At 71.8% G+C, this 56,312-nt stretch carries 51 protein-coding genes and 2 riboswitches (2 of these 53 running past the window's edge); of the genes, 11 read left to right on the forward strand and 40 right to left on the reverse strand.

Going from position 1 to position 56,312, the window contains the following annotated elements; genetic code table 11:
• Both ACZ3IG_RS22770 and ACZ3IG_RS22775 read right to left on the reverse strand, forming a co-directional pair.
• Positions 1-982: the 5' portion of a branched-chain amino acid aminotransferase gene (locus ACZ3IG_RS22770; protein WP_467434273.1), read on the reverse strand. The gene continues 116 nt to the left of window position 1, outside the view; the window shows 982 of its 1,098 coding nt (coding positions 1-982); the start codon lies at positions 980-982; its stop codon lies beyond the left edge, outside the window.
• A 272-nt stretch (positions 983-1,254) separates the two neighbouring features.
• On the reverse strand, positions 1,255-2,298 hold the full coding sequence (locus ACZ3IG_RS22775) for a 3-isopropylmalate dehydrogenase (RefSeq protein ID WP_467434274.1): 1,044 nt from the start codon (positions 2,296-2,298) through the stop codon (positions 1,255-1,257).
• Positions 2,299-2,430: 132 nt separating this feature from the next.
• On the opposite strand from ACZ3IG_RS22775, the gene ACZ3IG_RS22780 reads away from it, so the two are divergent.
• Positions 2,431-4,008, forward strand: coding sequence for a purple acid phosphatase family protein (locus ACZ3IG_RS22780; protein ID WP_467434275.1), 1,578 nt, complete (start codon positions 2,431-2,433; stop codon positions 4,006-4,008).
• A 9-nt stretch (positions 4,009-4,017) separates the two neighbouring features.
• Here the strand turns inward: ACZ3IG_RS22780 and ACZ3IG_RS22785 are convergent, their stop codons facing one another.
• The 3 genes from ACZ3IG_RS22785 to ACZ3IG_RS22795 form a co-directional block, all read right to left on the reverse strand.
• Positions 4,018-4,149, reverse strand: a complete 132-nt coding sequence (locus ACZ3IG_RS22785) for a hypothetical protein (RefSeq protein WP_467434277.1) — start codon at positions 4,147-4,149, stop codon at positions 4,018-4,020.
• 255 nt (positions 4,150-4,404) lie between these two features.
• Positions 4,405-6,036 carry an L-glutamate gamma-semialdehyde dehydrogenase gene (gene pruA, locus ACZ3IG_RS22790; RefSeq protein WP_467434278.1) on the reverse strand — a complete coding sequence of 544 codons (1,632 nt, stop codon included), beginning with the start codon at positions 6,034-6,036 and terminating at the stop codon, positions 4,405-4,407.
• Between the two features lie 180 nt (positions 6,037-6,216).
• Positions 6,217-7,143 carry a proline dehydrogenase family protein gene (locus ACZ3IG_RS22795; protein WP_467434279.1) on the reverse strand — a complete coding sequence of 309 codons (927 nt, stop codon included), beginning with the start codon at positions 7,141-7,143 and terminating at the stop codon, positions 6,217-6,219.
• A 132-nt stretch (positions 7,144-7,275) separates the two neighbouring features.
• Between ACZ3IG_RS22795 and ACZ3IG_RS22800 the strand changes: the two genes are divergently transcribed.
• Positions 7,276-8,514, forward strand: coding sequence for a PucR family transcriptional regulator (locus ACZ3IG_RS22800; protein WP_467434280.1), 1,239 nt, complete (start codon positions 7,276-7,278; stop codon positions 8,512-8,514).
• Here the strand turns inward: ACZ3IG_RS22800 and ACZ3IG_RS22805 are convergent.
• Positions 8,456-9,040, reverse strand: coding sequence for a TetR/AcrR family transcriptional regulator (locus ACZ3IG_RS22805; protein WP_467434281.1), 585 nt, complete (start codon positions 9,038-9,040; stop codon positions 8,456-8,458). The two genes, ACZ3IG_RS22800 and ACZ3IG_RS22805, sit on opposite strands and share 59 nt — an antisense overlap.
• Positions 9,041-9,119: 79 nt before the next feature.
• On the opposite strand from ACZ3IG_RS22805, the gene ACZ3IG_RS22810 reads away from it, so the two are divergent.
• Positions 9,120-10,670 (forward strand): MFS transporter, encoded by a 1,551-nt coding sequence (locus ACZ3IG_RS22810; RefSeq protein ID WP_467434282.1) that lies wholly within the window; start codon positions 9,120-9,122, stop codon positions 10,668-10,670.
• 174 nt (positions 10,671-10,844) lie between these two features.
• Here the strand turns inward: ACZ3IG_RS22810 and serA are convergent, their stop codons facing one another.
• The 6 genes from serA to ACZ3IG_RS22840 all read right to left on the reverse strand — a co-directional run bounded on the left by serA (position 10,845) and on the right by ACZ3IG_RS22840 (position 21,115).
• Positions 10,845-12,434 (reverse strand): phosphoglycerate dehydrogenase, encoded by a 1,590-nt coding sequence (gene serA / locus ACZ3IG_RS22815; protein WP_467434283.1) that lies wholly within the window; start codon positions 12,432-12,434, stop codon positions 10,845-10,847.
• Between the two features lie 242 nt (positions 12,435-12,676).
• Positions 12,677-13,675 carry a ketol-acid reductoisomerase gene (gene ilvC, locus ACZ3IG_RS22820; protein WP_467434284.1) on the reverse strand — a complete coding sequence of 333 codons (999 nt, stop codon included), beginning with the start codon at positions 13,673-13,675 and terminating at the stop codon, positions 12,677-12,679.
• A gap of 106 nt (positions 13,676-13,781) precedes the next feature.
• Positions 13,782-14,306, reverse strand: a complete 525-nt coding sequence (gene ilvN, locus ACZ3IG_RS22825; protein ID WP_215166642.1) for an acetolactate synthase small subunit — start codon at positions 14,304-14,306, stop codon at positions 13,782-13,784.
• Between the two features lie 20 nt (positions 14,307-14,326).
• The gene (locus ACZ3IG_RS22830) at positions 14,327-16,171 is read right to left on the reverse strand and encodes an acetolactate synthase large subunit (protein ID WP_467434285.1); all 1,845 of its coding nucleotides are present in this window, start codon (positions 16,169-16,171) and stop codon (positions 14,327-14,329) included.
• A 242-nt stretch (positions 16,172-16,413) separates the two neighbouring features.
• On the reverse strand, positions 16,414-19,545 hold the full coding sequence (locus ACZ3IG_RS22835) for a putative bifunctional diguanylate cyclase/phosphodiesterase (protein ID WP_467434286.1): 3,132 nt from the start codon (positions 19,543-19,545) through the stop codon (positions 16,414-16,416).
• Positions 19,546-20,152: 607 nt separating this feature from the next.
• On the reverse strand, positions 20,153-21,115 hold the full coding sequence (locus ACZ3IG_RS22840) for a 2-hydroxyacid dehydrogenase (RefSeq protein ID WP_467434287.1): 963 nt from the start codon (positions 21,113-21,115) through the stop codon (positions 20,153-20,155).
• 76 nt (positions 21,116-21,191) lie between these two features.
• On the opposite strand from ACZ3IG_RS22840, the gene ACZ3IG_RS22845 reads away from it, so the two are divergent.
• Complete coding sequence (locus ACZ3IG_RS22845) at positions 21,192-22,190, forward strand: aldo/keto reductase (protein ID WP_467434289.1); 999 nt, start codon at positions 21,192-21,194, stop codon at positions 22,188-22,190.
• A gap of 95 nt (positions 22,191-22,285) precedes the next feature.
• On the forward strand, positions 22,286-23,443 hold the full coding sequence (locus tag ACZ3IG_RS22850; RefSeq protein ID WP_467434290.1) for a PQQ-dependent sugar dehydrogenase: 1,158 nt from the start codon (positions 22,286-22,288) through the stop codon (positions 23,441-23,443).
• 10 nt (positions 23,444-23,453) lie between these two features.
• On the opposite strand, the gene ACZ3IG_RS22855 is transcribed toward ACZ3IG_RS22850, so the two are convergent.
• From ACZ3IG_RS22855 to ACZ3IG_RS22895, 9 genes are all read right to left on the reverse strand, one after another.
• Positions 23,454-23,642: a DUF6191 domain-containing protein gene (locus ACZ3IG_RS22855; protein ID WP_467434291.1), complete on the reverse strand. Its 189-nt coding sequence runs from the start codon at positions 23,640-23,642 to the stop codon at positions 23,454-23,456.
• Positions 23,643-23,781: 139 nt separating this feature from the next.
• A complete protein-coding gene (locus ACZ3IG_RS22860) occupies positions 23,782-24,354 on the reverse strand; it encodes a hypothetical protein (protein WP_467434292.1) in 573 nt (190 codons plus the stop codon).
• Between the two features lie 35 nt (positions 24,355-24,389).
• Positions 24,390-24,965, reverse strand: a complete 576-nt coding sequence (locus ACZ3IG_RS22865; RefSeq protein ID WP_467434293.1) for a GNAT family N-acetyltransferase — start codon at positions 24,963-24,965, stop codon at positions 24,390-24,392.
• Positions 24,943-27,171, reverse strand: coding sequence for an MMPL family transporter (locus ACZ3IG_RS22870; protein WP_467434295.1), 2,229 nt, complete (start codon positions 27,169-27,171; stop codon positions 24,943-24,945). Before ACZ3IG_RS22870 ends, ACZ3IG_RS22865 begins: the two co-directional genes overlap by 23 nt.
• Positions 27,172-27,373: 202 nt before the next feature.
• Positions 27,374-28,888: an Asp-tRNA(Asn)/Glu-tRNA(Gln) amidotransferase subunit GatB gene (gene gatB / locus ACZ3IG_RS22875; RefSeq protein WP_467434296.1), complete on the reverse strand. Its 1,515-nt coding sequence runs from the start codon at positions 28,886-28,888 to the stop codon at positions 27,374-27,376.
• 15 nt (positions 28,889-28,903) lie between these two features.
• Positions 28,904-29,143: a hypothetical protein gene (locus ACZ3IG_RS22880; RefSeq protein WP_215166631.1), complete on the reverse strand. Its 240-nt coding sequence runs from the start codon at positions 29,141-29,143 to the stop codon at positions 28,904-28,906.
• Positions 29,140-30,639: an Asp-tRNA(Asn)/Glu-tRNA(Gln) amidotransferase subunit GatA gene (gene gatA, locus ACZ3IG_RS22885; protein ID WP_467434297.1), complete on the reverse strand. Its 1,500-nt coding sequence runs from the start codon at positions 30,637-30,639 to the stop codon at positions 29,140-29,142. The genes ACZ3IG_RS22880 and gatA overlap by 4 nt, the downstream gene beginning before the upstream one ends.
• 6 nt (positions 30,640-30,645) lie before the next feature.
• The gene (gatC, locus tag ACZ3IG_RS22890; protein WP_023546575.1) at positions 30,646-30,942 is read right to left on the reverse strand and encodes an Asp-tRNA(Asn)/Glu-tRNA(Gln) amidotransferase subunit GatC; all 297 of its coding nucleotides are present in this window, start codon (positions 30,940-30,942) and stop codon (positions 30,646-30,648) included.
• Between the two features lie 97 nt (positions 30,943-31,039).
• Positions 31,040-31,405 carry a DUF4267 domain-containing protein gene (locus ACZ3IG_RS22895; protein WP_467434298.1) on the reverse strand — a complete coding sequence of 122 codons (366 nt, stop codon included), beginning with the start codon at positions 31,403-31,405 and terminating at the stop codon, positions 31,040-31,042.
• 89 nt (positions 31,406-31,494) lie between these two features.
• Here ACZ3IG_RS22895 and ACZ3IG_RS22900 point away from each other — a divergent pair, with 89 nt between their 5' ends.
• Positions 31,495-32,064 (forward strand): TetR-like C-terminal domain-containing protein, encoded by a 570-nt coding sequence (locus ACZ3IG_RS22900; protein WP_467434299.1) that lies wholly within the window; start codon positions 31,495-31,497, stop codon positions 32,062-32,064.
• 104 nt (positions 32,065-32,168) lie between these two features.
• Here ACZ3IG_RS22900 and ACZ3IG_RS22905 read toward each other — a convergent pair whose 3' ends face one another.
• From ACZ3IG_RS22905 to ACZ3IG_RS22925, 5 genes are all read right to left on the reverse strand, one after another.
• Complete coding sequence (locus tag ACZ3IG_RS22905) at positions 32,169-34,391, reverse strand: putative bifunctional diguanylate cyclase/phosphodiesterase (protein WP_467434300.1); 2,223 nt, start codon at positions 34,389-34,391, stop codon at positions 32,169-32,171.
• Between the two features lie 264 nt (positions 34,392-34,655).
• On the reverse strand, positions 34,656-36,851 hold the full coding sequence (gene ligA / locus ACZ3IG_RS22910) for an NAD-dependent DNA ligase LigA (RefSeq protein WP_467434302.1): 2,196 nt from the start codon (positions 36,849-36,851) through the stop codon (positions 34,656-34,658).
• Between the two features lie 16 nt (positions 36,852-36,867).
• Positions 36,868-37,875: a methionine synthase gene (locus ACZ3IG_RS22915; protein WP_467434303.1), complete on the reverse strand. Its 1,008-nt coding sequence runs from the start codon at positions 37,873-37,875 to the stop codon at positions 36,868-36,870.
• A 32-nt stretch (positions 37,876-37,907) separates the two neighbouring features.
• On the reverse strand, positions 37,908-38,597 hold the full coding sequence (locus ACZ3IG_RS22920; protein WP_467434304.1) for an SDR family oxidoreductase: 690 nt from the start codon (positions 38,595-38,597) through the stop codon (positions 37,908-37,910).
• Positions 38,598-38,644: 47 nt separating this feature from the next.
• Positions 38,645-39,184 carry an LOG family protein gene (locus ACZ3IG_RS22925; protein ID WP_467434306.1) on the reverse strand — a complete coding sequence of 180 codons (540 nt, stop codon included), beginning with the start codon at positions 39,182-39,184 and terminating at the stop codon, positions 38,645-38,647.
• A 90-nt stretch (positions 39,185-39,274) separates the two neighbouring features.
• On the opposite strand from ACZ3IG_RS22925, the gene ACZ3IG_RS22930 reads away from it, so the two are divergent.
• Entirely contained in the window at positions 39,275-39,598 is a 324-nt protein-coding gene (locus ACZ3IG_RS22930) for a DUF427 domain-containing protein (protein WP_215166622.1), read from the forward strand.
• A 37-nt stretch (positions 39,599-39,635) separates the two neighbouring features.
• Positions 39,636-40,415 carry an alpha/beta fold hydrolase gene (locus tag ACZ3IG_RS22935; RefSeq protein ID WP_467434307.1) on the forward strand — a complete coding sequence of 260 codons (780 nt, stop codon included), beginning with the start codon at positions 39,636-39,638 and terminating at the stop codon, positions 40,413-40,415.
• Positions 40,416-40,511: 96 nt separating this feature from the next.
• On the opposite strand, the gene mnmA is transcribed toward ACZ3IG_RS22935, so the two are convergent.
• Positions 40,512-41,645 carry a tRNA 2-thiouridine(34) synthase MnmA gene (mnmA, locus tag ACZ3IG_RS22940; protein ID WP_467434309.1) on the reverse strand — a complete coding sequence of 378 codons (1,134 nt, stop codon included), beginning with the start codon at positions 41,643-41,645 and terminating at the stop codon, positions 40,512-40,514.
• Positions 41,646-41,705: 60 nt separating this feature from the next.
• On the opposite strand from mnmA, the gene ACZ3IG_RS22945 reads away from it, so the two are divergent.
• Positions 41,706-42,458 (forward strand): N-acetylmuramoyl-L-alanine amidase, encoded by a 753-nt coding sequence (locus ACZ3IG_RS22945; protein ID WP_467434310.1) that lies wholly within the window; start codon positions 41,706-41,708, stop codon positions 42,456-42,458.
• Between the two features lie 49 nt (positions 42,459-42,507).
• Here the strand turns inward: ACZ3IG_RS22945 and ACZ3IG_RS22950 are convergent, their stop codons facing one another.
• The 3 genes from ACZ3IG_RS22950 to ACZ3IG_RS22960 form a co-directional block, all read right to left on the reverse strand.
• Positions 42,508-43,671 (reverse strand): cysteine desulfurase family protein, encoded by a 1,164-nt coding sequence (locus ACZ3IG_RS22950; RefSeq protein WP_467434311.1) that lies wholly within the window; start codon positions 43,669-43,671, stop codon positions 42,508-42,510.
• Between the two features lie 68 nt (positions 43,672-43,739).
• Positions 43,740-44,012, reverse strand: coding sequence for a DUF4190 domain-containing protein (locus tag ACZ3IG_RS22955; protein WP_467434313.1), 273 nt, complete (start codon positions 44,010-44,012; stop codon positions 43,740-43,742).
• Positions 44,013-44,041: 29 nt separating this feature from the next.
• Entirely contained in the window at positions 44,042-44,206 is a 165-nt protein-coding gene (locus tag ACZ3IG_RS22960; RefSeq protein ID WP_467434314.1) for a hypothetical protein, read from the reverse strand.
• Between the two features lie 116 nt (positions 44,207-44,322).
• On the opposite strand from ACZ3IG_RS22960, the gene ACZ3IG_RS22965 reads away from it, so the two are divergent.
• Positions 44,323-44,949: a TetR family transcriptional regulator gene (locus ACZ3IG_RS22965; protein WP_467434316.1), complete on the forward strand. Its 627-nt coding sequence runs from the start codon at positions 44,323-44,325 to the stop codon at positions 44,947-44,949.
• 97 nt (positions 44,950-45,046) lie between these two features.
• Here ACZ3IG_RS22965 and ACZ3IG_RS22970 read toward each other — a convergent pair whose 3' ends face one another.
• The 10 genes from ACZ3IG_RS22970 to ACZ3IG_RS23015 all read right to left on the reverse strand — a co-directional run bounded on the left by ACZ3IG_RS22970 (position 45,047) and on the right by ACZ3IG_RS23015 (position 55,859).
• Positions 45,047-45,907 carry a thioesterase family protein gene (locus tag ACZ3IG_RS22970; protein WP_467434317.1) on the reverse strand — a complete coding sequence of 287 codons (861 nt, stop codon included), beginning with the start codon at positions 45,905-45,907 and terminating at the stop codon, positions 45,047-45,049.
• Between the two features lie 53 nt (positions 45,908-45,960).
• Positions 45,961-46,620 (reverse strand): trimeric intracellular cation channel family protein, encoded by a 660-nt coding sequence (locus ACZ3IG_RS22975; RefSeq protein WP_467434318.1) that lies wholly within the window; start codon positions 46,618-46,620, stop codon positions 45,961-45,963.
• A gap of 69 nt (positions 46,621-46,689) precedes the next feature.
• On the reverse strand, positions 46,690-47,964 hold the full coding sequence (locus ACZ3IG_RS22980; RefSeq protein WP_467434320.1) for an ABC transporter ATP-binding protein: 1,275 nt from the start codon (positions 47,962-47,964) through the stop codon (positions 46,690-46,692).
• 23 nt (positions 47,965-47,987) lie between these two features.
• Complete coding sequence (locus ACZ3IG_RS22985) at positions 47,988-49,085, reverse strand: ABC transporter ATP-binding protein (RefSeq protein WP_467434321.1); 1,098 nt, start codon at positions 49,083-49,085, stop codon at positions 47,988-47,990.
• Entirely contained in the window at positions 49,082-50,080 is a 999-nt protein-coding gene (locus ACZ3IG_RS22990) for an ABC transporter permease (RefSeq protein WP_467434323.1), read from the reverse strand. The genes ACZ3IG_RS22985 and ACZ3IG_RS22990 overlap by 4 nt, the downstream gene beginning before the upstream one ends.
• 109 nt (positions 50,081-50,189) lie before the next feature.
• Positions 50,190-51,980 (reverse strand): ABC transporter substrate-binding protein, encoded by a 1,791-nt coding sequence (locus tag ACZ3IG_RS22995; protein ID WP_467434324.1) that lies wholly within the window; start codon positions 51,978-51,980, stop codon positions 50,190-50,192.
• 70 nt (positions 51,981-52,050) lie between these two features.
• Complete coding sequence (locus tag ACZ3IG_RS23000) at positions 52,051-53,058, reverse strand: ABC transporter permease (RefSeq protein WP_467434325.1); 1,008 nt, start codon at positions 53,056-53,058, stop codon at positions 52,051-52,053.
• Between the two features lie 308 nt (positions 53,059-53,366).
• Positions 53,367-54,164, reverse strand: a complete 798-nt coding sequence (locus tag ACZ3IG_RS23005; protein WP_215166606.1) for an enhanced serine sensitivity protein SseB C-terminal domain-containing protein — start codon at positions 54,162-54,164, stop codon at positions 53,367-53,369.
• A 197-nt stretch (positions 54,165-54,361) separates the two neighbouring features.
• Complete coding sequence (locus ACZ3IG_RS23010; RefSeq protein ID WP_467434326.1) at positions 54,362-55,135, reverse strand: enhanced serine sensitivity protein SseB; 774 nt, start codon at positions 55,133-55,135, stop codon at positions 54,362-54,364.
• Positions 55,136-55,181: 46 nt separating this feature from the next.
• Positions 55,182-55,859 (reverse strand): AAA family ATPase, encoded by a 678-nt coding sequence (locus ACZ3IG_RS23015; RefSeq protein WP_467434327.1) that lies wholly within the window; start codon positions 55,857-55,859, stop codon positions 55,182-55,184.
• 179 nt (positions 55,860-56,038) lie between these two features.
• Positions 56,039-56,133, forward strand: a riboswitch (glycine riboswitch).
• Positions 56,134-56,261: riboswitch (glycine riboswitch) on the forward strand.
• A 39-nt stretch (positions 56,262-56,300) separates the two neighbouring features.
• On the opposite strand from ACZ3IG_RS23015, the gene gcvT reads away from it, so the two are divergent.
• Positions 56,301-56,312 carry the beginning of a glycine cleavage system aminomethyltransferase GcvT gene (gcvT, locus tag ACZ3IG_RS23020; protein ID WP_467434328.1) on the forward strand. The gene runs 1,107 nt beyond the window's last position, so 12 of the gene's 1,119 nt are visible here — the first part of the coding sequence; its start codon is at positions 56,301-56,303; its stop codon lies off the right edge, out of view.

The raw sequence follows: 56,312 nt of genomic DNA on the forward strand, positions 1-56,312 counted from the left end.
ACTGGGCACCGGCCCGCTTGACCGTCCCGACGGGCGTGATCACGGCCGCCGTGCCGCAGGCGAAGACCTCGGTGAGGGTGCCGTTCTCGGAGTCGCGCTGCCACTGGTCCACGGAGACCCGGCCCTCCTCGGCCTCGTAGCCGAGGTCACGGGCGACGGTGAGGAGCGAGTCGCGGGTGACGCCCTCCAGGATGGAGCCGGTGAGCGTGGGAGTGATGATCTTGTTGCCGTAGACGAAGTACAGGTTCATGCCGCCCAGCTCCTCGACCCACTTGCGCTCGATGGCGTCGAGGTAGCAGACCTGGTCGCAGCCCTGCTTGGCGGCCTCGGCCTGGGCGAGGAGGGAGGCGGCGTAGTTGCCGCCGGTCTTGGCGTCGCCCATGCCGCCGGGGACGGCGCGGACGCGGTCCTCGGAGACCCAGATGGAGACCGGCTTCACACCGCCGGGGAAGTAGGCGCCGGCCGGGGAGGCGATGACGATGAAGAGGTACTCGTTGGCCGGCTTGACGCCCAGGCCGACCTCGGTGGCGATCATGAAGGGGCGCAGGTAGAGGGACTCCTCGCCGCCGTGCGCCGGGACCCACGCCCGGTCCTGCCTGACCAGTGCGTCGCACGCCGCGATGAACGCCTCCTCCGGCAGCTCCGGCATGCCGAGCCGGCGCGCGGACGCCTGGAAGCGGCGGGCGTTCTTCTCCGGCCGGAAGGTGGCGACGGAGCCGTCGGGCCGGCGGTACGCCTTCAGTCCCTCGAAGATCTCCTGCGCGTAGTGCAGGACCATCGTGGCCGGGTCGAGGGAGAGCGGGGCGTAGGGAACGAGCCGGCCGTCGTGCCAGCCGCGGCCCTCGGTCCACTTGATCGTCACCATGTGATCGGTGAAGTGGCGACCGAACCCCGGGTTGGCCAGGATCGCGTCGCGCTCGGCGGCGGAGAGCGGGCTGGCGGAGGGCTTGAGTTCGATCGTGGGCGTCGTGGGCGTCGTCATGGGTTGTTGTCCTTCACCGGTTGTCGTGACGGGCCGCGCCCACGCCCGTACTGCCAGTGGCCAGTGGTAGGACGTCCGAGCATTCCCGCATGTCGCGGCCTCGCGTTCGATTATCGCGCGCGGCCCGTGACCGGGGGAACGGCGGAGGAAGCGGGGTGAATGCGGCCCAGGTTCGATGGTCGCACCCCGCGGAGACAGGTGAAAGCCGCCGGGTGCCTTGTTTTTCCGGACCCGGCGGCTTCGAATGGTTCAGTTTCGAGTGCGCGGCCCGGTCAGCCGGCTACTCGTACGGCGAGGGCGTCACCGATCTCGGAGGTGGAACGGGCGGGCTTGCCGGCCCGCTCGCCGAGGTCGGCCGCGACCGCCTCCTCGATCCGGGTCGCCTCGGCCTCGTAGCCGAGGTGGCGCAGCAGCAGGGCGACGGAGAGCACGGTGGCGCTGGGGTCGGCCTTGCCCTGACCGGCGATGTCGGGCGCGGAGCCGTGGACCGGCTCGAACATCGAGGGGTACTCGCCGGACGGGTTGATGTTCCCGCTGGCGGCGACGCCGATGCCGCCGGAGACGGCCGCGGCGAGGTCGGTGATGATGTCACCGAAGAGGTTGTCGGTGACGATCACGTCGAACCGGGCCGGGTCGTTGACCAGGTAGATGGTGGCCGCGTCGACGTGGATGTAGTCGGTGGTGACCTCGGGGAACTCCTCGGCCACCTTGTTGAAGATGCCGGTCCACAGGTGGCCCGCGAAGGTCAGCACGTTGTTCTTGTGGACCAGCGTGAGCTTCTTGCGGGGGCGGGCCTGGGCGCGGGCGAAGGCGTCGCGGACGACGCGCTCGACGCCGTAGGCGGTGTTGACGGACACCTCGGTGGCGACCTCGTGGGGCGTGCCCTTGCGGATGGTGCCGCCGTTGCCGGTGTACGGGCCCTCGGTGCCCTCGCGGACGACCACGAAGTCGATCTCCGGCTGGCCGGCCAGCGGGGTCTCGACGCCCGGGAGCAGCTTGCTCGGGCGCAGGTTGACGTGGTGGTCGAAGGCGAAGCGGAGCTTGAGCAGGAAGCCGCGCTCCAGGACACCGGAGGGGACGCTCGGGTCGCCGATGGCGCCGAGCAGGATGGCGTCGTGCTTCTTCAGCGCGTCGAGGTCGGCGTCGGTGAGGGTCTCACCGGTGGCGTGGTAGCGCCGGGCGCCGAAGTCGAACTCCTTGGTCTCCAGCTTCACATCCTGCGGGAGGACGGCGGAGAGGACCTTCAGGCCTTCGGCCACGACCTCCTGGCCGATGCCGTCGCCGGGGATGACTGCGAGATCGATGCTGCGAGACATGCGGGCACCCTACTCCCCGTCCCATGGGATGACACACACCGTCCGCCATGCGGACAGTCGACGCCCATCCGTCGCTCCCCGTTCACCCGTGCGCGGTGCGGGTGTTGGCCCGCGCGGGGCATCAATGGCCGCATGGACATCCCCGACTTCGGCATCCGGCCGGACCTGGCGCGCCGGCTGAGCATGGCGGAGCAGTACGAGTATCTGCGCACCCGGCTCTCCCGGCGCCGGACGCTGGTGACGGCGGGGGCGGTGGCGAGCGGGCTGCTGACCGGCTGCTCCGGCCGTGACGTCCGGTCCGCGTCCGCCCCGGCCGCGTCACCGGCCGCGTCACCGGCCGCTTCGTCGGCCGTCTCGGGGTCGGTGGTCGCGCCGTTCGGCCGCCATCTGGCCTTCGGCGCGGATCCGATGCGGCAGATGCGGATCTCCTGGCAGGTGCCGCTGGCGGTGCGCCGGCCGTTCGTCCGGGTCGGGCTGCGCCCCGACGACCTGGGCCGCCGCGTCGAGGCCGAGGTGCGCGACCTGGCCACCCCGGCCCTGGACGACGTACGCCCGGCGGCCGAGCAGTACTACGTGCACGCGGCCCTGGACGGCCTGCGGCCCGGCACGACGTACTACTACGGCGTCGGCCACCAGGGCTTCGACCCGGCGGCGCCGGCCCACCGCGCCACGATCGCCTCCTTCCGCACGGCGCCCGCGGCGCCGGAGCGCTTCACCTTCACGGCCTTCGGCGACCAGGGCGTCGGCGCGGAGGCGGTGGCCAACAACCGCGTCCTGCTGCGCCAGGACCCGGCCTTCCACCTCCACGCCGGGGACATCTGCTACGCCAACGACAAGGGCCGCGGCGAGAAGTCGGACCTGTACGACGCCACGCAGTGGGACCGGTTCCTGAAGCAGACGGAGCCGGTGGCGCGTTCGGTGCCGTGGATGGTGACGACCGGCAACCACGACATGGAGGCGTGGTACTCGCCGGACGGGTACGGCGGGCAACTGGCCCGTTTCTCCCTGCCGGACAGCGGCTTCGACCCGCGTACGGCGCCGGGGGTGTACTCCTTCACCTACGGCAACGTGGGCGTCGTGGCGCTCGACGCCAACGACGTGTCCTACGAACTGCCGGCCAACCTCGGCGTCACGGAGGGCCGGCAGACGCGCTGGCTGGCGCGGAAGCTGGCCCAGCTGCGGGCGGCGCCGGAGGTGGACTTCGTCGTCGTGTTCTTCCACCACTGCGCGTACTCGACGTCGACGCACGCCTCGGACGGCGGGGTGCGCGCCGAGTGGGTCCCGCTGTTCGCCCGCCACCAGGTGGACCTGGTGATCAACGGGCACAACCACGTCTACGAGCGGACCGACGCGATCAAGGGCGGGGAGGTGGGCCGCCCGGTCCCCGTCGGCGAGTGGACCGACCCCACCCGGGACGGGACGGTGTACGTGACCGCGGGCGGCGGCGGCAAGGAGCTGTACGGCTTTCCGGCGGGCGTGCCGGAGAGCCACGAGGGGCGGACCGCCCGCGACGAGCCGGTGGACAGCTTCCGCTGGACCCGCTCCCGGGACCGCAAGGCGGAGACGGTCCAGTGGTCGCGGGTGCGCTACCGGGGCTTCTCGTTCCTCAGCGTGGAGGCTCAGGCGGGCGCCGCGCCGAAGCTGAAGGTCTCGGCGCTGACGCCGGAGGGCACCCGCGTCGACCACTTCGAGGTGCGGCGCGGGCGGTGAGCGCCCGGCTCAGTGGCCGGTGGCGCCGCCGTTGTCCCGGCGGTCGAGGGCGCGCTGGAGCGCGGCGGCGGCGTTCTTCCGGTCGGCGTCACTGGTACGGGAGACGTGACGGACTCGGCGGCGGACGGCGGTCTCGGCCATGGGGGATCGACTCCTTCGGTACACGGGAGCAGTACGACAGGCCGGAAAGGGGCGGGGAGCGGCGGACCGCAGGGATCACCTGCACGGGGTCCGGCTCACGACCGCCGTTCGCTGGGTCGAGCGAGACGTTCGGCTCCTACAAAAGTAGAGGAGGAGCACGCCCCTGTCTCCACAATTACTCGGACGTCCTACTATCTGAGACGGAGGACGGGCCAGGTCGGGGGGAGACCTGGCCCGTCCGGTATCAGGGGGGCGTCAGCCCATGTGCGGGTAGCGGTAGTCGGTCGGGGAGACCAGCGACTCCTTGATGGCGCGGGTCAGGGTCCAGCGCATCAGGTTCTGCGGGGCACCGGCCTTGTCGTTGGTGCCGGAGGCCCGGCCGCCGCCGAAGGGCTGCTGGCCGACGACGGCGCCGGTCGACTTGTCGTTGATGTAGAAGTTGCCGGCCGCGTACCGCAGCTTCTCCATCGTGTACGCGGCGGCGGCACGGTCGTTCGCGATGACCGACCCGGTGAGCGCGTAGTCCGACACCGACTCCATCTGCGTCAGCGTCTCGTCGTACTTCTCGTCGTCGTAGACGTGCACGGCGAGGATCGGGCCGAAGTACTCGGTGGTGAAGACCTCGTTCTCCGGGTCGGTGCACTCGATGACGGTCGGGCGGACGAAGTACCCGACCGAGTCGTCGTAGGTGCCGCCCGCGACGATCGTGCAGGCCGGGTCGGCCGCGGCCCGGTCGACGGCGGCCTTGTTCTTGGCGAAGGCGCGCTCGTCGATGACGGCGCCGATGAAGTTCGACAGGTCGGTGACGTCACCCATGGTGATGCCGTCGACCTCGGCCGCGAACTCCTCCTTGAAGCCGTCGTTCCAGATGGACGCCGGGATGTAGGCGCGGGAGGTGGCGGAGCACTTCTGGCCCTGGTACTCGAAGGCGCCGCGGGTCAGGGCGGTCTTCAGCACGGCACGGTCGGCGCTCGGGTGGGCGACGACGAAGTCCTTGCCGCCGGTCTCGCCGACCAGGCGCGGGTAGGTGCGGTACTTCTCGATGTTGTTGCCGACCGTCTTCCACAGGTGCTGGAAGGTCTTGGTCGAACCCGTGAAGTGGATGCCGGCCAGGTCACGGTGGTTCAGGGCGACCTCGGAGACCTCCAGGCCGTCACCGGTGACCAGGTTGATGACGCCCTTGGGGAGCCCTGCCTCCTCCAGCAGCTCCATCATCAGCACGGCGGCGTGCGTCTGCGTCGGGGACGGCTTCCAGACCACCACGTTGCCCATCAGGGCGGGGGCGGTGGGCAGGTTGGCGGCGATCGCCGTGAAGTTGAACGGCGTGATCGCGTAGACGAAGCCCTCCAGCGGGCGGTGGTCGAGACGGTTCCAGACGCCCGGGGCGTTGGCCGGGGGCTGCTCGGCCAGGATCCGGCGGGCGTAGGAGACGTTGAACCGCCAGAAGTCGATCAGCTCACAGGGCGTGTCGATCTCGGCCTGCTGGGCGGTCTTGGACTGACCCAGCATGGTGGAGGCGGCCAGCGTCTCGCGCCACGGGCCGGACAGCAGCTCGGCGGCGCGCAGGATGATCGCCGCGCGGTCGTCGAAGGACATCGCGCGCCAGGCCGGGGCGGCGGCCAGGGCGGCGTCGACCGCGTCCTGGGCGTCCTGCCGGGTGGCGTTCCCGTACGTGCCCAGGCGCGCCTTGTGGTTGTGCGGCTGTACGACGTCGAAGCGGTCGCCGCCGCCCATCCGCTTCTCGCCGCCGATGGTGCAGGGCAGGTCGATCGGGTTGTCGGCCAGCTCCTTGAGCTTGGCCTCCAGACGGGCGCGCTCGGGCGAGCCGGGGGCGTAGCCGTGCACCGGCTCGTTGACGGGGGTGGGGACCTGGGTCACAGCGTCCATGTTGTTCATGACTCCTTGACTTGAACGGTGTGCGAGCGGGTGCGGGCTCAGCCCTTGGTGACCATCGAGCGGACGAAGAACCGGAGGTTGGCCGGCTTCTCCGCCAGACGCCTCATGCTGTGCCTTCCCGGGGGACGACCCCCGGACCCCCGGCAGTCGCCGCGGCACAGCCTTGTCGGATCAGCCATGGCCGATCACGCTCCGCGCGAAGAACCGGAGGTTGGCCGGCTTCTCCGCCAGACGCCTCATGAAGTAGCCGTACCAGTCCGTGCCGTAGGCGGTGTAGACGCGCATGCGGTGGCCCTCGGCGGCCAGTCGCAGGTGCTCCTCGCCGCGGATGCCGTAGAGCATCTGGAACTCGTACTCGTCGGGCTTTCGCCCGGCGCGGTGGGCGAGCTCCTGGGCGATGGCGATCAGACGCGGGTCGTGGGACCCGACCATCGGGTAGCCCTCGCCGTCCATCAGCGTCCGCAGCACGCGCACGTACGCTTTGTCGATCTCGTGCTTGTCCTGGTACGCGACCTCGGCGGGCTCCTTGTAGGCGCCCTTCACCAACCGTACGCGAGCGCCGGCCGCGGCGAGCCGGCGCGCGTCGGCCTCGGTGCGGAACAGGTACGCCTGGATCACGCAGCCGGTCCCCGGGAAGTCCTTCCGCAGTTCCTCGTGGATGGCGAACATCGAGTCGAGGGTGGTGTGGTCCTCGGCGTCCAGCGTGACCGTGGTGCCGATCTCCGCCGCCGCCTCGACGACCGGGCGGACGTTGGCGAGCGCCAGCCCGTGGCCGCCGGGCAGCGCCTGCCCGAACATCGACAGCTTCACGGACATCTCCGCGCGCCTGCCCAGCTCCAGCGGCTTGAGCCGGTCGATCAGCTCCAGGTAGGCGTCGCGGGCGGCGGTGGCCTGCTCGGGGGTGGTGATGTCCTCGCCGACGACGTCCATCGTCAGCTCCAGGCCCTTCGCCGTGAGGTCCCGGATGATCGGGACGATCTCGTCGACGTCCTCGCCGGGGATGAAACGGTCGACGACCTGCTTGGTCACCGGGGCCGCCGAGACCAGACGGCGCATGCGGTCGCTGCGCGACGCGGCGAGAATCACGGGACCCAGCACGGGGCACCTCCACTGACGGAACAACAAGGTCGGCCACCGTGAAACCTAAGGATGGCTCCGATCCTGGGCCATCGACAGCTGTCACGCATCCGTGCCGCAGATCTCAGACAGATGTATGAAAGACATACCGGGATGGGGGAGAATGCCCGGGTGACATCGGATTCCCAGGGTGACTACCAGGAGCTGGTCGACGAGATCTCGGAGCTGCTGGGGGCGCCCGCCACCCTGGAGAACCGGGACTTCGAGCTGATCGCCTTCGGCGCCTACGACAGTGAGGGCGACCTCGATCCCTCCGCGCTGGACCCGGTGCGCGCCCGCTCGATCCTGACCCGGCGTTCGACCCCGGCGGTCCGCGCCTGGTTCGAGGGGTTCGGCATCACCCGGGCCACCCGCCCGGTCCGCATCCCGCCGACCCCGGAGGCGGGGGTGCACCGGGGCCGGATCTGTCTGCCGGTACGCCATCGGGGCGTGGCGCTGGGCTACGTATGGCTCCTCGACACCGATCCGGGGCCGACCGCGCGGCAGCTGACCGCCGCCATGACGGTCACCGCCCGGATCGGGGCGCTGCTCGCCGACGAGGCCCAGCACGGTGCCGACCTCAGCCGCGAGCTGCGGGCCGTACTCACCGCCGAGCCGGGCTGGCAGCGGGACATGGCCGTCGCCGAGCTGCGCACCGCGCTCGGCCCGCGCGCCGCGGTCCCGCACACGGTGGTGTGCGTCGCGCCCTGGCCCTCGGCCGACCCGGACGACACACCGTCGGTGCGTACAGTGCCGGGGGCGACGGCGCTGTGCACGGTGCCGTGGGGCACCTCGGCGTACGCGCTGGCGCTGCTGGTCCGGCTGCGCTCGGTGGACGTACCGGCCCCGGCGGTGACCGCGGCGGGGCGGCTGCTGGAGCGGGCGCGGAGCCTGGGGGGCACCCGCTGCGCCGCCGGGGTCGCCGCCGCCCGCACCGGCCTCGCCGAGCTGGGCACGGCCTGGCGGGAGGCGTCGGCGGCGGCCCGCGCGGCTCTGGCGGAGGCCCGGTTCGCCCCGGTCGCCGAGTGGGCGTCGATCGGCCCGTACCGCCTGCTGACGGAACTGACCCCGGAGGCGACGCGGGACCCGGCCGTGGGGGCGCTGTTCTCCCCCGCCCACCGCGAGCTGGCCCGCACCGCCGAGACCTATCTCGACCGGGCCGGCCAGGCCGGCCGCACGGCGGCGGAACTGGGCATCCACCGCCAGACCCTCTACTACCGGCTCTCCCGCGTCGAACAGCTCACCGGCCTGGACCTGGACGACGGGGAGGACCGGCTGCTGCTGCACATGGCGCTCAAGGCGCACCGTCTGCGGCCCGTGCGGCCTCGATCACCTGACGGAGGCCCTCGGTGAGCTGCCCGGCCTCGGGCGCGGTCTTCGGATCGAAGGTCCACTGGGCCATGAGACCCATCATCAGGGTGGTGTAGAAGCTGCCCAGCGTGTCGATCACCTCGTCCGGCTGATCGTCCTCGGCCACCCCCGTGAACATCGCGACGAAGCCGCGCGACCCCTCCCGCTGCGCCCGCGCGAGGTGATCGCGCACCACCGGCAGTTGATCACCCATGGCCACGATCTCCATGCTGAGCCGCCACATCGAACCCGGCTCCCGCATCGTGCCGATGATGTTCGACCACACCGACGCGAACCGCTCCAGCGACCCGAACTCCCCGCGGATCTCGCCGTCGAACAGCTCGGACATGTCCTCGACCATCGCCACGTACGCCTGCGCCAGCAGCGCGTCCTTCGACCCGTAGTGGTAGCCGATCGACGCCAGGTTGGTCCCCGACTCCTTGACGATGTCCCGCGCCGTCGTGCGCACGAACCCCTTGGCGAGCAGGCAGCGCTTGGCGCCTTCCAGCAGATCCTCACGGTGTCCCATGCGGCCAGCCTATCCCCGGATGCATACAGCCGTATTAAACACACGTATTAAACAGCCGTCATAGACACCCGTATAAGACATGCGTACAGTCTCCGCCATGACGACGAACCCGACGCGCGCCGGGCGGCGCGAATGGACCGCGCTCGCGGTGCTGATGCTTCCGCTGCTGCTGGTCTCGATGGACGTCTCGGTCCTCTACTTCGCCATCCCGGCCATCAGCGCCGACCTGGAACCGAGCGGCACCCAACAGCTGTGGATCTTCGACATCTACGGCTTCGTCCTGGCCGGTCTGCTGATGACCATGGGGGCGGTGGGCGACCGGATCGGCCGCCGCCGGCTGCTGCTGATCGGCGCCGCCGCCTTCGGCGCGGCCTCCCTGGTGGCCGCCTACGCGCACACCGCCGAGACCCTGATCGCCGCCCGCGCGGTCCTCGGCATCGGCGGCGCGACCCTGATGCCGTCGACGATGGCGCTGGTCCGCACGATGTTCACCGACCCGGGCCAGCGCGCGAAGGCGATCGGCCTGTGGTCCACCGTGATGACGGCCGGGATCGCGCTCGGCTCCGTGATGAGCGGCGTCCTGGTCGAGTACTTCTGGTGGGGCTCGGTCTTCCTGGTCAACCTGCCCGCGATGGCCCTGCTGCTGCTCCTCGGCCCCGTCCTGCTCCCGGAGTCGAAGACCTCGCGCGCCGGCCGCTTCGACCTGCTGAGCGTCCCGCTGTCGATGGCCGCCGTGCTGCCCGTGGTCTACGGCCTCAAGGAGATCCCGACCGAGGGCTGGCACGTGCGGTACGTCATGTCGGTGACGGTCGGCCTGCTGTTCGCCGCGCTGTTCGTGCACCGCCAGCGCACGGTGGCCTCCCCGCTGATCTCACCGGAGATCTTCCGGGGGCGCGGCTTCACCCCGGCGGTCGTCCTCAACCTGGTGTCGGCCGCGGGGATGATGGGCTCGACCTACTTCACCACCCAGTACATCCAGTCCGTGCTGGACAAGAGCGCGCTGGAGGCGGCGCTGTGGGCGCTGCTGCCCTCGGTGCTCATCGGCTTCGCCGCGCCGGTCGCCACGCGGCTGGTCCAGCGGGGCGTGGAGCGGGCGCACGTCGTCGCGGCCGGGTTCGCCGTCGCGGCGAGCGGCTACGCGCTGCTGGCCCTCGCGGACACCGACTCCCTGTGGCTGGTGCTGGCCGCGTGCGGTGTCCTGGCCGCCGGTGTCGTCGCCGTGATGTCCCAGCTCACCGACCTGGCGCTCAGCTCCGCGCCGGTGGAGAAGGCGGGCGCGGCCTCGTCGCTGATGGAGACCGGCACGGAGTTCGGCGGCGCGCTGAGCATGGCGGTCTTCGGCTCCATCGGTACCGCCGTCTACCACCACGAGATGCCCGCCTCGGCACCGGACGCGGCCCGCGAGACCCTGGGCGGCGCGCTGGCGGTGGCCGCCCGGTTGCCGGGGTCCACGGGAGAGGCTCTGGCGACGGCGGCCCGGGAGGCGTTCACCAGTGGGATGCGGGGCGCGGCGGTGGCGGGGGCGGTACTGCTGCTGGCGGCGGCGGTCCCGGCGGCGCGGGCGCTGCGCGGCATCCGGGTACGGGAGAACGCCGGGGAGGCCGAGCGCCTCGACCTGTCCGGCGTGTGAGAGGACGAAAGCACGCGAACGCCGGACGGGTGACCGGCCCGGACCGTGCGGCGCGAGGGAGCACGAGAGAACGCCGGACAGGCTGACCAACCCAGCCCGTCCGGCGTTCGAGGACGAGGCCCGTTCAGGGCCGACGCGGGGCCCGGGGCCGCAGCCCCCGGACCAGCGGTCACCTCAGACCAGGTTGACCGACCGGGCCGACGTCGCCCCGATCTCCGCCGCGACCTCACCGAGCACGGCGGAGCCCACCGTGTCGTCGACCGTCAGCACGGCCAGCGCCTCGCCGCCGACGGCCGCGCGGGCGACCTGCATGCCGGCGATGTTGATGCCCGCCTCGCCGAGGATGCGGCCGACGGTGCCGACGACACCGGGACGGTCCTCGTAGCGCAGGACGAGCATGTGGTCGGCGAGGGCGAGGTCGACGTCGTACTCGCCGACCGCGACGATCTTCTGGACGTGCTTCGGGCCGGCCAGCGTGCCGGAGACGGAGACCTCCTCGCCGCCTGCCAGGGTGCCGCGCACGGTGACCACGTTGCGGTGCTCCGCCGACTCCGAGCTGGTCGTCAGCCGCACCTCGACGCCGCGCTCCTGGGCGAACAGCGGGGCGTTGACGTAGGAGACGGTCTCCTCGACGACGTCCTCGAAGACACCCTTGAGCGCGGACAGCTCCAGCACCTTCACGTCGTGCTGGGTGATCTCGCCGTAGACCTCGACGTCCAGGCGGACGGCGACCTCGCCGGCGAGCGCGGTGAAGATGCGGCCGAGGTGCTCGGCGAGCGGCAGGCCCGGCTTGACGTCCTCGGCGATGACGCCGCCCTGGACGTTGACCGCGTCCGGGACCAGCTCACCGGCGAGGGCGAGGCGGACCGACTTGGCGACGGCGATGCCGGCCTTCTCCTGGGCCTCGTCGGTGGAGGCGCCCAGGTGCGGGGTGCAGACGACCTGGTCGAACTCGAAGAGCGGGGAGTCGGTGCAGGGCTCCTTGGCGTACACGTCGAGGCCGGCGCCGGCGACCCGGCCCTCCTTGAGCGCCGAGTACAGCGCCTCCTCGTCGACGATGCCGCCGCGCGCGGCGTTGACGATGCGGACGCTCGGCTTGACCTTGCGCAGCGCCTCGTCGCCGATCAGACCGAGGGTCTCGGGGGTCTTGGGCAGGTGGACGGTGATGAAGTCGGAGACCTCCAGCAGCTCGTCCAGCGACAGCACCTTGACGCCCATCTGCGCGGCCCGCGCGGGCTGTACGTAGGGGTCGTAGGCGACGACCTTCATCCCGAAGGCGGACATGCGCTGCGCGACGAGCGCGCCGATGCGGCCGAGGCCGACCACACCGAGGGTCTTCTCGGCCAGCTCGACACCGGTGTACTTGCTGCGCTTCCACTCGCCGTTCTTCAGGGCGGCGTTGGCCTGCGGGATGTTGCGCGCGGTGGCGACGATCAGGCCGCAGGCCAGCTCGGCGGCGGTGACGATGTTGGAGGTCGGGGCGTTGACGACCATCACGCCGGCCTTGGTGGCGGCGGAGACGTCCACGTTGTCCAGGCCCACGCCGGCCCGGGCGACGACCTTCAGTTTCTGCGCGGCGGCGATGGCCTCGGCGTCGACCTTGGTGGCGGAGCGGACCAGGATGGCGTCCACGTCGGCGATGGCGGTCAGCAGTTCGGCGCGGTCGGCTCCGTTGCAGTGCCGGATCTCGAAGTCCGGACCGAGCGCGTCGACGGTCGCGGGCGACAGCTCTTCAGCGATGAGTACGACAGGGTTCGAGCTCACGTGAGTCCTCACAAGTCCAATGCGGACGGCCGTCCCGACGGCCGCAAGCGGTGGAGGTTGGCTAGCCGCGTGGAAGACGCACGACGCTGTGGGCCTGACGCGTATGTAGTGCAGCAGTGTAGTGGCGTCGAGGGCGTCGTCTTACGCCGCTACGGAAGGATCACCCGTCCGTGGCTGGACGGGTTGGACAACAGCTGACGGCAGGGGCCGGGGCGCATCGCCCCGGCCCCTGCCATCGAGGCTTACGCCTCCTCGTCGACCCAGCTCATGAGCTTGCGCAGCTCCTTGCCGGTGGTCTCCAGCAGGTGCTCGGAGTCCTGCCGCTTGTACTCGTTGTACTTCTTCAGACCGCCGTGGTACTCGTCCATCCAGTTCTTGGCGAACGTGCCGTCCTGGATCTCGGCGAGGACCTTCTTCATCTCGGCCTTGGTGGCGTCGGTGATGATCCGCGGGCCGGTGACGTAGTCGCCCCACTCGGCGGTCTCGGAGATCGACCAGCGCATCTTCTCCAGGCCGCCCTCGTACATGAGGTCCACGATCAGCTTCAGCTCGTGCAGGCACTCGAAGTAGGCGATCTCCGGCTGGTAGCCGGCCTCGGTCAGGGTCTCGAAGCCCGCCTTGACCAGCGCCGCCGTGCCACCGCACAGGACGGCCTGCTCGCCGAAGAGGTCGGTCTCGGTCTCCTCGGTGAAGGTCGTCTTGATGACGCCGGCGCGGGTGCCGCCGATGCCCTTGGCGTAGGACAGGGCCAGCGCGAAGGCGTTGCCGGAGGCGTCCTGCTCGACGGCGGCGATGCAGGGAACGCCGCGGCCCTCCTCGTACTGGCGGCGCACCAGGTGGCCCGGGCCCTTGGGGGCGACCATGCAGACGTCCACGCCGGCCGGGGGCTTGATGAAGCCGTAGCGGATGTTGAGGCCGTGGCCGAAGAACAGCGCGTCGCCGTCCTTCAGGTTGTCCTTGATGTGCTCCTCGTAGACCTGGGCCTGGATCGGGTCCGGGACCAGGATCATGATGACGTCGGCCTCGGCGGCGGCCTCGGCGGGGCTCACCACGCGCAGGCCCTGCTCCTCGGCCTTGGCCTTGGACGTGGAGCCCTCGTGCAGACCGACGCGCACGTCGACGCCGGAGTCGCGCAGCGACAGGGCGTGGGCGTGGCCCTGGCTGCCGTAACCGATGACCGCGACCTTGCGGCCCTGGATGATGGACAGGTCGGCGTCGGCGTCGTAGAACAGCTCGGCCACTTTGGGTTCTCTCCTTGTGTGCAGGTGTCGCGTCCCACCGTATGCCGGTGGGGGGAAGGGAAGGTGGGGGGTCTCGGAATACGGGCGGTGCCCGCACCCCTCGGCGTCACGCCGACCGGTCGAGGGCGCGCAGCGAGCGGTCCGTGATCGAACGGGCGCCGCGGCCGATGGCGATCGTGCCGGACTGCACCAGCTCCTTGATGCCGTACGGTTCCAGCATCCTGAGCATGGCGGACAGCTTCTCGCCGCTGCCGGTCGCCTCGATGGTGACGGCGTCCGGGGAGACGTCGACGGTCTTGGCGCGGAACAGCTGGACGATCTCGACGATCTGGGAGCGCGTCTCGTTGTCGGCGCGCACCTTCACCAGGACGAGTTCGCGCTGGACGGCCTGCGACGGCTCCAGTTCGACGATCTTCAGCACGTTGACCAGCTTGTTGAGCTGCTTGGTGACCTGTTCGAGTGGCAGGTCCTCCACTCCCACGACGATGGTGATGCGGGAGATGTCGGGGTGTTCGGTGACGCCGACGGCGAGCGAGTCGATGTTGAAGCCGCGGCGGGAGAACAGGGCGGCGATCCGGGCGAGGATGCCGGGGGTGTTCTCCACCAGGACGGAGAGCGTGTGCTTGGACATGGTCTCTTGGTCTTTCTCGCTCAGTCGTCTTCGTTGTCGCCGAAGTCGGGGCGGACGTCCCGGGCGGCCATGATCGTGTCGTTGGAGGTGCCGGCGGCGACCATCGGCCAGACCATCGCGTCCTCGTGGACGATGAAGTCGACGACGACCGGGCGGTCGTTGATCGAGTTCGCTTCTTCGATGGCCTTGTCGAGGTCGGCGGGGTCCTCGCAGCGGATGGCGTAGCAGCCCATGGCCTCCGCCAGCTTGACGAAGTCGGGGACACGGGTGCCGCGGGCCGCCGGGTTGACGTCGTCCGGGCCGGAGTGCAGCACCGTGTTGGAGTAGCGCTGGTTGTAGAACAGCGTCTGCCACTGGCGGACCATGCCGAGGGCGCCGTTGTTGATGATGGCGACCTTGATCGGGATGTTGTTCAGGGCGCAGGTGGTCAGTTCCTGATTGGTCATCTGGAAGCAGCCGTCGCCGTCGATCGCCCAGACGGTCCGGTCGGGCAGGCCGGCCTTGGCGCCCATGGCGGCCGGGACGGAGTAGCCCATGGTCCCGGCGCCGCCGGAGTTCAGCCAGGTGGCGGGCTTGTCGTACTGGATGAAGTGGGCCGCCCACATCTGGTGCTGGCCGACGCCCGCGGTGAAGACCGTGCCCTCGGGGGCGAGCTGTCCGATGCGCTCGATGACGGCCTGCGGGGAGAGCGAGCCGTCCTCGGGCCGGTCGTAGCCAAGGGGGTAGGTCTCGCGCCAGCGGTTCAGGTCCTTCCACCAGGCGGCGTAGTCGCCGCGCTGGCCCTCGCTGTGCTCCTTCTGCACGGCCTGGACCAGGTCGGCGATGACCTCGCGGGCGTCGCCGACGATCGGCACGTCGGCCTCGCGGTTCTTGCCGATCTCGGCCGGGTCGATGTCGGCGTGGACGATCTTGGCGTGCGGGGCGAAGCTGTCCAGCTTGCCGGTGACGCGGTCGTCGAAGCGGGCGCCGAGGGCGACGATCAGGTCGGCCTTCTGGAGCCCGGTGACGGCGGCGACGGAGCCGTGCATGCCCGGCATCCCCAGGTGCTGGGGGTGGCTGTCGGGGAAGGCGCCCAGGGCCATCAGGGTGGTGGTGACGGGGGCGCCGGTCAGCTCGGCGAGGACCTTCAGCTCGGCGGTGGCGCCGGCCTTGAGGACACCGCCGCCGACGTAGAGCACGGGCCGCTTGGCGGCGGTGATCAGCTTGGCGGCCTCGCGGATCTGCTTGGCGTGCGGCTTGGTGACCGGGCGGTAGCCCGGCAGGTCCATCACGGGCGGCCAGGAGAACGTGGTCTTCGCCTGGAGGGCGTCCTTGGCGATGTCGACCAGGACCGGGCCGGGGCGGCCGGTGGAGGCGACGTGGAAGGCCTCGGCGATGACCCGCGGGATGTCGTCGGCGTCGGTGACCAGCCAGTTGTGCTTGGTGATCGGCATGGTGATGCCGACGATGTCCGCCTCCTGGAAGGCGTCCGTGCCGATCGAGTCGGAGACGACCTGGCCGGTGATGGCGACCATCGGCACCGAGTCCATGTGCGCGTCGGCGATCGGCGTGACGAGGTTGGTCGCGCCGGGCCCTGAGGTCGCCATGCAGACGCCGACCTTGCCGGTGGCCAGCGCGTAGCCCTCGGCCGCGTGACCCGCGCCCTGCTCGTGGCGGACCAGGACGTGACGGACGCGGGTGGAGTCCATCAGTGGGTCGTACGCCGGGAGGATGCAGCCACCGGGAATGCCGAATACCGTGTCGGCGCCGACCTCCTCGAGAGAGCGGATGAGGGACTGCGCACCCGTGACGTGCTCGGGGGCGGACTGTCCTCCGGATCGGGGCCGGGGCTGCGGGTGAGGGGCCCCGGTGGCCTGCTCGGTCATCGGCATTCTCTTCTCGATGCTGAGGGTTTCGCTGGGTGTTTTGGTGAGGTTTGTACGGTGTGCGGCAGGTGCCTGTGCAACAAAAAACCCCTCGTGCCAAAAGGCAAGCGAGGGGAGCGCGCCGGTGTGGGTCGCTGGGATTCCGGGTCGTCCGGACGTCACCAGCTTCAGCCGACGCGCTGACCAAGTACGAGAATTCGGGTGCGCATGGGACTGACCCTCCCCCCGGCACGCACCCACTGTCAAGTGGGTGGGACGGGGGTCTCATTATGTGAGCGCAGTGCCGTGCCGCCGCCGAGGACGACCGGCACGCCGCCGGAGACCTGGCTGGTGAGGCCGGTGGTGATCCCGCTGGTGACGGTCCCGACGGCGGTCCCGACCGCCCCGCCCGCGAAGGCCGGCTCGGCCGGTCCGTGCGGCACCGGATAGCGGCCCGTGGCGAGGGCCCGGCGCAGCCGGTGCTCGTCGAGCGGTCCGGAGAACGCCATGCCCTGGCCGTGCGTGCAGCCCATCGCGCGCAGGGCGACGACCTGCTCGGGCAGGTCCACCCCGTCGGCCACGGTTTTGAGCCCGAGGTCGGTGGCGATGCGCAGCAGCCCCTTGGTGATCTTGTACTGCCGGGCGGACTCGACGATCCCCTCGACCATGGTCCGGTCGAGTTTCAGGATGTCCACGGGGAGCCTGCGCAGGGCGGTGACGGTCGCGTGGCCGCTGCCGAAGCCGTCCAGCGCGATGCGTACGCCCGCCCGCCCGAGCGCGTTCAGCCGGCGCTCCAGCTCGTCCAGGGGGACCCGGGGGTCGAGGTCGGACAGCTCGATCACCAGGGAGCCCGGCGGCAGCCCGTACCGGGTCAGCAGGGCCTCCACCGGGCCGACCGGCACCGAGCGGTCCAGCAGGCGGCGGGCGCCGATCCGGACGGTCACGGGCACGCCGACGCCGGCCGCCACCCGTTCGGCGGCCTGTTCCACGGCCTCCTGGAGCATCCACCGGTCCAGCTCGGCGGTCTTGTCGCCGGCCTCGGCCACCCTGAGGAACTCGGCGGTGGTGAACAGGACGCCCTGCGAGGACCGCCAGCGTGCCTGGGCGCGGACCGACGAGATTCGGCCGTCCGTCAGGGACACCACCGGCTGGTGCAGCAGCGCGAACTCGCCGTCGTGCAGCGCCGCCCGCAGCCGGCCGGCCAGCTCGGCCTTGCGTACGACGTCCTGCTGCATCTGCGGCTGGTACAGCTCGACGCGGCCCTTGCCGCCCGCCTTGGCGCGGTACATCGCCAGGTCGGCGTTGCGCAGCAGCTCGCCCGCGCCGAGACCGGGCTCGGCGAAGGCGACGCCGATGGAGGCGTTGACGCGGACATCGTTGCCGTCGATGAGGTAGGGCTGGGAGAGGGTCAGCCTGAGGCGGTCGGCGAGCTCCAGGATGTGTCCCTCGCGGGCGGCCCGGTCCCGGGTGCCGTCCCCGATGATCAGGGCCGCGAACTCGTCGCCGCCCAGCCGGGAGGCGGTGTCGCCCTGACGGACCGCCTCGTGGAGTCTGCGGGCGGCCTGGACGAGCAGTTCGTCCCCGGCCTGGTGCCCGATGGTGTCGTTGACGGCCTTGAAGCCGTCGAGGTCGATGAAGAGGACCGCGGTGCCGCGCAGGTGGGCGCCCCGGTCGGAGGCGCGGCGGCCGGACAGGGCCTGCTGGACGCGCTTGGTGAACAGGGCGCGGTTGGGCAGGTCGGTGAGCGGGTCGTGCTCGGCGTTGTGCTGGAGCTGCGCCTGGAGGCGCACCCGCTCGGTGACGTCACGGCTGTTGAAGATCAGTCCGCCGTGGTGCCGGTTGACGGTGGATTCGACGTTGAGCCAGCCTCCCCCGCCCCCGGCCCCGCCGGAGCGGAAGCGGCACTCGATGCGGGTGGTGGGTTCCACGACCGGGTCGGCGGCGAGGAAGCGGCGCACCTCGTGCACCACGCAGCCCAGGTCCTCCGGGTGGATGAGATCGGCCAGTTCGCCGCCGACCAGTTCCTCGGCGGGGCGTCCGTAGACCCCGGCGGCGGCCGGGGAGACGTAGCGCAGGATGCCGTTGGGAGCGGCGATCATGATGACGTCGCTGGAGCCCTGCACCAGCGAGCGGAAGTGGTTCTCCTTCTGGGCCAGTTCCTGGGTGAGGGTGATGTTGTCGAGCAGCATGATGCCCTGGCGCACCACGAGGGCGAGGACGACCGTGCCGCCGGTGAGCAGGACGACGCGGTCGACGCTGTGGCCGTTGAGCACGTTGTAGAGGATGCTCAGGGTGCAGACGGCGGCGGCGAGGTAGGGCGTGAGGGCGGCCAGCGACCCGGCGATGGGCCGGGCGGCCGGGTAGCGGCCGTGCTCGCCGCCCGGGACGGGGGCCGGCCGGTGGGCGGTGACGCGCTGGCCGGGTACGTGCTCGTGCACCACGCGCGTGTGCCCGTCGGGTTCGTCCGCGCGGCCTGTGCGACCCGCGCGGTCCGTGCGGTCTGTCGGGTCTGTTCGGTCCGTGCGGTCGGGGCTGTCGGCGGTCCGCCGCTGTCCGTGCCGCGGGGCGGCCCAGGGGGCGTACGCCAGCAGCAGCGAGCCCGCGAACCAGCCCGCGTCGAGCAACTGGCCCGAGCGGTAGTCGTTGTGCAGCAGCGGTGAGGTGAACAGGGCGTCGCACATCACCGTCAGGGCGAGCGCGCCGATCGCGGTGTTGACCGCGGACCGGTACACCGGTGAGCGCCGGAAGTGCAGCGCGAGCACAATGCTGACCAGGGCGATGTCGAGCAGCGGGTACGCCAGCGACAGCGCGGTGTGCGCCACGCTGGAGCCGTCCGCCTCGGCGGCCTGGGCGAGCGCCAGGCTCCAGGCCAGGGTCAGCAGCGAGCCGCCGATCAGCCAGGCGTCGAGGCCCAGGCAGACCCAGCCGGCCTTGGTCACCGGCCGTTTGGCGAACACCAGCAGGCCGACGATGGCGGGCGGCGCGAAGCACAGGAAGAACAGGTCCGCGTAGCTGGGATCGGGCACGGGCCGCCGCAGGACGACCTCGTACCATCCCCAGACCACGTTGCCCGCGCAGGCCATCGTCGAGGAGAGGGCGAACAGCAGCCAGGCCGGCCGGAAGCGGACATGGCGGGCGCGGGCGTAGAGGAAGCAGGAGACGGCCGCGACGGCGGCCGCGACGGCGAGGCCGAAGTCGCCCATGAACAGGGCGAGCCGGTGGGAGCCCCAGCCGAGCGCGGAGCCGACGGCGTACGCCGCGCAGACCGCCGCGAGGAGCAGTTGGCCGGCCAGCCCGGGGCGGCCGTCACCGGCCGACGGCCGGGCGGGCCAGGCCGGCACGGAGTGCGCCCGGGACGCCGCGTCCAGGGTCGGGGCGGGAGGGGGTGGCAGCATCACCGGGACCTCCCGATCCGCGTCGCGCCCGGGACCCCCGGGTCCCGGTGCGCCGAGCCGGCCTGGCCGCTACGGCCGCCGCACCCGCGCTGATGGTGACTGTGGTCGTGGTGACGACTGCCGCCGTGATGGCTGTCGCCGTGACGACTGTCGCCGTGATGGCTGTTGCCGTGATGGCTGTAGTCATGATGGCTGTAGTCGTGATGGCTGTGGTCGTGGTGATGGCCGGGATGGCCGTGCCGACCGCCGTGGTGGCCGTGGCGACCGCGTTCGCGGGCCGCCGTGCACCAGGGCCGTCGGCGGCGGCTCCGCCGCGTCGGATCGTTGGTCCATAGGCCGTGCATCGCCCGTCGCCCCCCTCACAGTCTCCATGTCCGTCCCCGGCGCCGAACGGTGCGCGGCGCAACCCCTGTCGGACGATACACCAGTATCGTCACTCAGGGACATAGGTTCTCTACGCTCCGTGACGACCAGCGGATATGCGGGTACCCACTGCTCCCGACAGAACGCGGAGGGTGCCCGAAACGGATTGCGCCGTTGTCACCACGCGCGCGCCGTGCGTGCCGTCACGGCGCGCAAAACGCGCCGGGGCACTCGGCGCCGCGCGTCACGCGCCGGGATCTCCCGTCGTCAGGATCACGTTGCGCAGCGGCTCCTGGTTCACGAAACGGGTCAACTGATCGGCCAGCAGACGCTTCGCGCGCGGCAGGAAGGCGGACGTGGGCCCGCCGACGTGCGGGCTGATCAGCACGCCCGGCGCCTGCCACAGCGGGTGCCCCGGCGGCAGCGGCTCGGGGTCGGTGACGTCGAGGGCGGCGGTGAGGCGGCCGGTGGTCAGCTCGGCGAGGAGCGCCCCGGTGTCGACCACGGGCCCGCGGGCCACGTTGACCAGCAGGGCGCCGTCCTTCATCCGGGCCAGGAACCCGGGGTCCACCAGGTGCCGGGTGTCCTCGGTGAGCGGCGTGGAGAGGATGACGACGTCCGCCTCCGGGAGCAGGGCGGGCAGTTCGGCGAGTGGGTGCACCGGGCCGCGCGCCGTGGTGCGTGCGGAGCGCGCGACGCGCGCCACCCGCGCCACCTCGAAGGGCACGAGCCGGTCCTCTATCGCCGCGCCGATCGCGCCGTAGCCGACGATGAGCACGTTCTTGTCGGCGAGCGCGGGCCGGAAACCGCCGTGCCACTCGCCCTTGTCCTGGGCCCGGACGAAGTCGGGGACGCCGCGCAGCGCGGCGAGGGTCAGGGTGAGGGCCAGTTCGGCGGTGCTGGCCTCGTGCACGCCGCGGGCGTTGCAGAGCCGGACGCCGGGCCCGATCACCGACAGCCGCCCCATGACGTCGTCGACGCCGGCGGTCAGCGTCTGGACGACCTGGACGCGGCTCAGGTGCTCCAGCGGCCGGACCCGTACCGGATGCGGCTTCATGTACGGCACGACGTAGAACGCGCAGTGCGCGGGATCGCCGGGGAAGTCCCGTCGGCCGTCGTCACCCCCGTCCCAGAACAGGTACCGGGGTCCCTCGGGGAGCCCGTCGATCTCGTCCGGCGGGATGGGCAGCCACACGTCAGCAGTCATGCCAGGAGGCTATGTCAGGGGCCTTGACCGGCAGAGGTTAGGTTGGGGTGGCCACAAGAGGGAGGGTCACGACCACGTGGAGCGCAGGACGATCGGCGCGGCGGCACTCGCGGTGGGGGCCGTCGGCCTCGGGTGCATGCCGATGAGCTGGGCGTACAGCACCTCCCGGCAGCGCGGCGGCGAGTCGCTCAGGGCGGTGCACCGGGCGCTGGACCTGGGCTCCTGTCTGCTGGACACCGCCGACATGTACGGCCCGTTCACCAACGAGCTGCTGCTGGGGCGGGTGTTGAGGGAGCGGCGGTCCGACGCCTTCGTGTCGACCAAGGTCGGTCTGCTCGTCGGCGACCAGCACATCGTGGCCAACGGCCGCCCCGGGTACGTGAGGCGGGCCTGTGACGCGTCCCTGCGCCGCCTGCAGACCGACGTGATCGACCTCTACCAGCTGCACCGGGCCGACCCCGAGGTCCCGGTGGAGGAGACCTGGGGCGCGATGGCGGAACTGGTCCGGGCCGGGAAGGTGCGGGCGCTGGGGCTGTGCGCGGTGGGTGCCCGGTCGGCGCGGCGGGCCGGGGCGCGGCTGCACGACGGAACGATCCGGCAACTGGAGCGGGTGCAGCAGGTGTTCCCGGTGAGCGCGGTGGAGGCCGAGCTGTCGGTGTGGTCGCCGGAGGCGCTGGAGGCGCTGCTGCCGTGGTGCGCGGCGCGCGGGGTCGGGTTCCTGGCGGCGATGCCGCTGGGCAACGGCTTCCTGACCGGCACGCTGACGCCGGGCGAGGGCTTCGAACCGGACGACCTGCGCGCCCGGCACCCCCGCTTCACCGCGGAGATGATGGCGGCCAACCAGCCGATCGTGGCCGGGCTGCGCCGCGTCGCCGCCCGGCACGGCGACGGGGTGACGCCCGCGCAGGTGGCGTTGGCCTGGGTGCTGGCGCAGGGCGGGCAGGTGATCCCGGTGCCGGGCACCAAGCAGGAGCGCTGGGTGACCGAGAACGCCGCCGCGGCCGGGCTGCGGCTGTCCCCCGGGGACCTGGCGGAGGTGGGCGCCCTGCCGAGGGCACTGGGCTCCTGGGAGTGAGGGACCGGGCGTACGGAAGGGTCCGCGCGGGAACCTGTGGGGCACGGGCGGGGTTCGTCACTGTGAGGACCCACCGCGTCGAAGGGACCGTGATCGTGCGACGTCGAGCCGTACCGGCCGCGCTGACCACCGCCGTGCTGCTGCTGGTGGCCGGCTGCTCCTCCGACGACGGGGACGGTGAGGGCGCGGCCGGCTGGAACGAGCGGACCACCCCCGGCCGTACGGCGTCGGCCGCGACCGCCGGACAGGCGCCGCCCGCCGAAGGCTCGGTCGAGGTGACCCGTACGGTCGCCACTGGTCTGGACAGCCCCTGGGGCCTGGCCCCGCTGCCCGACGGCGACCTGCTCGTCTCCTCCCGGGACGAGGGCACGATCACGCGGGTCGACACCGCCACCGGGAAGAAGACGGAACTGGGCGAGGTGCCCGGGGTGTCACCGGCCGGGGAGGGCGGCCTGCTCGGCATCGCGCTCTCCCCCGACTACGCCGCCGACCGCACGGTCTACGCCTACTACACCTCCGCCTCGGACAACCGGATCGTGCGGATGCTGTACGACGCCGGCAAGCCGTCCGGCGAGCAGCTCGGCGCCCCGGACACGGTGTTCAGGGGCATCCCCAAGGGCTTCGTCCACAACGGCGGCCGGATCGCCTTCGGCCCGGACAAGCTGCTGTACGTGGGCACGGGCGAGAGCGGTGACACCGGTCTGTCCCAGGACGAGGAGTCCCTCGGCGGGAAGATCCTGCGCCTGACCCCCGAGGGCGAGCCGGCGCCCGGCAACCCGTCCTCCGGCTCCCCCGTCTACTCCTGGGGGCACCGCAATGTCCAGGGACTGGCCTGGGACGCGCGGCGGCGCCTGTTCGCCGCGGAGTTCGGCCAGGACACCTGGGACGAGCTGAACGCGATCACACCGGGCGGCAACTACGGCTGGCCCGAGGCCGAGGGCGAGTCGGACGACGACGCTTTCCGTGACCCGGTGTCGCAGTGGAGCACCGACGAGGCGTCCCCGAGCGGCATCGCGTACGCCGGGGGGTCGGTGTGGATGGCGGGGCTGCGGGGCGAGCGGCTGTGGCGCGTGCCCCTGGACGGCACGGAGGAGGCGGCCGAACCGCAGTCCTTCCTCCGGGGCGAGTACGGCCGGCTGCGCACGGTCGTGGCGGCGGGCGACGGGAAGCTGTGGCTGGTGACCAGCAACACGGACGGGCGGGGCGATCCGGAGCGGGGGGACGACCGGATTCTGGAGCTGGAGGTGAGGTAGACGGCGCCGGTCACTCGTCCGCGGATCCGGCCTCCGGCCGCTTCGGGGGCCGTACGACGACCTTCCCGGAGCCGAGGTCTATCGGGCCGTACCCGGGGTCGCCGTCGCCGACGTCCTCCCGGGTCAGCGCCAGCCTGTTCTGCTCGTCCCGGGTGTGTTTGCGGCCGGGTGCGAACAGTTCCTCGAAAGCGTTGAACACGTGACCTCCTCGGCCGGTGTTCCCCAGCGTACGTCCCGCCCCGCCGTACGGGAGGGGCCCCGGACACACGCGGGGCCCCGGGACGTCCGGCGCTCCGCGCGCGCCGGGTGCCCCGGGGCCCCTCCGGTCCGTACGGGCGTCAGCTCACGGACGGCACGGCCAGCAGGATGTCGGTGTACGTCAGCACGGCCAGGAGCAGACCGATCACGCCCAGGGCGACGCCCGCCCAGGAGACCGACTTGATCCACAGGGCCTGCGGCCGGCCGGGCGCGCCGAACGCGGGCCGGACCAGCACCACGACGCCGACGAGCAGCGCGAACAGCGCGAACAGGCCGCTCCACAGAGCGGTGGCGTGCCAGGCGTCGCCGTAGCCCCGCTCCAGCAGGGTCTGCACGCTCGACGAGGAGGAGGCGGACGATTCGAGCTGGGCGAGGAGGTTCTTCCTGGCGCTGGCGATGGTGCCCGTCCAGCTCCCCGTCAGGGACACGACGCCGAGCGCCGCGGAGACGACCGCCCCCGCGCCCTGCCCGGCACCGGGCGTCTTCTCGGCGGCCGGCTCGGTCTCCTCAGCCGTCTCGTCCGCTTCGGCCGCCGCGGTCTCCCCCTCCGTGGTCTGCGGCTCCTCCTGAGCCTCGGGGGCGTCGGTGACGTCGGTCCTGTCCTCGTCCGCCTTCGTCGCGGCGCCGGTCTCGTCCACTGTCTTCGTTCCCATGTCTCGCACCGTACGGACGCTCTCTGAGAGGTCCCTTAATGATCGTTGTGAGAGGTACGCGCGCGTGCCGCACGCCACTGAGGCGCGAGCACGGCCCATATCTCCATGTCCTGGCGCACCCCACGGTACGGGTTGCTCTCCCGGAGCACGCCCTCGCGGGTCAGGCCGAGCCGCCGGGCCGCGTTGACGCTGGGGAGGTTGGCGGAGGAGGCGTGCCATTCCACGCGGTGCATCCCGCGCTCGTCGAAGGCCCAGTCGATCAGGACGCGGGCGCCGCGGTTGACCAGGCCCTTGCCGGTGCCGGCCGGTTCCAGCCAGCAGCCGATCTCGCAGACGCCGGTCTTGGCGTCGAAGACGCGGAAGAGGAGTCCGCCGACCAGCTTGCCGTCCAGCCACAGCCCGTGCAGGAAGCCGCTGTCGGCGGCGCGCTTCTCGGCGTACACGGTGAGCAGTGCCCGCGCGGAGGCGGTGTCGGTGGCCTGTGTCCCGAACGGGATGTGCCGGGTGATGAACTCCCGCCCCCGGTCGAGGTGGGCGAGGAACTCCTCGGCGTGCCAGGGCTCCAGCGGACGCAGTTCGGCTCCGTCGTCACCCAGCGGTATCGCGTACATCCTGCTGCCGCTCCTTACGCAGTTGTGCCACTACGCCGGTGAGCCTCTCATGCGCGGCCCGGCACTCGGGCGGTTCGATGCTGATCCGGGGCAGCCGGGCCGCCAGCCACTGGGGCAGCCACCAGTTGGCGCGGCCCAGCAGGTGCATCAGGGCGGGCACCAGCAGGGTGCGCAGGACGAAGGCGTCCAGGGCGACGGCGGCGGCGAGCGCGATGCCGAACATGGCGATGACGCGGTCGCCGGTGAGGACGAAGGCGAGGAAGACGGAGATCATGATGACCGCCGCGGAGTTGATCACCCGGCTGGTCTCGGCGAGTCCCACCCGGACCGCGCGCCGGTTGTCGCCGGTCTCCAGCCACTCCTCGTACATGCGGCTGACCAGGAAGACCTGGTAGTCCATGGAGAGTCCGAAGAGGACCGAGACCATGATCACGGGGAGGAAGGGCTCGATCGGGCCCGCGCTGCCCAGGCCCAGCGCCTCGCTCCCCCAGCCCCACTGGAAGACGGCGACGACGACGCCGAAGGACCCGGCGACGGCGGCGATGTTCATCGCGGCGGCCTTCAGCGGGATGCCGACCGACCGGAAGGCCAGCAGGAGCAGCAGACAGCCGAGGCCCACGACGACGCCGACGAAGACGGGGAGTTTGCCGACGATGACGTCGGCGAAGTCGTCGTACCCGGCCGTCACCCCGCCGACGTGGACGTCGAGCGCGGTGCCCCGCTCGGCGCGCGGCAGCACCTCGGTGCGCAGCCGGTCCACGAGGTCGCTGGTGCGCGGCGACTGCGGGGCCGACTCGGGGACGACGGTGAGGTACCCGGTGTCCCCGCCGGAGCCGAAGGTCACCGGTGTCACCGAGGCGACGCCCTCGGTGGCCCGCAGGGTGGCGTCGAGGTTGTCCAGGGCGAGCCGGTCCTCGGCGCCGCCGACCTCGGTGACCAGGGTGAGGGGGCCGTTGACGCCGGGGCCGAACCCTTCGGCGACCAGGTCGTAGGCGGCCCGGGTGGTGGTGCCCCGCGGGTCGTTGCCCTGGTCGGAGGTGCCCAGGCGCAGGCCCAGGGTGGGCAGGGCCAGGACGGTGACGACGAGGAGGGCGGCGGCGCCGAGGGCCTTGGGGTGGCGTTCGACCAAGGCCGACCAGCGGGCCGCGAACCCGGTGGGCAGTTCGGGCTCGGGTCCGCGCTCGGCCAGCCGGCGGCGCTCGCGGCGGCTGAGGGCGCGGGGGCCGAGGAAGGAGAGCAGGGCGGGCAGCAGGGTGACGGAGGCCGCGACGGTGAGGACCACGGTCAGCGCGGCGGCGACGGCGACCCCGTTGAGGAAGCCCAGCCGCAGGACCAGCATGCCGAGCAGGGCTATGCAGACGGTGGCGCCCGCGAAGACGACCGCGCGGCCGGTGGTCCGTACGGCGTTCACGGCCGCCTCGGCGGGGCTCAGGCCGCGTTTGAGGCCGCGCCGGTGCCGGGTGACGAGGAACAGCGCGTAGTCGATGCCGACGCCGAGCCCGATCAGCAGGCCCAGCATCGGCGCGAAGTCGGCGACGGTCATGACATGGCCGAGCAGGGTGATGCCGGCGTAGGCGGTGCCGACGGAGACCAGCGCGGTGGCGATGGGCAGCAGCGCGGCGGCGAGGGAGCCGAAGGCGAGGAACAGGACGAGGGCGGCGACGGCCACGCCGACGGCCTCGGCGAGGTGTCCGCCGGGCGCCTCGGTCACCGCGACGGCGCTGCCGCCCAGTTCGACCTGGAGCCCGTCGGTGGCGGCGGCCCGGGCGGTGTCGGCGACGGCCCGGGTGTCGGCCTCGGCGATGTCCTCGGCCCGCTCCTCGAAGGCGACGGTGGCGTAGGCCGTGTGGCCGTCCTCGCTGATCCTGCCCGTGCCCCGGTCGTCGTAGGGGCCGGTGACGGCGGCGACGCCGGGCAGGGCGGCGATGTCGTCGAGCGTGCCGGTCATGGTCTGTTCGACGGCGGCGGACCGGACGCTGCCGGACTCGGTGTGCCAGACCACGGTGACGCTGTCGCCGCCGACTCCGGGGAAGCCGGCGGCGAGGAGTCCGGCGGCGCGGCTCGACTCGGTGCCGGGCACCTCGTAGTCGTTGGAGTACGAGGGACCGGTGACGACCGCGGCGGTGGCGGCGGCGGCGAAGGCGAGCAGCCACAGCAGGACGGCGACGAGGCGGCGTCGGACACACCAGCGGGCAAGTGCTGCCACGAACCTGCTCCCAGAATGTCTGATGGTGGATCTTTGGTCAGGAACAGTCGCTCATCGACCGAACAGCCTGCAAAGAACGCATGAGTGAGGCGATGACACTCTTACAGGGAGAAATGATCCTTGGCATGGTTCGTGGGTTTACTCACAAAACTGGGGGCGCGTCGTGTCCGACGCGCCCCCGGGGCTCACAACGAGGAGCGGATCAGCCCTCCTCGACCCCCAGCTTCTGGAGGATCAGTTCCTTGACACGGGCCGCGTCCGCCTGACCGCGCGTCGCCTTCATGACGGCGCCGACCAGCGCGCCGGCCGCGGCGACCTTGCCGGACTGGATCTTGGCGACGATGCCGGCGTTGCCGGCGATCGCCTCGTCCACGGCGGCCGACAGCGCGCCCTCGTCCGACACGACCTTCAGACCGCGCTTGTCGACGACCTCGTCCGGGGTGCCCTCGCCGGCGAGGACGCCCTCGATGACCTGGCGGGCCAGCTTGTCGTTCAGATCGCCCTTGGCGACCAGCTCGGTCACCCGGGCCACCTGCCGCGGCGTGATGGCCAGCTCGTCCAGCGGCTTCTGCGACTCGTTGGCGCTGCGGGCCAGCTCGCCCATCCACCACTTGCGGGCGGAGGCCGCGTCGGCCCCGGCGTCGATGGTGGCGACGATCGGATCGAGGGCGCCGGCGTTGAGGATCGCCTGCATGTCGGTGGCCGAGATGCCCCACTCCTCGCGGAGCCGGTTGCGGCGCACCAGCGGCAGCTCGGGGAGCTGGGCGCGGATCTCCTCGACCCACTCGCGGGCGGGGGCGACCGGCACCAGGTCGGGCTCCGGGAAGTACCGGTAGTCCTCGGCCTCCTCCTTCACGCGGCCCGAGGTCGTGGACCCGGTGTCCTCGTGGAAGTGGCGGGTCTCCTGGATGATCGTGCCGCCACCGCTCAGGACGGCCGCGTGCCGCTGGATCTCGAAGCGGGCCGCGCGCTCCACGGACCGCAGCGAGTTGACGTTCTTCGTCTCGGAGCGGGTGCCGAACTTCTCGGTGCCGTGCGGGCGCAGCGACAGGTTGACGTCGCAGCGCATCTGCCCCATCTCCATGCGGGCTTCCGACACGCCGAGTGCCTTGATGACCTCGCGCAGCTCACGCACGTACGCCCGCGCGACCTCCGGCGCACGCTCCCCCGCGCCCTCGATCGGCTTGGTGACGATCTCGATGAGCGGGATGCCGGCGCGGTTGTAGTCGAGCAGGGAGTGGGACGCGCCGTGGATACGGCCGGTGGCGCCGCCGACGTGGGTCGACTTGCCGGTGTCCTCCTCCATGTGGGCCCGCTCGATCTGGACGCGGAAGGTCTCGCCGTCCTCCAGCTGTACGTCGAGGTAGCCGTCGAAGGCGATCGGCTCGTCGTACTGGGAGGTCTGGAAGTTCTTCGGCATGTCCGGATAGAAGTAGTTCTTCCGGGCGAAGCGGCACCACTCGGCGATCTCGCAGTTCAGCGCGAGGCCGATCTTGATGGCGGACTCGACGCCGGTCGCGTTGACGACCGGGAGCGCGCCGGGCATGCCGAGGCAGACCGGGCAGGTCTGGGTGTTCGGGTCGGCACCGAGCGCGGTGGAACAGCCGCAGAACATCTTGGTCTTGGTGCCGAGTTCGACATGGACCTCAAGGCCCATGACGGGGTCGTACGACGCGAGTGCGTCCTCGTACGACACCAGGTCGGTCGTGGTGGTCACGGTGAAACTTCCCTCTCAGCCCAGCAGGACGTCGTCGTCGCCCAGCCGCTTCAGCTCGCGGTAGAGGATGGCGAGGCCGGTGACGATGGCGGCGGCGGACACGGCGGCGTCGACCAGGCGGAGCGTGTCGCTCTCGGTACGGGCGAGCTTCGCCTGCTTGGCGACGCTGAACGCGCCGAACGCGGTGGTGGCCATGGACAGGTACAGGCCGTTCTTGGACTTCTTGAAGCCCTTGGCCTTCGACAGCTTGCTCACAGCGACGGTGCCTCCTCGATCAGCGGGTGGCCCCACTTTTCCACGAAGGCGGCCTCGACGGCGGCGCCGACCTTGTACAGCCGGTCGTCCTTCATGGCGGGGGCGATGATCTGCAAGCCCACCGGCAGGTTGTCCTCCGGCGCCAGGCCGCAGGGCAGCGACATGGCCGCGTTGCCCGCGAGGTTGGTGGGGATGGTGCACAGGTCGGCGAGGTACATCGCCATCGGGTCGTCGGCGCGCTCGCCGATCGGGAAGGCGGTGGTCGGGGTCGTCGGGGAGACGATCACGTCGACCTGCTCGAAGGCCTTCTCGAAGTCGCGGGTGATGAGCGTACGGACCTTCTGCGCGGAGCCGTAGTACGCGTCGTAGTACCCACTGGACAGCGCGTACGTGCCGAGCATGATGCGGCGCTTGACCTCGGGGCCGAAGCCGGCCTCGCGGGTCAGGGAGGTGACCTCCTCGGCGGAGTGCGTGCCGTCGTCGCCGACGCGGGCGCCGTAGCGCAGGCCGTCGAAGCGGGCGAGGTTGGAGGAGCACTCGGACGGGGCGATCAGGTAGTACGCCGACAGGGCGAGGTCGAAGGACGGGCAGTCCAGCTCGACGATCTCGGCGCCCAGCTCCTTCAGCAGCTCGACGGACTCGTCGAACCGCTGGATGACGCCGGCCTGGTAGCCCTCGCCGCGGAACTGCTTGACGACGCCGACGCGCATGCCCTCGACGCTGCCGTTGCGGGCGGCCTCGACGACCGGCGGGACGGGCGCGTCGATCGACGTGGAGTCCATCGGGTCGTGCCCGGCGATCACCTCGTGCAGCAGGGCCGCGTCCAGGACCGTACGGGCGCAGGGGCCGCCCTGGTCGAGGGAGGAGGAGAACGCCACCATGCCGTAGCGGGAGACGCCGCCGTAGGTCGGCTTGACGCCGACCGTGCCGGTGACGGCCGCGGGCTGGCGGATGGAACCGCCGGTGTCGGTGCCGATGGCCAGCGGCGCCTGGAAGGCGGCGAGCGCGGCGGAGGAACCGCCGCCGGAGCCGCCGGGGATCTTGGTGAGGTCCCACGGGTTGCCGGTCGGCCCGTACGCGCTGTTCTCCGTCGACGATCCCATGGCGAACTCGTCCATGTTGGTCTTGCCGAGGATGACGACGTCGGCGGCCTTCAGCTTCTTGGTGACCGTCGCGTCGTAGGGCGGAAGCCAGCCTTCGAGGATCTTCGAGCCGACGGTCGTGGGGACGCCCTCGGTGGTGAAGATGTCCTTGAGCGCGAGGGGGACGCCGGCCAGCGGGCCGAGCTTCTCCCCGCGGGCGCGCTTCTCGTCCACGGCGCGGGCCTGGGCGAGGGCGCCCTCGCGGTCGACGTGCAGGAAGGCGTTCACCTTCTCGTCGACGGCCTCGATGCGGGCCAGGTGGGCCTCGGTGACCTCGACGGCCGTCAGCTCGCCGGAGGCGATCTTCGCGGCGATCTCGGCCGCGGTGAGCTTGATGATGGGGCTGTCCGTCATGGCGGGTTACTCCTCCCCCAGGATCTGCGGCACCTTGAAACGCTGCTGCTCCTGGGCCGGGGCGCCGGAGAGCGCCTGCGCGGGCGTGAGCGACGGACGGACCTCGTCCGGCCGCATGACGTTGGTCAGCGGGAGCGGGTGCGAGGTCGGGGGTACGTCTTGGTCGGCGACCTCGCTGACGCGGGCGACCGCGCCGATGATGTCGTCCAGCTGTCCCGCGAAGTGATCGAGCTCTTCGGGCTTCAGCTCCAGACGCGCCAGCCGGGCGAGGTGGGCGACCTCCTCGCGCGTGATGCCAGGCATGCAGCGTTCCTCTGGGGTGAGAGTGGGTGTACCGGTGTATCGGTGTGTCGCCCAATCCTATGGGGCGGCGCCCGCTCGCCGTTAAACGGTTTGCCGGTCAGACGGCGAAGAGCAGGCCCGCGCTGACCAGGACGACGATCGCGGTGGCGAAGTGGATGCCGAAGGCCACCGCCCTCGTACCGCCGTGGCGCAGCACGATCAGGGTGTCGCCGAGCGGCGCGATCACCGCGGCCAGCATGAACCAGGCCTCCGCGCCCGCGGCGAACGCCAGCAGCGCCAGCCCCACCGCGCCGAGCGTGGCGTCCCTGACCCCCTTGACGGCCAGGTAGGCGGGGTCGCCGTCCGGCTTGGCGGGCACGCCGTACCCGGCGGCGGCGAGCCGGGGCCGGAGCAGGAAGCGGGCCCCGATGAAGAGGATGAAGAGGTTCAGGACGACGGCCAGGGTGTAGGCGGTCACGGTCATGGCACTGCCCCTTTGCTAGCAACGCTAGATACCCGAGCGACACTAGACCTGTCGACGGCAGGATGTCTAGCGCTGCTAGAATCCGGGTCATGTCGATCCAGACGCGCCGGGAGCGCGAACGAGCGGAGCGGGAGCGGCTGATCGTGGCCGCCGCGCGGGAACTGGCCGAGGCGGAGGGCTGGGACGCGGTGACCACACGGCGGCTGGCGGCCGAGATCGAGTACAGCCAGCCCGTCCTCTACAGCCACTTCAAGGGCAAGGACGCCATCATGGCGGCGGTGGCGGAGGAGGGGTTCGCGGAACTCGCCGCGGTGCTGCGGGCGGCCCGTACCGGGGCTCCGGAGGGCCGGGCGGCGCTCGCCGCGGTGGGCGAGGCGTACACGGCGTTCGCGCGGCGCAGGCCCGCCCTGTACGACGCCATGTTCACGCTCACCGTGGGGCTGCCGTTCGCCACTCCGGAGGCCCCGGCGGCGCTGCGGGAGGCGTTCGAGGAACTGGCGGGGGCGGTGACGCCGGTCACGGCCGAGGGCGACGACGCGAGCCCGCTCACCGAGACCTACTGGGCCGGCCTGCACGGCCTGGTCACCCTGATGCGCAGCGGCCGCCTCCCGGAAGAGGCCCACGACCGCCGCCTGGCCCTGCTCTGCTCACGCTTCTAGCGGTACGGGAGTGCGGGCGCCCCTCCGAGGTGCGGAACCGCCAGCGCGCGGAACCGGGCGACGAGCCACGACGGACCGGCGCCCGGCAGCGGACCGTACCCGCCCTACTCCTCCACCGCCGCCGGCAGCGCGGCGGCCGGCCGCTGCCAGCCCCGGGACCCCCGCGCCCGCAGCCAGGCCGTCGTCTCGTCCGGCGGCATCGCGGCGGCGACCAGCCATCCCTGCACCGCGTCGCAGCCGAGGTCCCGCAGCCGCTCCCACGTCTCGTCGTCCTCGACGCCCTCGGCGACGACCAGCAGCCCCAGGGAGTGCGCGAGGTCGACCGTGCACCGCACGATCTCCGCGTCCTCGGTGTCGACGGCCAGCCGGGCCACGAAGGAGCGGTCGATCTTCAGCTCGCTGACGGGGAGCTTGCGCAGGTGGACGAGGGAGGAGTACCCGGTGCCGAAGTCGTCCAGGGACATCTTCACCCCGTGCCCGGTCAGCCCGGCCAGGGTGTCGGCGGCGCGCTGCGGGTCCTCCAGGAGGACGTGTTCCGTGATCTCCAGCTGGAGCGCGCCCGCCGGGACGCCGTGCCGGGCGAGCCGCGCGGCGACCAGGCCGGCGAAGCCGGGCGCGTGCACGTCCCGCGGGGAGACGTTGACCGCGACCGGCACGAACAGGCCCTGCGCCCGCCACCGGGCGACCTGGGCGAGCGCCGTCTCCAGCACGTACTCGGTCAGATGGGGCATCAGCCCGGAGGACTCGGCGATGGCTATGAACTCGTCCGGCGGCACCTTGCCCCGCTCGGGGTGCACCCACCGCACCAGCGCCTCCAGGCCCGCGACCTGCCCGTCGAAGCGGACCTTGGGCTGGTAGTGCAGCTCGACCTCCCGGGCGTCCAGGGCGCGGCGCAGGTCGCCGAGGAGACCGAGGCGGTCCGGGGTGTTGGAGTCCCGCTTGGACTCGTAGACCTCGACGCCCGTACGGTCCCGCTTCGCCTGGTACATCGCCACGTCCGCCCGGCGCAGCAGCCCTTCGGCGTCCAGGCCGTGGTCGGGGAAGACGGCGACCCCGGCGCTGGCCTCCAGAACCAGGGTGAGTCCGTCCAGGTCGAGCGGGGAGCTGAGGGCGCCGACCAGGCCGCGGGCTACCCGGGTCGCGGACGTGGTGGAGTCGGTGACGGGCAGCAGGACGGCGAACTCGTCGCCGCCGAGCCGCGCGGCCTCCGCCCCGCGCGGCAGCGCCGCCCGCAGCCGGTCGGCGATCTGGAGCAGCAGCCGGTCACCGGCCAGGTGACCGAGGGTGTCGTTGACCGACCGGAAACGGTCGAGGTCGATCAGCATCAGGGCGGTACGGGCACCGATCCGCTCGGCGTCGTCCAGCGCGGTCCAGATGCGTTCCTGGAGCCACTGCCGGTTGGGCAGTCCGGTCAGCGGGTCGCGGAGTTGCTCCTCGGCGCGGGCGCGGGCGATCCACAGGGTGGAGTCGAGGGCGATCAGCGGGATCGCGAACAGAGGCAGCAGCACCGGCTGCGCGAAGGCGACGACGCAGATCAGCGGGGCGATGCCGAGCAGGGCGACCGCGACCAGGCCCTGTCTTGCCAGGGCGGTGCGGGCGATGGTGGGCAGGCCGGGGCGGGGGGTGTGCAGGTACCAGAGCAGGGTGCGGGTGACGGCGAGGTAGGCGACGGCGACCAGCACCACCTTGGGCGCGGCGGCGACCGTCCAGGTGTCCGGGGCCCAGGGCGTCTCGACGGACGGGGCGGCGCCGCAGGCGGCCAGCAGGGCGGCGCCGGCGGCGATGCCGAGGATGTCGACCGCGCCGTGCAGCACGCCTTGGCGCCAGCGGCCCCGGCGGGCGACGCCGACCAGGACGACGACGGTGAGGCTGACCATGCCGGCCGGGACCCAGCCGTAGAGGAGCAGCACGGCGAGGGTGAGGGCGGCGCCGGAGCCGGTGCCGCCCCACCAGCGGGCGCGGCCGAGCAGGACGAGGTGGCCGACGACGATGCCGGTCAGCAGGGCCAGCGCCCAGCCGGCCGCGCCGGACGGGAAGAGCGCGTGCCCGTCGGTGAACGCCCGGTAGAACCCGGCGCCCAGGACGAACCCGGCCGCCGCGACGACCGCCGCGGGCAACGCGGGCCAGGACAGGTGCCGTTCGGTGTCGGTGTCCGGCGGTCCGGAGGGGTGCCCGGCGCCACGGCCGGCCGGCGCGCCCCGGGCGGTGCGCCCCTGGCCGCCGCCCTCCTGAGAAGGCCGCCCGGCCCACCGGCGCGCACGCGCCGCGTCCCACAGGCGACGCGGGCGCAGCCGTGAGCCCGGGGCGGCGCTCTCGGTCGGTTCCATTCCCGTCCCTCTCACAGCCGGCGGTGCCCACGCCACGCGGCCCGGTGCCCGGAGGGGGGCCGCCGACGGTTCCGCGTGGGAAAGTCCGTATCCCGGCCCCTTCGGAGCACGGGCAGTGCCCCGGCCGCGGCTGGGCACGGCAGGCGCACGTCCCAACAGTAGGCCGCAGAAGGCTTCCACGGGCACCGGTCGTCGACGGTTGCCCGATTGCGCCCCGGCCACCCTTATGCAACTGATATGCGCTGAACGGGTGGCCTTCAACCGCTATTCCTCAGCCGAAAGCGCGACGTCCGAAGCGGCTTCGGGCCCCTGTTCGAGCAGGACGTCGAAGCCGTCCTCGTCGAGCACCGGGACCTTCAGTTGCATCGCCTTGTCGTATTTCGACCCGGGGTTGTCGCCCACGACGACGAACGAGGTCTTCTTCGACACCGAACCGGTCACCTTGGCGCCCCGGCTCTGCAGGGCCTCCTTGGCGCCGTCCCGGGTGTAGCGCTCCAGGGTGCCGGTGACGACGACGGTGAGGCCTTCGAGCGGGCGCGGCCCCTCGTCCTCGCCGGAGGACTGCTCCTCCAGGGGGACGCCGGCCGCCTTCCACTTGCGGACGATCTCGCGGTGCCACTCCTCGGCGAACCACTCCTTGAGGGAGGCGGCGATGATCGGCCCGACCCCGTCGGCATGGGCCAGCTCCTCCTCGCCGGCCTGCTCGATGCGGTCCACGGAGCGGAACTGGCGGGCGAGTTCCCGCGCGGCGACCGGTCCGACGTGCCGGATGGAGAGCCCGTTGAGGAACCGGGCGAGGGGGCGGGTCCTGGCCTCCTCGATGTTCTTCAGCAGGGCGAGGGCGTTCTTCTTCGGCTCGCCCTTCTGGTTGGCGAAGACCGTGACGACCTTCTCCTCGCCGGTCTTGGGGTCGCGCTTGGGCAGCCCGCTGACCGGGTCCAGGACGTACGCCTTGATGGGCAGCAGTTTCTCGATGGTGAGGTCGAACAGGTCGCCCTCGTCGACCAGCGGCGGGTCGGCCGGCTCCAGCGGCTGGGTCAGCGCGGCGGCGGCGACGGCCCCGAAGTGCTCGATGTCCAGGCACTCACGGCCGGCGAGGTAGGTGACGCGCTCGCGCAACTGGGCGGGGCAGCTGCGCGCGTTGGGGCAGCGCAGGTCGATGTCGCCCTCCTTCATGGGGCGCAGCGGCGTCCCGCACTCGGGGCACTCGGCCGGCATCACGAACTCCCGCTCGCTGCCGTCCCGCAGGTCCGCGACGGGCCCGAGGATCTCCGGGATCACGTCACCGGCCTTGCGCAGCACCACCGTGTCACCGATGAGGACGCCTTTGGCCTTGACGACCTCCTGGTTGTGCAGCGTGGCGAACTCCACCTCGCTGCCGGCCACGGTGACCGGCTCGACCTGGGCGTAGGGCGTGACCCGTCCGGTGCGGCCGACGCCGACCTTGATGTCGACGAGCTTGGTGTTGACCTCTTCGGGCGCGTACTTGTAGGCGATGGCCCAGCGGGGGGCGCGGGCGGTGGAGCCGAGCCGGCCCTGGAGGCGGATCTCGTCGAGCTTGACGACGACGCCGTCGATCTCGTGCACCACCGAGTGCCGGTTCTCGCCGTAGTACGCGATGAACTCGTGGACCTCGGCGAGGGTCTCGACCGCCCGGTTGTACGGGGAGGTGGGCAGGCCCCAGTCCTTGAGGAGGCCGTACGCCTCGGAGAGGCGGGTCAGGCCCGCGTACCCCTCCAGGACGCCGATGCCGTGGACGACCATGTGCAGGGGGCGGCTCGCGGTGACGCGGGGGTCCTTCTGGCGCAGCGAACCGGCCGCCGCGTTGCGCGGGTTGGCGAAAGGCTTGTCGCCGGCCTCGACCAGACGGGCGTTCAGCTCCTCGAACTTCTCCATCGGGAAGTAGACCTCGCCGCGGATCTCCACGAGGTCGGGGACCTTGTCGCCCGTCAGCCGCTCGGGGATGCCGGCGATGGTGCGGACGTTGGGGGTGATGTCCTCGCCGGTGCGGCCGTCGCCGCGGGTGGCGGCGCGGACCAGGCGGCCGTGCTCGTAGGTGAGGTTGACGGCGAGGCCGTCGACCTTCAGCTCGCACAGGAAGTGGAACTTCTGCTCGCCCAGTTCCTTGTGGAGGCGCTCGGCCCAGGCGGTCAGCTCCTCCTCGTTGAACGTGTTGTCCAGGGAGAGCATGCGCGAGCGGTGCTCTACGGCGGTGAACTCCGTCTCGTAGGAACCGGCGACCTTCTGGGTCGGTGATTGAGGGGTGCGCAGCGGCGGGTACTCCTCCTCCAGCGCCTCCAGGTCGCGCAGCAGCCGGTCGAAGTCCGCGTCGCTGATGACGGGGGCGTCCTTCACGTAGTACCGGAAGCGGTGCTCCTCGATCCGCTCAGCGAGCTGAACGTGCTTCTCCCGTGCCTCGGCGGGCACGTTCGTCGTCTCCGCTTGCTTGTCGCCGGCCACCGTGTATGTCCTCCCGTTACTCTGGGTTGTCCGCGAGGGATCTCGCCGCCCGGACGCAGTGGGCGAGGGCCCGCCGCGCGTACTCGGGGGACGCGCCCGCGAGTCCGCACGCCGGAGTCACCGTGACCGCGTCCGTGAGAAGCCCCGGATGCAGCCCCAGCCTGCGCCACAGCGTCCTGACACCCGAAACGCTACCGGCAGGGTCTGACAACGGGCCCCCGGCGGACGGCACGACACCGGCGAACAGCCGGGTGCCGCCCTCCACGGCCTCCCCGATCACCTCGTCGTCACGCTCGGTGAGCAAGGAGAAGTCGAAGGAGACGCCGTCCACGCCGGCCCGGCGCAGCAGGGCGAACGGGACGTCGGGCGCGCACGAGTGGACCACGACCGGGCCGTCCCCGTGCACCCCGGCGACGTCGCGGAGGGCCGCCTCGACGACCTGCCGGTCGGAGGCCCGGTGGGTGCGGTAGCCGCTGGCGGTCCGCACCTGGCCGCGCAGTACGGCGGTGAGGGACGGCTCGTCGAGCTGGAGCACGAGGGTGGCGCCGGGAATGCGGCGGGCGACCTCCGCGAGGTGCTCGCGCAGCCCCTCGGCGAGGGAGGCGGCGAGGTCACGGCAGGCCCCGGCGTCGGACAGCACCGCCTCGCCATTGCGCAGCTCCAGCGCGGCGGCCAGCGTCCAGGGGCCCACGACCTGCACCTTCAGCGGGCCCTCGTAGCCCTGGGTGAACTCCTCCAGGGCATCGAGGTCCTCCCGCAGCCAGGACCGGGCCCGCTTGGTGTCCCGGCCCGGCCGGTCGCCGAGCCGCCAGCCGCTGGGCTCCACGCGCGCGTACAGCTCGACGAGCATCCCGGCGGTGCGCCCGATCATGTCGGCGCCGGGCCCGCGGGCGGGCAGCTCGGGCAGGAACGGGAAGTCCTCGAAGGTGCCGGTGACGGTCTTGACGGCCTCGCGCGCGTCCTGCCCCGGCAGGGACCCGACGCCGGTGGCCGCACCGAACCTGATCTGGCTGTTGTCGCTCACCCCAGCAGCCTACGGAACGTACGGCGCCGCGCTCACCGCCCGGGGCGCACCGTCAGGTCGTTGACCTCGGCGTCCCTGGGCAGGTCCAGGGCCATCACGATCGTCGTGGCGACCGACTCGGGGTCGATCCAGCGCGCCGGGTCGTACTCCTTGCCCTCCTGCTGGTGCACCTTGGCCTGCATCGGGCTCGCCGTGCGGCCCGGGTAGACGGAGGTGACCCGGACCCCGCCCGCGTGCTCCTCGTGGCGCAGGGAGTCGGCGAGGGCCTTCAGGCCGTGCTTGGAGGCGGCGTAGGCGGCCCACTCGGCGTGGGCGTTGAGCCCTGAGCCGGAGTTCACGAAGATCACGTGCCCCTGGGCGGCGCGCAGCTGCGGCAGCATCAGGCGGGTCAGTTCGGCGGGCGCCACGAGATTGACGTTGAGCTGGTGGCGCCAGGACTTCGGGGTCAGCTCCCCGACCGGGCCGAGGTCGACGACGCCGGCGATGTGCAGCAGGGAGTCGACCCGGTCCGGCAGCGACTGGTGGGACAGGGCCCAGGACAGCTTGTCGGGGTCCGCCAGGTCGCCGACCAGGGTGCGGGCGCCCGGGAACCCGGCGGCCAGTTGCTTGGCGCGGCCCGCGTCGCGCGCGTGCAGCACGATCTCGTCCCCGCGCGCGTGCAGGCGGCGGGCGACGGCCGCGCCGATGCCGGAGCCGGCTCCGGTGATCACATGTGTAGCCATGCCGCCATGCTCGCATCACCGCCGGACCGTTCCGCGCCCCGGGCGGCTCAGGCGACGCCCCGGCTCTCCTCCAGGCAGGCCAGCGCGCCGACCGGTTCCTCGGCGAAGAACACCAGCTCGCCCAGGGGGCGCGGCAGGAACCCCTCGTCCTCCATCCGGCGGAACTGCTGCTTGAGCCCGTCGTAGAAGCCCGCGGTGTTGAGCAGGACGACCGGCTTGTCGGTGTGCCCGTGCTTCTTCAGCTCCAGGATCTCGGTCGCCTCGTCGAGCGTCCCGGTACCGCCCACCATGATCACCACGGCGTCGGCCTTCTCCAGCAGCAGCCGCTTGCGTTCGGCCAGGTCCCGGGCGACGATCATCTCCTCGACGCCCTCGCGCGCCTTGGCCGCCAAAAACTCCACGGAGACCCCGCACAGCCGCCCGCCGGCCTCCTGCACCCCATCGGCGACCACCTTCATCAGCCCGACGTCCGAGCCGCCCCACACCAGCGTGTGCCCGCCCTTGCCGAGCAGGGTGGCGAACTCCTTGGCGGGACGTGTGTAGCGCTCGTCGAGGTCGGCGGCGGAGAGGAAGACGCAGATGTTCATGGGGCAACGGTACGGCTCCGTCCCAGCGGGGAAGAAGTCGGTTTCGCGGCGCGCTGTCACCAAGGACACCGCCCATCGAGGAGGACGATCGTGACCACCGGACACCGCATCACCGTGGAGCCCAGCGACCGGCACGTGCGCGTGACGCGCGACGGACAGGTCCTGGCGGAGAGCGACGAGGCCCTGCTCCTGCGGGAGACGGGCTGCCCCGACCGCTACTACATCCCCTCACTGGACGTACGCGTGGACCTGCTGACGCCGTCCCGCACGACGACCCACTGCCCCTTCAAGGGCGACGCCGTCTACTGGTCGCTGCCGGACGCCCCGGACTCCGTCTGGGCGTACCCGGACCCCAAGGAGGAGGTCCAGCAGATCAAGGACCACCTGTGCTTCTACGACGTGGAGGTGTCGTGACCGGTTGACCTCGCGCCGTAGGGCAACCTGCACAGGCATGGAGAAGACACAGTCACGCGACGGCACCCCGCTCGCCCACACCCGCACCGGGGCGGGTCCCGCGCTCGTCCTGGTCAGCGGCGCCCTGTCGACGGGCGCCACGCTCGCGCCGCTGGCCGCCGCGCTCTCGGACCGCTTCGAGGTCCTGGTGTACGACCGCCGGGGCCGCGGCGAGAGCGGCGACACGCCGCCCTACGCCGTCGACCGCGAGGTCGAGGACCTTGCGGCGCTGATCGGGACGCTGGGCGGCGAGGCGTGCCTGTACGGCATCTCGTCCGGCGGCGCGCTGGCCCTGCGGGCCGCGGCGAGCGGGCTGCCGGTGCGGCGGGTGGCGGTCTACGAGGTGCCGTACGCGAGGGACGACGCCGCCGTCGCGGCCCGCGCGGAGTACACCGAGCGGCTGACCCAGGCGCTGCGCGGCGGCCGGCGCGGGGACGCGGTGGAGCTCTTCCTGCGCCTCACCGGCCTGGGCGAGGACGTCATCGGCAGGGCCCGTCAGTCCCCCATGTGGGCGGGCCTGGAGTCGGTCGCGCCCAGCCTGGCGTACGACGACGCGGTACTGGGTGACGGGCGCCCACCGCGCGAGGCGCTGGCCGGAATCGGCGTGCCGGTGCTGGCCCTGGCGGGCGGCGCGGGCACGGCGTCGATGCGCGCGGCGGCCCGGGAGATCGCTCAGACGGTGCCTGACGGCCGGTACGCGGAGCTGGCGGGCCAGAGCCACATGGTGGAACCGGGGGTGCTGGCGCCGGTGCTGGCGGAGTTCTTCGCGGGGGACTGAGCGCACCCTGGACTCCCGGCGGTCGGGCGGGCGCGTCGCCACCCGCGCTGCGTCCAGGAGGCCGGCCCGCCGCGCCGAGCACCGGCTCGCACCGGGTCAGACCGACGCCGTCGCCCGCGCGGTCGAGGCGATCGTCGCCGAGCCCACCACGCGCGTGCCGTCGTACAGGACGACCGCCTGGCCGGGGGCCACCCCGCGGACCGGCTGCTCGAAGACGACCTCCAGTTCGCCGTCGATCAGTTCGGCGCGGACCGGGGTCTCCTCGCCGTGGGCGCGGAGCTGGGCCGTGTAGGTGCCGGGGCCGGAAGGAGCGGCGCCGCACCACCGGGGCTTGATCCCGCGCAGGGCGTTCACGTCCAGGGCGTCGGCGGGGCCGACCGTGACCGTGTTGGTCACCGGGGAGATGTCCAGGACGTAGCGCGGCTTGCCGTCGGGGGCGGGGGTGCCGATGCGCAGGCCCTTGCGCTGGCCGATGGTGTAGCCGTAGGCGCCCTCGTGGGTGCCCAGCTTGTTGCCCGCCTCGTCGACGATGTCGCCCTCGGCGCGGCCGAGGCGGTCGGCGAGGAAGCCCTGGGTGTCGCCGTCGGCGATGAAGCAGATGTCGTGGGAGTCGGGCTTCTTGGCGACGGCGAGGCCGCGCCGCTCGGCCTCCGCGCGGATCTCGTCCTTGGTGGTGACCGTGTCGCCGAGCGGGAACATCGCGTGCGCGAGCTGGCGGTCGTCCAGGACGCCGAGGACGTAGGACTGGTCCTTGGCCAGGTCGGAGGCGCGGTGCAGTTCGCGGGTGCCGTCCTCCTTGACGACGACCTGGGCGTAGTGGCCGGTGCAGACCGCGTCGAAGCCCAGGGCCAGCGCCTTGTCGAGGAGCGCGGCGAACTTGATCTTCTCGTTGCAGCGCAGGCAGGGGTTGGGGGTGCGGCCGGCCTCGTACTCGGCGACGAAGTCCTCGACGACGTCCTCACGGAAGCGGTCGGCGAGGTCCCACACGTAGAACGGGATGCCGATGACGTCCGCGGCGCGGCGGGCGTCGCGGGAGTCCTCGATCGTGCAGCAGCCCCGCGCGCCCGTGCGGAAGGATTGGGGGTTGGCGGAGAGCGCGAGGTGGACGCCGGTCACGTCGTGCCCGGCCTCGGCGGCGCGGGCGGCGGCGACGGCGGAGTCGACCCCGCCGGACATGGCGGCGAGGACACGGAGAGGGCGGCGGGTGCGCTGCGGGGTGTCGTCAGTCATAACTCCTCCAGGGTACGGGGGTCCGGGAACCGGATCGCGCGGATATGCGTTTCCGATCACATGGAGGCGAACAGCCGATCCCCCGACGGATCGCCCAGCGGATCACCCAAGGACACCGACCGGCGCATCGGCAGGCGCGCGCTGATCGTCGGCGGCGCGGTGACGGCCGTGGGCGCGGCCGTGCTGGCCCGTGACGAGCTGGGCCGGCTGTGGTGGCGGGTGCCCGGCGTGGAAAGACCCCGTGACGACGGGGTGGTCGACTACCAGGGCGCGCAGTGGGTGGCGGCGGCGGACGCGAACTGGCGGCGGGCGGACCGGCCCGAGGACTACCCCATAGACATGGTGATCATCCATGTCACGCAGGGGAGTTTCGACGGCGCGGTCAGCGCCTTCCAGAACCCGGACCACCAGGCCGCCTCGCACTACATCGTGGGGCAGGACGGGCGGATCACCCAGATGATCCGCGAGCTGGACGTGGCGTACCACGCGGGCAACCGCGCCTACAACGAACGCAGTGTCGGCATCGAGCACGCGGGGTTCGTAGACCGGCCGCAGGACTTCACGGACGAGATGTACGAGGCGTCGGCGCGGCTGACGGCGCGGATATGCGCGCGGTACGACATCACCGTCGACCGCGAGCACATCATCGGGCACGTGGAGGTGCCGGGGACCGACCACACCGATCCGGGGCCGCACTGGGACTGGGACCGGTACATGAGGCTGGTGCGGCGGGCGACGACGGCGCTGCCGTCGGACACGCCGTCCCCCTCCGCCTCCGCGTCGAGCGGCGGACCGGGCGACTCCGCCGTCTGAGCTGTCCGAGTTGTCCGAGTTCCCTGAACCCCCTGAGCCGTTCGAGACCTTACGTCAGTCCGGCCGCCCGTGCCCGTTCCACCGCCGGGCCGATCGCCTCGGCGACCGCCTCGACGTCGGCCTCGGTGGAGGTGTGGCCGAACGAGAAGCGCAGGGTGCCGCGGGCCAGGTCGGGGTCGGTGCCGGTGGCCAGCAGGACGTGGCTGGGCTGGGCGACGCCGGCGGTGCAGGCGGAGCCGGTGGAGCACTCGATGCCCTGGGCGTCGAGGAGGAGGAGCAGGGAGTCGCCCTCGCAGCCCGGGAAGGTGAAGTGGGCGTTGGCGGGCAGCCGGTCCACGGGGTCGCCGCCGAGGACCGCGTCGGGGACCGCCTTGCGCACCGCCTCGACCAGGCTGTCGCGCAGGGCGCCGATCTCGCGCGCGAACCACTCGCGCCGCTCGGCGGCGAGGCGCCCGGCGACCGCGAAGGAGGCGACGGCGGGGACGTCGAGGGTGCCGGAGCGGACGTGGCGTTCCTGGCCGCCGCCGTGCAGTACGGGGACCGGGGTGTGCTCGCGGCCCAGCAGCAGCGCGCCGATGCCGTAGGGGCCGCCGATCTTGTGGCCGGAGACGGTCATCGCGGCCAGCCCGGAGGTGGCGAAGTCGACCGGGAGCTGGCCGAACGCCTGCACCGCGTCGGCGTGCAGCGGTACGCCGAACTCGGCGGCGACGTCGGCGAGCGCGCGGACCGGCAGCACCGTACCGATCTCGTTGTTGGCCCACATGACGGTGGCCAGGGCCACGTCGGCGGGGTCGCGGGCGATGGCCTCGCGCAGTGCCTCGGGGTGGACGCGGCCGTGCGCGTCGACCGGGAGGTACTCGACGGTGGCGCCCTCGTGCTCGCCGAGCCAGTGCACGGCGTCCAGGACGGCGTGGTGCTCCACGGGGCTGGCCAGGACCCGGGTGCGGGCCGGGTCGGCGTCGCGGCGGGCCCAGTACAGGCCCTTGACGGCGAGGTTGTCGGCCTCGGTGCCGCCGGAGGTGAACACCACCTCGCTGGGGCGGGCGCCCAGGGCCTCGGCGAGGGTCTCCCGGGCCTCCTCGACGGTGCGCCGGGCGCGGCGACCGGACGCGTGCAGGGAGGAGGCGTTGCCGGTGACGCCGAGGTGCGCGGCGAGTGCCTCGACCGCCTCGGGAAGCATCGGGGTGGTCGCGGCGTGGTCGAGGTAAGCCATGGTGACGCCGATTCTACGGGGCGTCCCCGGCCGTGCTCGGAGCGCGGTCGGTCTCCCGGCGGAGCGGTTCACAGGCTCCAGGAGATGGTCTGGTCGGCCTGGACGAGCGCCGCCAGGACGAGCAGGTCGGCGATGCCCAGGCCGAGGCCCAGCAGCGCCCGGCCGCGGCGGGCCGTGCCGCGGCGCAGGGCGGCGCCGGCCAGCGCGATGGCGACCGGCCCCAGGACGACGTTGAGGACCAGCAGGCCGAGCAGGCCGAGGACGAAGGAGGCGACGGCCATGCCGTCCGCGTCCTGGAACCCGGTGCGGCGGGTGGCCGTGGCCGGTGCGGTGAGTCGCACGGTGATCTCCCTCCAGCAGTCGGTGGGTGTCAGTGGGCGGAGGTGCTCCGGCGGCGGTGCCGCTCGCGGAGCGCGAAGACGCCGAGCCAGAGGGCGATGACGGCGGCGGCGACGGCGGAGAGGCCCAGCGGCGCGTGGGCGACGGTGCCCAGCACGAGGCCGAACAGCAGCAGCGCGGCGACGAGGAACAGCATGAGGTCGACTCCCCCAACATTCGGTGAACGGTTGTAGTAACACTTGTCCACTGAGTTCCCAGTCTAGCGCGCGGGACGACTTTCCAATTCTGGAGAACAGTTGTTAACTACATGGCATGAGTCACACCCTCGGCGTCCGGCAGGCCCAGAAGCAGCGGACCCGGCAGGCACTGCTGGACGCGGCGCTCGAACTGCTGGAGGAACAGAGCCTGAGCAGCCTGGGGCTGCGTGAGGTCACCCGCGCCGTGGGCGTGGCGCCGACCGCCTTCTACCGGCACTTCCGCTCCACGGCCGACCTCGGCGTCGCGCTGGTCGAGGAGGCGCTGGGCAGCCTGCACCCGATGATCCGGACGACACTGTCCCCGGAGGGGGACCGCGAGGAACGCATCGCCCGCGCCGTCGAGTTGATCGCCCGCCATGTGCGCGAGCACCCCTCGCACGTGCGCTTCATCGCCCGCGAACGGCACGGCGGGGTGCAGCCCGTGCGGGAGGCGATACGGGAGCAACTCGCCCGGTTCGTCGGGGAGGTGAAGGCCGAACTGGCCACGGACCCGGAGTCGGCGGGCTGGCACGACGACGACCTGCTGATGCTCGCGGGCCTCTACGTCGACCAGATGCTCAGCACGGCCTCGCTCTTCCTGGACGCGGCGCAGGCCCCGGCCGGGGAACACGAACGCGTCCGCCGGCTGGCCTCCCGCCGGCTGCGGCTGATCGGCCTCGGCCGGGAGCACTGGACGGACTGAACCCGCCCGGCCGGGGCCGCGCCGCCGCCCGCCCGTGCGCGCGGCACAGGGCGCGCGAGGACGAGCGGCATGAGCGACGCGGCAGTACGAGCAGGGGTCAGCGGAGCTTCACCCGCGCCAGTTGCCGCGACTGCGCCACCAGCCGGCCCGCGCTGTCCCAGACCTCGGCGTCCTCCTCCAGGAAGCCGCCGGCGAGGTTGCGGGTGCTGACGGAGACCCGTAGCGGGCCCGGTGCCGGGCGGCACCGTACGTGGACGGTGAGTTCGACCGTGGGCACCCAGCCGGACAGGCCCAGTTCGAAGGCGGTCGGCGGCAGCGCGTCGACCGCGAGGAGCAGGGCGAAGGGGTCGGCGTCGCGGCCGTCGGCGAGCGCGAACCAGGCCCGCATCTCGCCCTTGCCCGAGGGCCGCCCGAGCGCCCAGCCCAGCGTGGCCGGGTCCACCTTGAGCAGCAGCCGGTCGGCGAAGGCCGAACCGCCGGAGACCGGCGCGGGCCCGTCCTCCGGGCCGAAGCACTGGTCGAGCGGTGGCATCGCGGGCGGCTCGGCCGAGGTGCGGACGTCGTCGGGCAGGGCGCCCAGGTCGCCGTAGGAGGCGAGGACGCGGATGCGCTCGACCTCGTTGCCCTCCTCGTCGTACTGGAAGAGGGACGCCTGGCCCGTGGAGAGGGTGCGGCCGGTGCGTATGGTCTCGGTGCGGACCAGGGCCGGGCCGGGGCGGGACGCGGTCAGGTAGTGCGCCGAGACGGTGAACGGGTCGGGGTGCGGCAGGGCGTCGGCGAGCGCGCGGCCCAGGACCGCCAGCAGGAAACCGCCGTTCACCACGCCGAAGACGGTCCAGTCGGCGGAGAGGTCGATGGCGTAGACGCCGGGTTCGCGCGGGGTCGGGGCGGTGTCCCGGTCGAACTCGCTGTCGCCGAGGGTGGCCCGTGCGGCCGCTGCGGAGGCTGCTTCTGGCATGGCTGCACGGTACAGCAGCAGAATACTAAGCGGTAGCTTTTCCAGGCGGGCGGCTACTCCGCTTCCAGCACCGTCGACCGCCGGTTCCAGGCCCTCGGCGCCCGCCAGTGGAACCGCATCGCGCACAGCCGCAGCACGAACGCGGCGACCACCGCGAGGGCGGTGGTGAGCGGGGTGAGGACGTCGAAGCGGATGCACAGGGCGGCCATCGTGGCGCCGACGGTCGCGGGCACGGCGTACAGGTCGCGGTCCCAGCGCAGCAGGGAGGGCACCTCGTTGGCGAGCACGTCGCGCAGCACACCGCCGCCGACCGCGGTGGCCAGGCCCAGGCAGGCGGAGGCGGTCAGGCCGAGGCCGTAGTCGTACGCCTTGGTGGTGCCGGCCACGCAGAACAGGCCGAGCCCGGCCGCGTCGAAGACGTTGACCCCGGTCTGGAGGCGCTCGACGTGCGGGTGGAGGAAGAAGACCAGCGCGGTGGCGAGCAGCGGGGTGACGAAGTACCCCAGGTCCGTGAAGGCGGCGGGCGGTACGGCGCCGATGACCAGGTCCCGGAAGAGTCCGCCGCCGAGCGCGGTGACCTCGGCGAGGACGGCGATGCCGAAGACGTCGAAGTTCTTGCGGACGGCCAGCAGCGCGCCGGAGATGGCGAAGACGAAGATGCCGATCAGATCGAGCGTGTGCTGGACGGACGGGGTGAACAGTTGCTGGTACACCCTGTCATTCTCACCCGCGGGCGAGCCCCCGCCTTGCGAACGAAGGCGGGGGCTCGCGACTGCTTTCTCCTACTTCTCCTCGGCGGACCTGTCCTCCGTCCGCCCTCCGGACTCGGACTCGGCCCCGGTCGCGGACTCGGCCTCGGCCCCGGTCGCGGCCTTGGACTCAGCCCCGGCCACCTCCGCCGCCACCGCCGCCGAGGTCGCCGCCGACGCCGCGAGCGCCTCCTCGGAGACCAGCTCCGCCGCCTCCTTGGCGTCGGAGAGCAGGACGACGTCCTGCGGGGCCTGGTCGGCGAAGTTCTCCGGGTGGTGACAGGCCACCTGCTGTCCCGGCCGCAGTTCCTTCAGCGGCGGCTCGGTGGTCCTGCACAGCTCCGTCGCCTTCCAGCACCGGGTGTGGAAGCGGCAGCCGCTGGGCGGCGAGATCGGCGAGGGCACGTCGCCCTTGAGCAGGATGCGCTCGCTCTGGGCACCGCGGCGCGCGGGGTCCGGGATCGGCACCGCCGACATCAGCGCCTTGGTGTACGGGTGCATCGGCGTCTTGTAGAGCAGGTCGCGGTCGGCCAGCTCGACGATCTTGCCGAGGTACATCACCGCGATCCGGTCCGAGACGTGCCGGACGACGGAGAGGTCGTGCGCGATGATCACGTACGTCAGGCCCAGTTCCTGCTGGAGGTCGTCGAGCAGGTTGACGACCTGGGCCTGGATGGAGACGTCAAGGGCGGAGACCGGCTCGTCGGCCACCACCAGCTTGGGCTTCAGGGCGAGCGCGCGGGCGATGCCGATGCGCTGGCGCTGGCCGCCGGAGAACTCGTGCGGGTAGCGGTTGTAGTGCTCGGGGCTGAGCCCGACCACCGACAGCAGCCGCTGGACCTCCTTCTTGACGCCGCCCTCGGGCTCGACGCCCTGGAGCCTGAAGGGGGCGCTGACGATGGTGCCGATGGTGTGGCGCGGGTTCAGCGACGAGTACGGGTCCTGGAAGATCATCTGCACATCGCGGCGCAGCGGGCGCATCCCGCCGACCCCGAGGTGGGTGATGTCCTTGCCCTCGAACTCCACCTTGCCCGCGGTCGGTTCCAGCAGCCGGGTGATCAGCCGGCCCATGGTCGACTTGCCGCAGCCGGACTCGCCGACGACGCCGAGGGTCTCGCCGGAGCGGACCTCGAAGTCGAGGCCGTCGACCGCGTGCACCGCGCCGACCTGCCGCTGGAGCAGCCCCTTCTTGATCGGGAAGTGCTTCTCCAGCCCGCTCACCTTCAGCAGGACCTCGCCGGGGGCGGGGTCCTCGGAGACCGCGGTCCTGGTGCTCACGGTGCCTTCGCTCTGCGCGGGGATGCTCACCGCTTCGTCCTCTGCCTTGTCACTCACAGCTTCGGCGCAATCTCTTCGGTCCAGATACGCTCCCGCTGCTCCTGCGACATGTGGCAGGCGGCCCAGTGCTTGGCTCCGACCTCGGTCAGCTCGGGCCGGACCGTGCGGGTGATGTCGTCCTTGGGTACGTCGGCGTACGGGCAGCGCGGGTTGAAGGCGCAGCCGGACGGGATGTTGATGAGCGAGGGCGGCGAGCCCTTGACCGGGATCAGCCGCTCCTGCTGCTCGCGGTCGAGCCGCGGCATCGAGCCGAGCAGGCCCCAGGTGTAGGGGTGGCGGGGCTCGTAGAAGACCTTCTCGGCCGGGCCGCGCTCCACGCACCGGCCGCCGTACATCACCAGCAGGTCGTCGGCGAGTTCGGCGACGACGCCCAGGTCGTGGGTGATGATGATGACGGCGGAGCCGAACTCCTTCTGCAGGTCCCGGATCAGGTCCAGGATCTGCGCCTGGACGGTGACGTCCAGGGCGGTGGTCGGCTCGTCGGCGATCAGCAGCTCGGGGTTGTTGACCAGCGACATCGCGATCATCGCGCGCTGGCGCATACCGCCGGAGAACTCGTGCGGGTAGCTGTCCACCCGCTTGTCGGGCTGCGGGATGCCGACCCGGTCGAGCATCTCCACGGCGCGGCGCCTGGCGGTCTTCTTGTCCACGGGGTGGTGGACGCGGTACGCCTCCACGATCTGCTGGCCGATCGTGTAGTACGGGTGCAGCGCGGACAGCGGGTCCTGGAAGATCATCGCCATCTGGCGGCCGCGCAGCTTGCGCACCTCGTCCGGGTCGGAGGAGAGCAGCTCGGTGCCGTCGAGCCAGATCTCGCCGGACAGCCGCGCCTTGCGCTTGCCGTACTGGCCGGCGGTGTGCAGGCCCATGATGCCCAGCGAGGTGACCGACTTGCCGGAGCCGGACTCGCCGACGATGCCGAGGGTCTTGCCCTTCTCCAGCTGGAAGCTGAGCCCGTCGACGGACTTGACCAGGCCGTCGTCGGTCGGGAAGTGCACCTTCAGGTCGCGTACTTCGAGGAAGGCGGTCGGCGCGGGAGAGGTGCCGGTGGGCTCGCCCACCGCGGCTGAACTCTTGCTGAGGTCGGTCATGCGAGCCTCACTCGGGGGTCGATCACGGCGTACAGGACGTCCACCACGAGGTTGGCGATGAGCACCGCGAGGGAAGTGATCAGGGTGACGCCCAGGATAACCGGCAGGTCCTGGTTGCGGATGGCGGCCAGCACCGCCTGGCCGAGGCCGGGCAGGTTGAACGTGGTCTCGGTGAGGATGGCGCCGCCGATGAGGGCGCCGAGGTCCATGCCCAGCATGGTGAGGATCGGCGTCAGCGTGGAGCGCATGGCGTGCTTGCCGATGACGGTCTGCTCCCGCAGGCCCTTGGCGCGGGCGGTGCGGATGTAGTCCTCGCCGAGGATCTCCAGCATGGTGGCGCGGGTGATCCGGGCGTACATCGCGGCGTAGAGGAACGCCAGGGTGATCCACGGCAGGATGAGGCCGCCGAACCAGCCGGTGAAGCTGTCCGCCAGGGGCACGTACCGGGCGTCGAGCCAGTCGAGTCCGAACGCGAAGATCGCCAGGCTGGCCATGCCGGTGAAGTAGACGGGCAGGGAGACGCCCGCCAGGGCCACGACCATCGCGCCGCGGTCCCAGAAGCTGCCCCGCTTCAGCGCGGAGAGCACACCGGCCGCCAGGCCGAGGATCAGCCACAGCACGGCCGCGCCGAGCGCCAGCGCCAGGGTCACCGGGAAGCGGTCGGTCAGCACCGGCCAGATGGCCTGTTCGCTGCGGAAGGAGTACCCGAAGCAGGGGGCGGCGCAGTGGGTGACGTCACCGCCGCCCGCGTAGGTGCGGCCCACGAAGATGCCCTTGAAGAACTCCCAGACCTGGGAGTAGATCGGGTCGCTCAGGCCCAGCTTCTGCCGCACCGCCTCGACGGCGGCCGGGTCGGCCTGCTTGCCCACGAAGCTCGAGGCGATGTCGACGCCCGCCCACTTGGGGACGAGGAAGAAGATGCCGAAGACCACCAGGATGATGACCACCAGCATCACTGCGGCGGCGAACAGCCGCCTGATGAGGTAAGCGAGCACAGCGTGCGGCCCGCCGCGGTACCGCGGGCCCCGGAGATCATCCGGGGCCCGCGGTCACGCCGCGCCGGCCTTCACCTGCCTTTCGTGCCGTACGGCGGGTGTTTGCCGGTTACTTCGTGGACTTCAGGCCGAGGTTGACGAAGTCGTACATACCGCTGTAACCGTCGGAGGTGTACACGTTCGCCAGGCGGCTGGAGCGCCAGTTGACGAACTTCTCGAAGGTGAACGGCAGGTAGTACGCGCCTTCCATCACCTTGTGGTTGATCTCCGTGGCGATCTTGGCCTTGCCGGCGTCGTCCAGCGTGTCGACGTAGTCGTCGAACAGGCCGTCGATCTCCTTGTCCTTGATGAGCGCGTAGTTGTTGTTACCGCTCTCCAGGATGTAGTCGCTGTCCCACAGCGGCAGACCGTAGCCCTGGACGGACGGGAAGTCCGGGCCCCAGCCCATGATGATGATGCCGTAGTTCTTCTTCTTGACGTTCGAGGGGCTGCCGATGATGCCGGCGGTCTGCGAGCCGTCGTACTGGTCGATCTCGGCGGTGATGCCGATCTTCTTCAGCGACGCCTGGAGCGACTGGGCGGTGGCCACCTCGACCGGCTTGTTGTTGCGGACCGCGATGGTGGTCTTGAAGCCGTTGGGCTGGCCGCAGGCCTTCAGCGCCGCCTTGGCCTCCTCGACGTTGCCCTTCTTGTTGTCCCCGGCGATCTTGTACGGGTCGTACTTCTGGCCCTCGGCGCCCGGGACGGACGGCGGCAGCATGTTGGTGCCGATGTCACCGCCGGCGATCGGGCCGCCGCGCGCGGTCTGCAGCGAGACGTGGTCGGCGCCGAGGATGACGGCCTTGCGGCACTCCAGCTTGTCGAACGGCGCCACGCTCTGCGGGAAGACCGCGTAGCGGATGTAGCCGGAGACCGGGTTGTCGAGGTTGCCCTTGTACTCCTTCAGCGCCGTGGTACGGCCCTGGGGCGACATGCCGGTCTGGTTGATGTCGATGTCGATGTCACCGTTGATCAGACGCTGGTCGAGCTGGTTGGCGTCGGAGAAGAACTCGATGGTGATCTTGTCCGGGTAGGCCTTGCGGACCGGGTCGGAGTCCTGCTTCCACTCCGTGTTGCGGACCAGGGTGAGTTCCTTGCCCGGGGTGTAGGACTCGAACTTGTACGGGCCGGAGGAGAACGGGTGCAGGCCGTACTTGGACTTGGTGTCCTTGTCCTGGCGGACCGGGGAGGCGGAGGTGAGCGCCAGCATCTCCTCGAAGTCCGAGTTGGCCTTCGGCAGCTTGAAGACGATGGTCTTGTCGTCCGGCGTCTCGATCGCCTTCAGACCCAGCTTGTCCTTGGACTTGTCCTTGTACGGGCCCTCGTACTCACCCTTGGGGTCGAGCACCTCCTTGAGGTACGTCGGACCGCCGGACAGCACGTCCTGCGCCCAGACGCGCTCGATGCCGTACTTGATGTCCTGGGACGTGATCGGCTTGCCGTCCTCCCAGGTGATGCCGTCACGGAGGGTGTACTTGTACGTCTTGCCGTCGTCGGAGACCTCGGCGGTCGAGGTGGCGAGGTCCGGCGTGATCTCGGCGCCCGCCGCACCCGGCTCCGTCTTGTTCGTGACGAGCTGACGGCTGTAGTAACGGGAGAAGTTCCACATGAAGCCGTAGTAGCCGCGCGTGGTGTCCCAGGAGTCCGCGTCCTGGGCGCCGCCGAACTTCAGCGTGCCGCCCTTCTTGGCCTGCGACGCCTGGGCGACCTTGTTGTTCGCGGCGTCGAAGCCGGCCGCGCCGTTCTTCGATCCCCCGTCGCTGTCACCGCCGCCGCACGCCGCCGTGGTCAGCAGCGCGGCGACCACTGCGGCAGCGGCCAGAGCCTGCTTACGCCGCCCTGAGGTGCGTTGGGTAGTCACGATCTCGGATCCTCCGGATTAGATGAGAGACCCCGTGCAGGTGCCACGGGACGCTTGTGCGTGCGGGTGTTCAGCGGGAGCCCTTCGGGTCCAGCGCGTCACGCACGCCGTCGCCGAAGAGGTTGAAGGCGAGCACGGTGATGAAGATCGCCACGCCGGGGACCACCATGTACATGGGGTCCGACTCGTAGTACTCGATCGCGCTCGACAGCATCTGCCCCCACGATGCCGTGGGCGGCTTGACACCCACTCCCAGGAAGCTGAGGGCCGCCTCGGTGAGGATGTTGGTGGGGATCATCATCGTCGTGTAGACGATGATCGGCGCGACCAGGTTGGGCAGCAGTTCCTTGAACAGGATGTACAGCTGCCCCGCGCCCAGGGAACGGGCGGCCTCGACGTACTCGCGCTCACGCATCGAGAGCGTCTGGCCGCGCACCACGCGTCCGATGTACGGCCAGCCGAAGAAGCCGATGACCAGGATCATCACGAAGACGCGCACGCCGGTTCCGTGCAGGCCCAGCATGTCGTTGGGCATCACCGAGACCAGCGCGATGATGAAGAGCAGCTGCGGGAAGGCCAGCAGGCCGTCCATCACCCGGCTGATGACGGAGTCCACCCAGCCGCCGAAGAAGCCGGCCAGGACACCGAGGACCGTGCCGAGGATGACGGCCACGACGGCGGAGAGGAAGCCGACCAGCAGCGAGATGCGGGCGCCGTAGAGGATGCGGGCGAAGATGTCGCGGCCGTTGACCGGCTCGACACCGAGCAGGTGGTCGCCGCTGATCCCGCCGAGCGAGCCCACGGGAGTGCCGAACAGCGGGTCGATCAGGTCCTCGTGGTACTCGTTCGGGTCCTGCCCGAGCAGCCCCGTGATGACCGGCGCCAGCAGCGCGACCACGACGAGGAAGAGCACCACGACGGCGCCCGCGAGGGCGAGCTTGTCCCGCTTCAGGCGCTCCCAGGCGATACGGCCCAGGGACCGGCCCTGTACCGACTTCGCCTCGGCGCCGGCGACCGCCGCCTCCTCGGCAGCGCTCGGGGCCGCTTCGGCGGTCGGCTCGTGCAATGGTGCCGTCATCTGGCAGGGACCCCTCTCAACCGGCGGTAGCCGGCCCGCACTTGCCGCTGTGGCGGCGTGATCAGTCCGTAGTACAAGGGGCGAACACCCCTGGTGCGGGAGTCTTCAACGCCATGGCGATCTGTTGCCAGACTTGGCGGTGAATGGATGCGCAACCGTGATGCTGCATGAGGGTTTCCGTTATCCGGACGCCGGGTAACACCCTGCGGACATGGAGGAGTTGGGACACCGGGGACAGAAGGGGACGTTCCCCTTCGCTCTACGCGCGGAGATCACTCCGCCACTCAGCGGAATCTCATCCTCCGCCGTCAGTACCGGCCGCCCGCCGGAGGGTAGCCGTACCCGGCCGCGGGCGCCTGGGCGGGGGCCGCGTGGGCCTCGCGGTCGTAGAACGGGCGGGCGTTGGAGCGCAGCCACATGGCGACCGGGTCGAGCGCGTCGGACATCGCCACGGTCGACACGGCCAGCCCGTCCGGCACCGCGCCGACGGACTGCTGCATCATCGCGCGCACCGCGCCGACGGCGGGCGGGGAGGTGTCGTACACGTCGAGGCCGATGGCCAGGTACGGCGCCCCGAGCGCCGGCTGCACCCAGGCGCGGCGCAGCGAGCGGACGACCGGGGTGCGGTGGGCGTTCTGCGTCAGCAGGGCGTAGAACTGCGGGGTCTCGATGGCCGGTTCGGACAGCCGCAGCGGGCCCGCGGGCTGGCGGTCCAGGCCGGTGGCGATGCGGCGCAGGTCGAGCCAGGGGATGCCGACACCGCCGCCCGGGGCGTGCGGGTTGAGCCAGAGGCCGAAGCGGTCGGGGAACAGGGCGCGGGCGACCTCCAGCCCGTCGACCACCTCGTAGGACCGGTTCCAGCCGCTGGCGGACAGCTCCTGGGCGGAGGTGACGCAGGGCGCGTAGCCGTGGCCGTCGACCTCCATGTTCCCGTACTGGGCGTCCGGGGAGCCCGCCTGGCCGTGCCAGAGCAGCATCCAGACCTGGCCGGAATCGGGGGCCGCGAGGGCGCGCAGCAGAGACTCGTAGGCGTCGTAGCGGCCGGGCGTCACCTGGCGCAGCATGTGCTCGACCTGCCCGGCTGCGGCGGTACCGCTCGCGCTCACGTTTTACCGACCCTTCGGGAAGCGTGCGTGGTGGGGGTCCAGCTTAAGTCGCGCCGTGGTTGCCGGGCGCCTGCCGGCCCGGGGGTTGCGGTTCGCGGGCGGGGGCGGGTGCGTCGTGGCTGGTCGCGCCCACGCGGCGGAGCCGCGTGCCGGTACGGCCCCGCGCCCCCGGTGGGGCGCCGGCCCTCAGGGGGCGTCTACAAGTCCCCTTGGTAGAACGGCCGCACCGCTTCCCTCATCCAGTCGCAGACCGGGTCCTGGGCCGCCTCCAGGAGGACCAGGTTGACCGGCCACTTGACCGGGACGCGGCCCAGGGCGCGGCCGAGGGCGTCCAGCGGGACGGCGCGGGCGTCGCCCTCCCAGTGGGCGAGCTCGACGCCGACGAACATGACCGGGTCGGCGGTCTCGATGGCGGCCAGGCAGCGGCGGGCGGTGCGGACCACGCCGGTCGCGGCGAACTCGGCGGAGGCCGCGGACAGGAAGTCCACCGGGTCGTCCTGCCAGTCGGGCTCGAACAGCCGGACCCGGCCGCCGCCGGCGGGGCCGTCCAGCGGGCCGCGTCCGGCGCGGCACAGCTCGGCCACGGCGGGCGGCGGCAGCGGGATGCCGACGACACCGTCCGGGTTGACGGCGATGCCGACCTGTGGGGGCAGACCGCGGGCGAACTCCACGGCGGGCGCGATGGTGTACGCCATGTGCGCGCCGACGACCTGGCGGAACTGCTCCTCGGAGCTGAACACCGGGACGTACGCCTGGCCCTGGATCTCCAGCGTGGGCAGGTCCAGGGGGCCGCTGCGCGGGCCGCCGCCGCCCGGCAGCGGAACCCAGACGAAGCTGCGGCCGAGGACCTCGACTATCCGGCCGCCGGCGCCCGGCACGCCGAGGGCGGCGGAGAGCACCTCCTCCAGTTCGTTGCCGGGCCATCCGCCGTGCGGGTGAGGGTGCGCCTGCGCCTGCGCCGGGAAGTCCATCTGCTCGCCTACCGCCTGTGGGGAACCGCTGGTGTGGCTGAAAAGGCTACCGGTCGGAGCCGGTGAAGCCGATCCGGCGCAGGGTGTCGGCGGCCGCGCGGTCGAGCAGGACGGCGGCGCCGCAGCCGGGCGGCAACTCACCCCGCTGGGCCGCGCTCAGCAGCCGGTGGGTGGCCGTGCGGTGGCGCAGGAACGCGTACCGGGACACGCCCCGGCCGCGCTCGCGCTGGCCCTGGAGCGCCTGCTCGGCGTCGACGTCGAGCAGCAGCAGGTGCAGGGTGCCGCCGCGCCGCCGGGCCTCGCGGGCCAGCCAGCGGCGCACCCAGGTCTGGGTGCCGCAGTCGTGCACGACGACGCCCTCGCCGGAGCGCAGGGCGCGGCGCAGCCCGGCGTAGTGGGCGATCCGGACGAGGGGGCGGTAGACCGCGTACGGCAGGAAGCGCGGCATGCGCCGGTCCCAGCGGTCGCGGGAGTCCTGCGAGTCGATGCGGGTCCCGCGCACGGTCCGCTCCATCAGCGTGGACTTGCCGCTGCCGGGCAGGCCGGTGACCGCGACGAGGTCCTTCGGGCCGAAGAGCAGGGCGTGCGGGCTGCGGCCCGCGCGGTCCCGCAGGTCGCGGACGACGGGTGCGGGCCGCTCGGCGCACGCCTCCCGGGCCGGGGCCGTGTGCTGCTCGGGCAGCGCGAGTCCCGAGGTCGTGGCGTACGCCGTGGTCCTGTTCACCGTGATCGTCCTCCCCTGGGGCGGTTCACGTGTTCCATCCCCGTCGAGTGTAAAGAGAAGGTAATGCCGCGGTCTCGCGATTTCGTTCGTTCCGCGCCACAAGCCGGTCACAAAGGCGGCGCCGGGGCCGGTGCCGGGGGCGGTGCTACTGTGGCCGCGCCAACTGCATACCGGCCGTTTGAATCCGCGCGGGAGAGTCCCCGGTCGTCGCCGGGGCGCCGAAGGAGCAAGTTCCTCCCTTGAATCTCTCAGGCCCCGTCACCGCGCGGGCGAGGCACATCTGAAAAGCGGGCCGCCGTCCGGGCGGCCCCACCCAAGGTGCAAGTCCTGACCACGACCGGTACTCCGGTGACCGGCGTGGTCACGGCGAACCTCTCAGGTACCGATGACAGATGGGGAGGGCCTTCCTCGCCCGTGCCGTCCTGCCCTGGGAGACGACCGATGAGCAGTACC

The sequence above is a fragment of the Streptomyces sp. NPDC016677 genome (assembly GCF_055562815.1).

What these genes read in the sequence shown, in the direction of transcription:
- ACZ3IG_RS22775 (WP_467434274.1), bottom strand. Translation starts at nt 2,298, where the DNA reads ATGTCTCGCAGCATCGATCTCGCAGTCATCCCCGGCGACGGCATCGGC.
- ACZ3IG_RS22780 (WP_467434275.1), top strand. Translation starts at nt 2,431, where the DNA reads ATGGACATCCCCGACTTCGGCATCCGGCCGGACCTGGCGCGCCGGCTG.
- ACZ3IG_RS22785 (WP_467434277.1), bottom strand. Translation starts at nt 4,149, where the DNA reads ATGGCCGAGACCGCCGTCCGCCGCCGAGTCCGTCACGTCTCCCGTACC.
- pruA (WP_467434278.1), bottom strand. Translation starts at nt 6,036, where the DNA reads ATGGACGCTGTGACCCAGGTCCCCACCCCCGTCAACGAGCCGGTGCAC.
- ACZ3IG_RS22800 (WP_467434280.1), top strand. Translation starts at nt 7,276, where the DNA reads ATGGGGGAGAATGCCCGGGTGACATCGGATTCCCAGGGTGACTACCAG.
- ACZ3IG_RS22805 (WP_467434281.1), bottom strand. Translation starts at nt 9,040, where the DNA reads ATGGGACACCGTGAGGATCTGCTGGAAGGCGCCAAGCGCTGCCTGCTC.
- ACZ3IG_RS22810 (WP_467434282.1), top strand. Translation starts at nt 9,120, where the DNA reads ATGCGTACAGTCTCCGCCATGACGACGAACCCGACGCGCGCCGGGCGG.
- ilvN (WP_215166642.1), bottom strand. Translation starts at nt 14,306, where the DNA reads ATGTCCAAGCACACGCTCTCCGTCCTGGTGGAGAACACCCCCGGCATC.
- ACZ3IG_RS22830 (WP_467434285.1), bottom strand. Translation starts at nt 16,171, where the DNA reads ATGACCGAGCAGGCCACCGGGGCCCCTCACCCGCAGCCCCGGCCCCGA.
- ACZ3IG_RS22835 (WP_467434286.1), bottom strand. Translation starts at nt 19,545, where the DNA reads ATGCTGCCACCCCCTCCCGCCCCGACCCTGGACGCGGCGTCCCGGGCG.
- ACZ3IG_RS22840 (WP_467434287.1), bottom strand. Translation starts at nt 21,115, where the DNA reads ATGACTGCTGACGTGTGGCTGCCCATCCCGCCGGACGAGATCGACGGG.
- ACZ3IG_RS22860 (WP_467434292.1), bottom strand. Translation starts at nt 24,354, where the DNA reads ATGGGAACGAAGACAGTGGACGAGACCGGCGCCGCGACGAAGGCGGAC.
- ACZ3IG_RS22865 (WP_467434293.1), bottom strand. Translation starts at nt 24,965, where the DNA reads ATGTACGCGATACCGCTGGGTGACGACGGAGCCGAACTGCGTCCGCTG.
- gatA (WP_467434297.1), bottom strand. Translation starts at nt 30,639, where the DNA reads ATGACGGACAGCCCCATCATCAAGCTCACCGCGGCCGAGATCGCCGCG.
- gatC (WP_023546575.1), bottom strand. Translation starts at nt 30,942, where the DNA reads ATGCCTGGCATCACGCGCGAGGAGGTCGCCCACCTCGCCCGGCTGGCG.
- ACZ3IG_RS22895 (WP_467434298.1), bottom strand. Translation starts at nt 31,405, where the DNA reads ATGACCGTGACCGCCTACACCCTGGCCGTCGTCCTGAACCTCTTCATC.
- ACZ3IG_RS22900 (WP_467434299.1), top strand. Translation starts at nt 31,495, where the DNA reads ATGTCGATCCAGACGCGCCGGGAGCGCGAACGAGCGGAGCGGGAGCGG.
- ACZ3IG_RS22905 (WP_467434300.1), bottom strand. Translation starts at nt 34,391, where the DNA reads ATGGAACCGACCGAGAGCGCCGCCCCGGGCTCACGGCTGCGCCCGCGT.
- ACZ3IG_RS22920 (WP_467434304.1), bottom strand. Translation starts at nt 38,597, where the DNA reads ATGGCTACACATGTGATCACCGGAGCCGGCTCCGGCATCGGCGCGGCC.
- ACZ3IG_RS22925 (WP_467434306.1), bottom strand. Translation starts at nt 39,184, where the DNA reads ATGAACATCTGCGTCTTCCTCTCCGCCGCCGACCTCGACGAGCGCTAC.
- ACZ3IG_RS22935 (WP_467434307.1), top strand. Translation starts at nt 39,636, where the DNA reads ATGGAGAAGACACAGTCACGCGACGGCACCCCGCTCGCCCACACCCGC.
- mnmA (WP_467434309.1), bottom strand. Translation starts at nt 41,645, where the DNA reads ATGACTGACGACACCCCGCAGCGCACCCGCCGCCCTCTCCGTGTCCTC.
- ACZ3IG_RS22945 (WP_467434310.1), top strand. Translation starts at nt 41,706, where the DNA reads ATGGAGGCGAACAGCCGATCCCCCGACGGATCGCCCAGCGGATCACCC.
- ACZ3IG_RS22950 (WP_467434311.1), bottom strand. Translation starts at nt 43,671, where the DNA reads ATGGCTTACCTCGACCACGCCGCGACCACCCCGATGCTTCCCGAGGCG.
- ACZ3IG_RS22960 (WP_467434314.1), bottom strand. Translation starts at nt 44,206, where the DNA reads ATGCTGTTCCTCGTCGCCGCGCTGCTGCTGTTCGGCCTCGTGCTGGGC.
- ACZ3IG_RS22965 (WP_467434316.1), top strand. Translation starts at nt 44,323, where the DNA reads ATGAGTCACACCCTCGGCGTCCGGCAGGCCCAGAAGCAGCGGACCCGG.
- ACZ3IG_RS22970 (WP_467434317.1), bottom strand. Translation starts at nt 45,907, where the DNA reads ATGCCAGAAGCAGCCTCCGCAGCGGCCGCACGGGCCACCCTCGGCGAC.
- ACZ3IG_RS22985 (WP_467434321.1), bottom strand. Translation starts at nt 49,085, where the DNA reads ATGACCGACCTCAGCAAGAGTTCAGCCGCGGTGGGCGAGCCCACCGGC.
- ACZ3IG_RS23000 (WP_467434325.1), bottom strand. Translation starts at nt 53,058, where the DNA reads ATGACGGCACCATTGCACGAGCCGACCGCCGAAGCGGCCCCGAGCGCT.
- ACZ3IG_RS23010 (WP_467434326.1), bottom strand. Translation starts at nt 55,135, where the DNA reads ATGGACTTCCCGGCGCAGGCGCAGGCGCACCCTCACCCGCACGGCGGA.